Source organism: Sorangium sp. So ce185 (genome assembly GCF_051526825.1).
GTDB lineage: Bacteria > Myxococcota_A > Polyangia > Polyangiales > Polyangiaceae > Sorangium > Sorangium cellulosum_D.
This window is the reverse complement of the sequence record NZ_CP150316.1, coordinates 5,476,002-5,533,672: the sequence shown is the minus strand read 5'-3', so window position 1 is coordinate 5,533,672 and position 57,671 is coordinate 5,476,002. Positions and strand designations below refer to the sequence as shown.

The 57,671-nt window shown below is 71.7% G+C and carries 42 protein-coding genes (2 of these 42 cut by a window edge); 19 read left to right on the top strand and 23 right to left on the bottom strand.

Annotation, left to right across the window (positions count from 1 at the left end; all coding sequences use genetic code 11):
* The 3 genes from WMF26_RS20280 to WMF26_RS20270 form a co-directional block, all read left to right on the top strand.
* Nucleotides 1–850: the 3' portion of a DUF1552 domain-containing protein gene (locus WMF26_RS20280; RefSeq protein WP_438001668.1), read on the top strand. It extends 596 nt beyond the left edge of the window; 850 of the gene's 1,446 nt are visible here — the last part of the coding sequence; its start codon lies off the left edge, out of view; the stop codon is at nt 848–850.
* Nucleotides 851–1,248: 398 nt separating this feature from the next.
* On the top strand, nt 1,249–2,319 hold the full coding sequence (locus WMF26_RS20275) for a vWA domain-containing protein (RefSeq protein ID WP_438001667.1): 1,071 nt from the start codon (nt 1,249–1,251) through the stop codon (nt 2,317–2,319).
* Between the two features lie 329 nt (nt 2,320–2,648).
* Nucleotides 2,649–3,713: a pectate lyase gene (locus WMF26_RS20270; protein WP_438001666.1), complete on the top strand. Its 1,065-nt coding sequence runs from the start codon at nt 2,649–2,651 to the stop codon at nt 3,711–3,713.
* A gap of 49 nt (nt 3,714–3,762) precedes the next feature.
* Here the strand turns inward: WMF26_RS20270 and WMF26_RS20265 are convergent, their stop codons facing one another.
* Nucleotides 3,763–4,347, bottom strand: a complete 585-nt coding sequence (locus WMF26_RS20265) for an HD domain-containing protein (protein WP_437954104.1) — start codon at nt 4,345–4,347, stop codon at nt 3,763–3,765.
* Nucleotides 4,348–4,478: 131 nt separating this feature from the next.
* Entirely contained in the window at nt 4,479–5,468 is a 990-nt protein-coding gene (locus WMF26_RS20260; protein ID WP_437338713.1) for a diguanylate cyclase, read from the bottom strand.
* Between the two features lie 120 nt (nt 5,469–5,588).
* On the opposite strand from WMF26_RS20260, the gene WMF26_RS20255 reads away from it, so the two are divergent.
* Both WMF26_RS20255 and WMF26_RS20250 read left to right on the top strand, forming a co-directional pair.
* Nucleotides 5,589–6,914 (top strand): sigma 54-interacting transcriptional regulator, encoded by a 1,326-nt coding sequence (locus WMF26_RS20255; RefSeq protein WP_438001665.1) that lies wholly within the window; start codon nt 5,589–5,591, stop codon nt 6,912–6,914.
* Between the two features lie 1,198 nt (nt 6,915–8,112).
* Nucleotides 8,113–8,652, top strand: a complete 540-nt coding sequence (locus WMF26_RS20250) for a DUF6036 family nucleotidyltransferase (RefSeq protein ID WP_438001664.1) — start codon at nt 8,113–8,115, stop codon at nt 8,650–8,652.
* 57 nt (nt 8,653–8,709) lie between these two features.
* Here WMF26_RS20250 and WMF26_RS20245 read toward each other — a convergent pair whose 3' ends face one another.
* The 15 genes from WMF26_RS20245 to WMF26_RS20175 form a co-directional block, all read right to left on the bottom strand.
* Nucleotides 8,710–9,531, bottom strand: a complete 822-nt coding sequence (locus WMF26_RS20245) for a hypothetical protein (RefSeq protein ID WP_438001663.1) — start codon at nt 9,529–9,531, stop codon at nt 8,710–8,712.
* 28 nt (nt 9,532–9,559) lie between these two features.
* Nucleotides 9,560–11,347: a protein kinase domain-containing protein gene (locus tag WMF26_RS20240; RefSeq protein ID WP_438001662.1), complete on the bottom strand. Its 1,788-nt coding sequence runs from the start codon at nt 11,345–11,347 to the stop codon at nt 9,560–9,562.
* 264 nt (nt 11,348–11,611) lie between these two features.
* Entirely contained in the window at nt 11,612–12,781 is a 1,170-nt protein-coding gene (locus WMF26_RS20235; protein WP_438001661.1) for a vWA domain-containing protein, read from the bottom strand.
* Nucleotides 12,782–12,935: 154 nt separating this feature from the next.
* Nucleotides 12,936–14,192, bottom strand: a complete 1,257-nt coding sequence (locus tag WMF26_RS20230; RefSeq protein WP_438001660.1) for a pectate lyase family protein — start codon at nt 14,190–14,192, stop codon at nt 12,936–12,938.
* 66 nt (nt 14,193–14,258) lie between these two features.
* Nucleotides 14,259–15,749 (bottom strand): right-handed parallel beta-helix repeat-containing protein, encoded by a 1,491-nt coding sequence (locus WMF26_RS20225; RefSeq protein ID WP_438001659.1) that lies wholly within the window; start codon nt 15,747–15,749, stop codon nt 14,259–14,261.
* A gap of 259 nt (nt 15,750–16,008) precedes the next feature.
* Nucleotides 16,009–17,694, bottom strand: a complete 1,686-nt coding sequence (locus WMF26_RS20220) for a pectate lyase (protein ID WP_438001658.1) — start codon at nt 17,692–17,694, stop codon at nt 16,009–16,011.
* 100 nt (nt 17,695–17,794) lie between these two features.
* Nucleotides 17,795–18,154 carry a cupin domain-containing protein gene (locus WMF26_RS20215; protein WP_129575856.1) on the bottom strand — a complete coding sequence of 120 codons (360 nt, stop codon included), beginning with the start codon at nt 18,152–18,154 and terminating at the stop codon, nt 17,795–17,797.
* A gap of 24 nt (nt 18,155–18,178) precedes the next feature.
* The gene (locus tag WMF26_RS20210; protein ID WP_438001657.1) at nt 18,179–18,850 is read right to left on the bottom strand and encodes a bifunctional 4-hydroxy-2-oxoglutarate aldolase/2-dehydro-3-deoxy-phosphogluconate aldolase; all 672 of its coding nucleotides are present in this window, start codon (nt 18,848–18,850) and stop codon (nt 18,179–18,181) included.
* Nucleotides 18,851–18,863: 13 nt separating this feature from the next.
* Nucleotides 18,864–19,952 (bottom strand): PfkB family carbohydrate kinase, encoded by a 1,089-nt coding sequence (locus tag WMF26_RS20205; RefSeq protein WP_438001656.1) that lies wholly within the window; start codon nt 19,950–19,952, stop codon nt 18,864–18,866.
* A gap of 11 nt (nt 19,953–19,963) precedes the next feature.
* A complete protein-coding gene (gene kduD / locus WMF26_RS20200; RefSeq protein WP_438001655.1) occupies nt 19,964–20,725 on the bottom strand; it encodes a 2-dehydro-3-deoxy-D-gluconate 5-dehydrogenase KduD in 762 nt (253 codons plus the stop codon).
* Nucleotides 20,726–20,730: 5 nt separating this feature from the next.
* The gene (locus WMF26_RS20195) at nt 20,731–22,071 is read right to left on the bottom strand and encodes an MFS transporter (protein ID WP_438001654.1); all 1,341 of its coding nucleotides are present in this window, start codon (nt 22,069–22,071) and stop codon (nt 20,731–20,733) included.
* 134 nt (nt 22,072–22,205) lie between these two features.
* Nucleotides 22,206–23,582: a carbohydrate porin gene (locus WMF26_RS20190; RefSeq protein WP_438001653.1), complete on the bottom strand. Its 1,377-nt coding sequence runs from the start codon at nt 23,580–23,582 to the stop codon at nt 22,206–22,208.
* 918 nt (nt 23,583–24,500) lie between these two features.
* Nucleotides 24,501–25,793 (bottom strand): TRAP transporter large permease, encoded by a 1,293-nt coding sequence (locus WMF26_RS20185; protein ID WP_061626419.1) that lies wholly within the window; start codon nt 25,791–25,793, stop codon nt 24,501–24,503.
* Between the two features lie 21 nt (nt 25,794–25,814).
* Nucleotides 25,815–26,471: a TRAP transporter small permease gene (locus WMF26_RS20180; protein ID WP_438002429.1), complete on the bottom strand. Its 657-nt coding sequence runs from the start codon at nt 26,469–26,471 to the stop codon at nt 25,815–25,817.
* Complete coding sequence (locus tag WMF26_RS20175) at nt 26,471–27,523, bottom strand: TRAP transporter substrate-binding protein (RefSeq protein WP_437947777.1); 1,053 nt, start codon at nt 27,521–27,523, stop codon at nt 26,471–26,473. The genes WMF26_RS20180 and WMF26_RS20175 overlap by 1 nt, the downstream gene beginning before the upstream one ends.
* Nucleotides 27,524–28,432: 909 nt before the next feature.
* Here WMF26_RS20175 and pheS point away from each other — a divergent pair.
* The 3 genes from pheS (at nt 28,433) to WMF26_RS20160 (ending at nt 34,885) form a co-directional block, all read left to right on the top strand.
* Nucleotides 28,433–29,482: a phenylalanine--tRNA ligase subunit alpha gene (pheS, locus tag WMF26_RS20170; protein WP_061626417.1), complete on the top strand. Its 1,050-nt coding sequence runs from the start codon at nt 28,433–28,435 to the stop codon at nt 29,480–29,482.
* Nucleotides 29,483–29,514: 32 nt separating this feature from the next.
* Nucleotides 29,515–31,968 (top strand): phenylalanine--tRNA ligase subunit beta, encoded by a 2,454-nt coding sequence (pheT, locus tag WMF26_RS20165; RefSeq protein ID WP_438001652.1) that lies wholly within the window; start codon nt 29,515–29,517, stop codon nt 31,966–31,968.
* A gap of 607 nt (nt 31,969–32,575) precedes the next feature.
* Complete coding sequence (locus WMF26_RS20160; RefSeq protein WP_438001651.1) at nt 32,576–34,885, top strand: glucosyltransferase-I; 2,310 nt, start codon at nt 32,576–32,578, stop codon at nt 34,883–34,885.
* A 173-nt stretch (nt 34,886–35,058) separates the two neighbouring features.
* Here the strand turns inward: WMF26_RS20160 and WMF26_RS20155 are convergent, their stop codons facing one another.
* Nucleotides 35,059–37,908 carry an nSTAND1 domain-containing NTPase gene (locus WMF26_RS20155; protein ID WP_438001650.1) on the bottom strand — a complete coding sequence of 950 codons (2,850 nt, stop codon included), beginning with the start codon at nt 37,906–37,908 and terminating at the stop codon, nt 35,059–35,061.
* A 293-nt stretch (nt 37,909–38,201) separates the two neighbouring features.
* Here WMF26_RS20155 and WMF26_RS20150 point away from each other — a divergent pair, with 293 nt between their 5' ends.
* The 3 genes from WMF26_RS20150 (at nt 38,202) to WMF26_RS20140 (ending at nt 42,430) form a co-directional block, all read left to right on the top strand.
* Nucleotides 38,202–39,215: a hypothetical protein gene (locus WMF26_RS20150; protein ID WP_438001649.1), complete on the top strand. Its 1,014-nt coding sequence runs from the start codon at nt 38,202–38,204 to the stop codon at nt 39,213–39,215.
* Between the two features lie 110 nt (nt 39,216–39,325).
* A complete protein-coding gene (locus tag WMF26_RS20145) occupies nt 39,326–41,398 on the top strand; it encodes a glucosyltransferase-I (RefSeq protein ID WP_438001648.1) in 2,073 nt (690 codons plus the stop codon).
* 18 nt (nt 41,399–41,416) lie between these two features.
* Nucleotides 41,417–42,430 (top strand): hypothetical protein, encoded by a 1,014-nt coding sequence (locus tag WMF26_RS20140; protein ID WP_438001647.1) that lies wholly within the window; start codon nt 41,417–41,419, stop codon nt 42,428–42,430.
* Between the two features lie 25 nt (nt 42,431–42,455).
* Here WMF26_RS20140 and WMF26_RS20135 read toward each other — a convergent pair whose 3' ends face one another.
* Nucleotides 42,456–44,285, bottom strand: coding sequence for a sigma 54-interacting transcriptional regulator (locus WMF26_RS20135; protein WP_438001646.1), 1,830 nt, complete (start codon nt 44,283–44,285; stop codon nt 42,456–42,458).
* A 157-nt stretch (nt 44,286–44,442) separates the two neighbouring features.
* Between WMF26_RS20135 and WMF26_RS20130 the strand changes: the two genes are divergently transcribed.
* The gene (locus WMF26_RS20130; protein ID WP_437338690.1) at nt 44,443–44,796 is read left to right on the top strand and encodes a hypothetical protein; all 354 of its coding nucleotides are present in this window, start codon (nt 44,443–44,445) and stop codon (nt 44,794–44,796) included.
* Nucleotides 44,797–44,826: 30 nt separating this feature from the next.
* Here the strand turns inward: WMF26_RS20130 and WMF26_RS20125 are convergent, their stop codons facing one another.
* Nucleotides 44,827–46,044, bottom strand: a complete 1,218-nt coding sequence (locus WMF26_RS20125; protein ID WP_437320957.1) for an MFS transporter — start codon at nt 46,042–46,044, stop codon at nt 44,827–44,829.
* 146 nt (nt 46,045–46,190) lie between these two features.
* Between WMF26_RS20125 and WMF26_RS20120 the strand changes: the two genes are divergently transcribed.
* Nucleotides 46,191–47,321, top strand: a complete 1,131-nt coding sequence (locus WMF26_RS20120) for a pirin family protein (RefSeq protein WP_438001645.1) — start codon at nt 46,191–46,193, stop codon at nt 47,319–47,321.
* A 328-nt stretch (nt 47,322–47,649) separates the two neighbouring features.
* Entirely contained in the window at nt 47,650–48,699 is a 1,050-nt protein-coding gene (locus WMF26_RS20115) for an endonuclease/exonuclease/phosphatase family protein (RefSeq protein WP_437338687.1), read from the top strand.
* 9 nt (nt 48,700–48,708) lie between these two features.
* On the opposite strand, the gene WMF26_RS20110 is transcribed toward WMF26_RS20115, so the two are convergent.
* The 3 genes from WMF26_RS20110 to WMF26_RS20100 all read right to left on the bottom strand — a co-directional run bounded on the left by WMF26_RS20110 (nt 48,709) and on the right by WMF26_RS20100 (nt 52,805).
* The gene (locus WMF26_RS20110) at nt 48,709–50,682 is read right to left on the bottom strand and encodes a serine hydrolase domain-containing protein (RefSeq protein ID WP_438001644.1); all 1,974 of its coding nucleotides are present in this window, start codon (nt 50,680–50,682) and stop codon (nt 48,709–48,711) included.
* 78 nt (nt 50,683–50,760) lie between these two features.
* Nucleotides 50,761–51,771: a helix-turn-helix transcriptional regulator gene (locus tag WMF26_RS20105; RefSeq protein ID WP_437338685.1), complete on the bottom strand. Its 1,011-nt coding sequence runs from the start codon at nt 51,769–51,771 to the stop codon at nt 50,761–50,763.
* 113 nt (nt 51,772–51,884) lie between these two features.
* Complete coding sequence (locus WMF26_RS20100) at nt 51,885–52,805, bottom strand: SMP-30/gluconolactonase/LRE family protein (RefSeq protein ID WP_438001643.1); 921 nt, start codon at nt 52,803–52,805, stop codon at nt 51,885–51,887.
* Between the two features lie 502 nt (nt 52,806–53,307).
* On the opposite strand from WMF26_RS20100, the gene WMF26_RS20095 reads away from it, so the two are divergent.
* The 5 genes from WMF26_RS20095 to WMF26_RS20075 form a co-directional block, all read left to right on the top strand.
* A complete protein-coding gene (locus tag WMF26_RS20095; RefSeq protein WP_438001642.1) occupies nt 53,308–54,306 on the top strand; it encodes a PAS domain-containing protein in 999 nt (332 codons plus the stop codon).
* A 306-nt stretch (nt 54,307–54,612) separates the two neighbouring features.
* The gene (locus WMF26_RS20090; RefSeq protein ID WP_437338682.1) at nt 54,613–55,485 is read left to right on the top strand and encodes an ABC transporter permease; all 873 of its coding nucleotides are present in this window, start codon (nt 54,613–54,615) and stop codon (nt 55,483–55,485) included.
* Entirely contained in the window at nt 55,482–56,336 is an 855-nt protein-coding gene (locus WMF26_RS20085) for an ABC transporter ATP-binding protein (RefSeq protein WP_438001641.1), read from the top strand. Before WMF26_RS20090 ends, WMF26_RS20085 begins: the two co-directional genes overlap by 4 nt.
* Nucleotides 56,333–57,382, top strand: coding sequence for an ABC transporter substrate-binding protein (locus WMF26_RS20080; RefSeq protein WP_438001640.1), 1,050 nt, complete (start codon nt 56,333–56,335; stop codon nt 57,380–57,382). Before WMF26_RS20085 ends, WMF26_RS20080 begins: the two co-directional genes overlap by 4 nt.
* Nucleotides 57,379–57,671, top strand: partial view of a nucleoside deaminase gene (locus WMF26_RS20075; RefSeq protein WP_061624564.1) — the 5' portion only. The gene runs 163 nt beyond the window's last position; only the first 293 of its 456 coding nucleotides appear in the window; it begins with the start codon at nt 57,379–57,381; its stop codon lies beyond the right edge, outside the window. Before WMF26_RS20080 ends, WMF26_RS20075 begins: the two co-directional genes overlap by 4 nt.

Genomic DNA, 57,671 nt, shown 5'->3' with positions numbered 1-57,671 from the left:
GCAGGCCCGCGCGGCCCGGCAGCGCGAGCTCGGGCAGAGCGTGATCGACTTCGTGCGGGGGGACATCAACCGCCTGCGCACGCGCCTCGCGCCGGCCGAGCAGCAGAAGCTCGACCAGCACCTGACGTCGCTCCGCGAGCTGGAGAAGCAGATCGCCGGCCCCGCCGCGGGCGGGCAGGCGTGCGCCCTGCCGCCGCAGCCGGATGCATCGAAGTTCCCCAGCCTGAAGCAGTACAACGGCGGCGAGCCCTACTTCGACGCCATCACCGACGCCCACATCGATCTCCTGGCCCAGGCCCTCGCCTGCGACATCACGCGCTTCGCCACGCTGTTCATGAACGACCTGGCGTACGAGGGCAATCCGCTGGGATTGCCGACGGACAACCACGGCTCGGTCGCGCACACGTACGACGCGTCGCCGGTGGGCAAGGGCGGCTGGCCCGGCGAGGGCAACCCGGCGACGTGGGTCCCGCTCGCGAGGTTCAACCGCTACAGCTACTCGAAGATCGCTCGCCTCATGCAGCGCCTCGACGAGCTCGGCGTGCTCGACAGCACGCTGATCTACGCGTCGAGCGACATGGGCAACCCCGCCCTGCACAGCACGCGCAACGTGCCGACGCTGCTGGCGGGCGGAGCGAACGGGAAGTTCAGGATGGGCCGGCGCATCAAGCTGCGGCCGGACTGCCCCGCTGACGCGCCGTTCTGCGGCGAGAACGACGCGACGTTCTCGCCCACGACGAACAGCCGGATCCTTGTGTCGATCGCCCAGGCGTTCGGCGTCGAGGTCGAGTCCTTCGGCTCCCAGCCCGACCCGAAGCTCACCACGGGCGCGCTCAGCGAGCTCACGTAAGCACACCCGGTCGCGGAGGTACCGGCGAGCGTCCACCGTGTCAACCCGCGGTGGACGGCCCCGGGCGACGACGCAGGGCGCCCCGCCACGAGTGGTGGGGCGGAAGAAGCCTTTGCGTAGAATATGCCAGTCAGCATGCCACGAGTGCCCCCTCGGGCCCACCCCGCGCCCCGGGGCACGCGCCTTGCTGCGATGTCCCCGCGAACGGCGCGCGGGCGCCTGAGCCCGCCGCGCGCATCGTGGGAGTTCAGCCAGAATTTCGGTGACGCAGGGCGCTCGCTGACGCGCGTGCTGGCTCCTGCCCGGGAGAGCGGGGCCGGCAGAGCGATCGTGAGGGCGTCACCCGGAGTCTGCTTACGGGAGGCAGCATGCGGAGAGCATCCTTGGTTTGGTCCGTCGTGACGTTTGCAGCGCTATCGGGCTGTGCGGCGAGCATCGACGGCGACAGCGGTAGAAGCAGCGGCGATACGGGCGCGGGGGCCGGCCCCGGCGTTGACGACTTCGGCGACGCGACGGGTGGCGAGCCCGGCGGCGACTTCACCCCTGGCGTCACGACCGGAGGAGAGGAAGTGGACTGCGGGCGGCAGAACTTCAACGTCGAGCGCAAGCCGGCCAGCATCCTCTTGGTCCTCGACCGCTCCGCGTCGATGCAGGACGACCCGAGCGGGGACGAGGGCACGCCGTCGAAATGGGACATCGTCGTGCCCGCCTTGCAGGAGGTGATCGCGGCGACGAACGAGGCGGCCTCCTGGGGCCTGAAGGTCTTCCCGCAGGGCGACCGGACGGGCACCTGCACCGAGGAGAGCTTCCCGCGCGACATCCTGATCCCGATCGCGGGCAACAACGCGCCCACGGTGAATCAGGCGATCTCGAGCACGACCCCCGAGGGGGACGGCACGCCGACGGGCGACGCCATCAACAAGGCGGTCGAGTACCTGCAGTCGATCCAGAACGACGACCCGAAGTACATCCTGCTCGCCACGGACGGCGACCCGTCGTGCCCCAAGAGCGACTCGGACGAGTTCGCGGTGCAGGCGGTGACGAACGCCGCCGCCGCCGGCTTCCACACGTTCGTGGTCGGCATCGCGTCGCAGGAGAGCAAGGTCAAGGCGCTCAACGGCCTCGCGGTCGCGGGGCTCGAGCCCCGGGACGACCCGGATCCGCTCGCGCCCAAGTTCTACCTCGCGGCCACGAAGGACGAGCTCGTGGCGTCGCTGCTGACGATCACGGGAGAGGTCTCGACCTGCCTGTTCCCGCTGAGCGCGCCCCCGCCGAACCCGGACCACGTGGGCGTGTTCGTCGGGGATGAGGCGGTCATGCAAGACACCACGGGCATGAACGGCTGGAATTACACGGGGCCCGACATGACGACCATCCAGCTCTACGGCGCCGCGTGCGAGCAGGTGGCGAGCAGCGGCGCCGGCGCGGTCAAGGTGATCTTCGGCTGCAAGGACGACCCGATCTACTGAGCCGCCGGGCGCGCTCCGCCCGCGCGCGGAGCGCCGGCGCGTCAACCGCGATCGTCAACCGGTGTCGACCTGGCGTTGACACGGAGACCGCCCCCCACGTCGGCGCGGCAGCCCGGCGCCCCGTGGCGCCCGCTGGATCGCCGCTTGCATTCTCGTAGATCGAGACCGAGACCGCGTAGACCGCTTCGACCCCGAGGCCCGCTCGACGACGTGGAGCGTGGGCTCGTGGTTGCCACCTCGACGACGGCGCCGGCCGGCGTCGCGCGAGTGCTCCCGGGCGCAGATCGTCCATCGTACATTCAAAGAGAGGTAGCGAGATGAGATTCGGATTGAAGTCAGCCTTCACTTTGCTGCTCGTGCTCGGCGCCGCCGGCGCCTCCCAGCTCGGCTGTTCGGACGACGCGGCGACGCCGGACGACGGCGAAGGGGGCAGCAGCTCGAGCAGCAGCGCCGCCACCAGCGGCGGGAGCACGACCACGGGGAGCGGCGGCAGCGGCGGCGGCGGCAGCTCGAGCAGCACGTCGGCGAGCACCACGGCCGCGAGCAGCACGTCGGCGAGCAGCACGTCGGCGAGCAGCACGGCCGCGAGCACCACGAGCAGCGGCACCGGCGGCGCGGGCGGCGAGGAGCCGCTCGGCGACGAGATCCCGATGGTGATCCCGACGCCCACGAACGGCGCCGGCGAGATCAGGACCCAGACGACGGTGCTGAAGAACGCGGCCAACGGCGGGCAGGACGTCTACGACTTCAACAACCAGAAGATCGGCGTGAACAACACCGCCGATTGCGACGACGGCGAGGGCCAGAAGACGGTGTTCGAGGTCGAGGACGGGGTCACCGTGAAGAACCTCATCATCGCGGGCGGCCTCCCCGGCGGCAACGGCATCGTCTGCAAGGGCGACTGCACCCTCGATCACGTCTACTGGGAGGACGTCTGCGAGGACGCCGCGACCAACAGCAAGGACGGCGCGACGATGCGCATCAACAGCTCGATCGCCCTGCACTCCGCCGACAAGATCTTCCAGCACAACGCCAAGGGCGGCTCCACGACCATCGTCACGAACTCGTACATCGCCGACTTCGGGAAGCTCTGGCGCTCGTGCGGCGACTGCACCGCCAACGGCGGCCCGCGCAACCTGATCATCGACAACGTCCGGGTGGACAAGGTCAAGACGACGGTCGCGGGCGCGAACCAGAACTACGGTGACACGGTCACGATCACGAACCTCTACGTCAAGGGGGGATACGACGAGGAGGACGACAAGCCGAAGATCTGCCAGGAGTACCGGGCCGTCACCGACCACATGGGCGAGTCGGAGAAGCTCCACGGCGGCGCGAGCCAGTGGAACACCGCCACGTGCCGCGTGAGCAAGAGCGACATCAAGAGCTGGTGAGCGCGTGACCGCGCGGGCGGCGGCGCCCGCTCCGCTCTGCCCCGCTCCGTTACGATCCCACCCCGAGCTTGCGGCGCAGGTTGTCGCGCGCGCGCGCCTCGAGGCGCTCCCGGAAATACGGCGACAGGAAGATGTGCTCCGCCGCGAGCAGCCGCTCGAAGAAGGCCCGCCGGCCCGCGGCGTAGAGCTCGGGCGGCACGGCGCTGTACTCCGCGGCGATCGCGCGGTCGTAGGCGTCGAACGCCGCCGCGTCGCTGCCCAGGATGGCCATGTCGCAGTCGAGGAACAGCGCCTCGTCCTCGCCGACGTCCGCGGGCGCGAGCGATCCGTGGCGCGCGGTGAGCAGGATGAGCCGCGCGATGAGGCCCTCGTCGAGCCCCTCGCCGGGCAGCCAGCGCGCGACGGCCTCGCGCGCGAGCTCGGCGCTCTGCTCCTCGTTGTCGCGGCGGCCTGGCGCGTACACGGCGTCGTGGAAGAGCGCGGCCAGGACCACCTCGCGCGGCCGCCGCCAGCCGACGTCGCGGCCGACCTCGGCCACCCGGCGCAGCACCTCGCGCACGTGGGCCAGGTCGTGGTACGCGCGCCCGGGCTCGCCGTAGGCCGCCCGCACGGCGCTCCACAGCGGCTCCGGCAGGGCGAGCCCGCCCGGCGCCTCCGGCGGCGCGCCGCCGGCGTCCGCGGCAGCGCGCGCCCCTTCCGCGGCGCCCGCGGGCGCCTCCCCCGCTTCGCCCGCCGCGTCGGCGCCGCCCGGCCTCGCGGAGGCGGTCACGCGAGCACCAGGTCCTCGGGGCGGAACAGCTCCCCGTCGTACGTCGCGATGCGGCCCTTCTCCGTGGCCTTCGCGTGGTTCTTGGCCAGGTTGGCGCGCCCCTGGATCTCGCGGTCCGTCAGGAAGCAGTCGACGTCCGCGACGCACAGCCCGGCGGAGATCGTCGGCGCCCGCTCGACGCGGCGGTAGCGACGGCGGGCGAGCCGCGCCTGCAGCGCGCGCAGGAAGTCCACCGCCCACGCGCGCGTCGCGTTCGGCAGCGTGACCATGTACTCGTCGCCGCCGAACCGGTACGCGTGCCCGTGCCCGAAGACGTGCGCCTCGATGCTCTCCATGAGCGGCGGCAGCACGTGCAGGTCGACCGCGGTCTCGGTGTGCTGCACGTTGAACGCCTTGAAGTCGTCGATGTCGATGAACGCCACCGCGATCGCGGCGCCGCGCAGCGCGCACCGCGCCCGGTAGTGCGCCAGATCCGGGAGGAAGAGCCCGGGCGCCTCGAGGATGTGGAACTTCTCGTCGTACTCGCGCGGCCGGAGCGGCGGCGCCTCCGGCAGCACGGCCTCGGCGTGCCGGATCGACATGTAGTCCGTCAGCCGCGGCACCTGGAGCGCGCGCGTGGCCGCGAACCACGGCGCGGCCATCAGCTGCTCCAGCGCGTGGATCTCGCGCCGGAGGTGCCGGATCGTGTCGGCGTTCACGGCCTTCTGCAGCGGCTCCTCGATCGCCGTGGCGCTGTCGCGCCGCAGATCGATCAGGATGCGCTTGAGCAGCGGGCCCTGCGTCTCGTGGATCGGCACGTGCGGCTGGCGCAGCTCGAGCTGCCGCCCGAGGAGGCTCAGCTGCCCGATGAGCTCCGTCACCTCCGGCGGCTCGTAGCCGCGGAACTCCCGCCGGATCACGTCCGCCACGTCGCGGCGGAACGCGTCCGTGAAGCGGGTGACGCACTGGGACAGGGTCTTGGCCTCGGCCGGCGTGAACTCGGGCATCGCCGCGAGGATACCCCGCGGTGAGGCCGCCGAGCGCCCGGGGCGCACCGCGCGCTGGAAATCCGCCAGGAATTCGGAGATGCTGACCCTCCCCCTCGCTGCCCGTTCGCCGCCCGTTCCATGCACGACTCCACCCGGACGATCACGACCCTCCGAAGCGACGCGGTCGAGCTCCCGGACCTGCGCGTCCTCGTCACCCCCCAGAAGAGCCCGCCGATCGAGGCCACGCTCGGCGTCGCGCCGCTCGTCCTCGGCACGAGCGGCGAGTGCGATGTCGTCATCCCCGACTCCCGTGTGTCGCGCCGCCACTGCCAGCTGCGGTTCACGCCGCGCGGCGTCGCCCTCACCGACCTCGGCAGCAAGAACGGCACGTTCATCAACGACGTCCTGATCGTCGAGGGCTTCCTCACGCCGGGCGCCCTCGCTTCGCTGGGCGGCGTCCCGCTCACCGTGCGCGTCGGCGGCGCCCCGGTCGTCGTCCCGCTCTCCACCTCGGCCAGCTTCGGCGAGGCCCTCGGCAGCAGCGTCCCGATGCGCGCGCTCTTCGCCCGGCTCGAGCGCGCCGCGGCCACCTCCGAGACGATCCTCCTCCTCGGCGAGTCGGGCACGGGCAAGGAGGTCCTCGCCCGCGCCATCCACGAGGCGAGCCCGCGCAGCGGCGGCCCCTTCGTCGTGTTCGACTGCAGCGCCGTCGCCCCCAACCTCATCGAGGCCGAGCTCTTCGGCTACACGAAGGGCGCCTTCACCGGCGCCCAGGCCGCGCGCGCCGGCCTGCTCGAGGAGGCGAGCGGCGGCACGCTCTTCCTCGACGAGATCGGCGAGCTCCCGCTCGATCTCCAGCCGAAGCTCCTGCGCGCCCTCGAGGCCCGCCAGGTGCGCCGCATCGGCGCCGCCGCGTACACGTCCTTCGACGCCCGCGTCATCGCCGCCACGCACCGCGATCTTCAGGGCCGCATCGGCACGGGGTCGTTCCGCGAGGACCTCTACTACCGGCTCGCCGTGGTCGAGGCGGTGGTGCCGCCGCTGCGCGAGCGCAAGGAGGACATCCCGCTCTTGGTCGAGCGCTTCCTGGCGGCGCAGGTGCCGCCGCGCTCGCTCGCCGATCTGCCGCCGAACGCGCTGGAGCTGCTCCGCGGGCATCACTGGCCGGGCAACGTGCGCGAGCTCCGCAACACGGTCGCGCGGCTCGTGCTCTTCCCGCACCTGGCCGAGGAGGCGATCGTCAAGGTGGCGCCGCGGCCCGCCGACATGGGCGTCGTCCAGTTCGCGTCGCTGCCGCTCCGCGAGGCGCGCGACATGGTCGTCGAGCAGTTCGAGCGGACGTTCATCGCGATGAAGCTGCGGGACAGCGGCGGCAACGTCGCGCGGGCCGCCGCGTCGATGGGCGTCTCCCGGCAGCTCGTCCACCGGCTGATGGAGCGCTACGGGATCCGCAGCAAGGGCTGACGGGGCGCGGCGGGCGGCTCCTCAGGCCGTGGGCGGCGACGTTCGGGGAGCTCCGCGAGGTGAGCGCGATGCCGTCGAGCCCCGCGCTCGAGAGCAGGCAGGGGCGCGCAGGAGGGGGCTGGCGCTGCGCAGGAGCCGTCCAACTGTAGCGAAGGATACTCCGCGGGCTGTGTGGGAGGAGCTCGGGGGCGGCGCAGGAGGCGCCCGATTGTAACAAAGGACACTCCGAGTGCTGCGCAGGAGCGCGGCGGGGGCTGCGCAGGAGGGCCGCGGGGCGGCGCAGCAGGGGGTCGCGGGATGCGCAGGAGCGCGGCGGGGGACGCGCAGGAGCGCGGCGGGGCGGCGCAGCAGGGTGTCGCGAGATGCGCAGGAGCGCGGCGGGGCGGCGCAGCAGGGACGGCGGCAGGCAGCAGCAGGGCGGCGGCACCGCGCAGGCGCGCAGCCTCTGCGCACAGGACAGGATCCGGGCGCGCACTCTCACGTCGAGGCCGCAGGGGGACGCGCGGCGGACGCTGCGGGCCGGGTCGTTCACGATGTGATCCGTCGGCTGCTCGAGTTGGCATCGGAGCGGCGCGCGTTGCAGCAAGGGGAGAGACCGCAAGGGCGTAAGAGGCGCAATGGGACAGAGATGGAATTGTATTCTTCTCTTTCTCTTCCCCTTGCGTCCCTTGCGCCCTTGCGGTCCATGAATCGATTTTCGCCAACTTTCAGCGGACGCCTGAGCCGCCTCGCATCCGCGGCGCCGGCCGCGATCCTGTGCTCAAGGGCTACCTTGACGCGCGCTGCGGAGCTTGTGACGAGCGCCGGGCTCGCGTATCCTCCGAGCCGTGGTGGATGCACGTGACGCTTTAGCGGCGCGGGACGCTCGGCTCGCGGGTCACTGCCGCGAAGGGTATCAACTCGCGCTTCGCGATCCGACCTACCGTGCGGCCGTCCTCGCAAGACTGCAGCGAGAGATCGCTGGACCGCCAGACGACCTCTGGACAGCTATCCCGTGGATCTGGACCGCCACGCTCGGCGGCGAGCTGGCGAGGGGCGCTATGATCGCTGCCGTCGAGGACGCCGCCCGAGTTCTTCGCGGGTGGCTCGTGGGGATGGAGCCCCTCGAGGCGCTCGAATCGAGGTGGGCGGCGTCCTCCTCGGCCTCGCTTGGCCTCGGCAGTACCCTGCGAGCACACCCCTTTGCAGACCTCCGCGCATGGTCGATCCGTCCGCCGTCCGTCGCATCGTGATCGACGCCGCGAGGCTCGTCAAAACGGGCGAGATTGTGGTGTTCGGCAGCGCATCCCTCGCCTTCTGGCTCGAGAATGCTCCCACGTCGCGTGATGTCGACCTCTGGGTGACGCCCTCGGAGCGCGGAGATGCGGTCGAGGCGTTGATGGGCGAGCTGTCATGGTACCATGAACGGCACTCAAGCTATGTCGAGGTTCTCGGTCCAGAGACATTCGCTGGTCCCCGTACGTGGCGCGAACGCGCTCTGCGGCTATCGCTCCCCGAAGCACCAGGAGTCGCTGTGATCGTGCCGCATCCCCACGACGTTCTCATCTCGAAGCTGGAGCGCCTGGCCCCGTCCGATCGCGATCACATCCAACGAATTCTCTCCGAGGCGCCCATCGATCGCGATCGACTGGAGGCATTGGCAGCCGAGTCTCCCTACCGGACGGGAGACGCTCCGCCGGCGAGCACCGAGGCGTTCGAGCTTCACATCGCGGAGATCCTGGCGACACTCCCTCTCTGAACTCCGCAACCGGTTCCACGGCGCCCCGAGCGAGGCCGACGGGCCTCCCGCGGGCGCTCAGAACGATCCGCGCAGCGAGATCGCAGCGCCGTCCGGCAGCTGGGCGGAGCCCGTGGTCGGCGCCGCGGGGATCATCGGATCGAGCTGGAAGTACAGCACCGTCCCCACCCCCGCGACGACCAGCCCCGCGCCGGCGCTGATGGCGCCGGCCGTCCAGAGGGTGTCGATCGCCTCGACCTCGTCCGCCGTACACCCGGGCGCGCACCTGCTGCGGAGCTCGCTCCGGTCGACGTGCCCCTTGATGCCGAGGAACGCGCCCACGCCGACCGCCACCGCGCCGACGCCGGCGAGCACGAGCGGCCAGCGCTGCCGCACCGGCGCGGCCCCGCCGCGCGCCGCGGCCGGCGGCGCGGCCGCGGGGAACCGCACCGCGATCGGCAGCGCCTTGTCGCCCGGCGACACCGTGACCACGGTGGCGACGCGCGTCCCCGCCGCGTCCTCGAAGGTCAGCGTGTGGCGCCCGGGATCGAGCTCGATCGGATCCTTCGGGAGCGCCTCGACGAGCGGCGCGCCGTCGAGGAGCACGCGCACGCGGCCCGGCGCGTGGCCGTCCGCGGACGTGGCCGACAGCGCGACGCTGGGCATGTCACGCTCGACCTGCTCGCTCCAGCTCTGGCAGTCGCGGGCGAGCGTCGCCGGGCACGAGCTCACGCACAGACGGAGCTCGGCCCGGGCCCGCCGCAGCGCCCGGTCGCGGACGAGCTGCTGCGCTTGCTCGTACGAGGCCGCGCACGCTTCTCCCACGCCCTGAGCGCGGGCGCGCGAGCCCGCGAGGAGCGTGACGGCTGCGACGAAGGCGACGAGGAGGCCCCGTTTCATCGCAGCGTAAGCTACACGCTTCCGTCCTTCACAGACACTCACGCTTGATCCGCCGGATGCCGTCGCCGTCCAGGTAGTAGGGGGGCTCGCAGCGCGATCGCGGCCGCGCGCTGCGCGCGGGGGCCGCGGCGCGTACCCCCGCGGCGCGCTCCGTGGCGGCCGCGCGCGCGACCGACGCGGCCTTCGCGGAGGCGCTCGCGGAGGCCGCGGGTGCCGCTGCGGACGCGCTCGTGGCGGGCGCGGCTGCTGTGGCCCCTGGCGCGGCCCCCGAGGCCCCTGGCGCGGCTGCTGCGGCCCTCGACCCGGCCCCAGAGCCCTCCGCGACCCCAGAGCCCTCGACGGCCCCAGAGCCCTCCGCGACCCCAGCGCCCTCGACGGCCCCAGCGCCCTCGGCGACCCCAGCGCCCTCCGCCGCCGGCGCCGACGCGATGGCCGGCGCCGAGACCCTCGCGGGCGCCGAGGGCTCGCCGACGCCGGCGCGCTCGTCCGGCGCGGCCTCCGGCGCGGCCTCCGGCCGCGCGCCACAGCCCCTGCCGGCGACCACCGCGAGCAGGAGCGCGGCGGCCCCGAACGCCAGCGTCGAGGCGCGGACGAGCTGCGCGCTCACCCGCCGCGCCGGCCCCGCCGCCGCGATCGGCGTCGCGAGCGCGGACGCCGCCGGCCGCGCCATGTCCTCGACCGTCCTCGTCATCGTCGCGACCGTCACCGAGACCCGCGCCGCGCGCGCGCGCTGCCCCGCCGGCAGCGCCGGGCGCGTGTCGATCTCCCGCAGCGGCGCCTGGCCCACGGCGGCCGGGCCCGACGACGGCGCCGGGGCCGCGCTCCGCTGCGTCGAGGCCGCGCTCCGCTGCGACGTCTCGATCGCGGCGAGGCTCTTCGCCCGCGCCTCGAGCAACGTCCCCGCCGTCGCCTCGACCCACGCCCCGACCGCGCGCGGGCTCGCCGGCGAAAGCGCCTCCTCCAGCGCGGCCGCCATCTCCAGCGCGGTCGCGTAGCGCCGATCGGGGTCCTTCTCGAGCCCGCGGAGCACCACCTCGTCGAGCGCCTTCGGCACCTCGCCGTACGCGCTCGGCGGCTGGACCACGCCCTCGAGGATCCGCCCGTAGATCTCCGCGTCGCACTCCCCGGTGAACAGCCGCCGCCCCGTGAGCACCTCCCACAGGACCACCGAGGCCGCGTAGATGTCGGCGCGCCGGTTCACGGGCGCGCCGCGGAGCTGCTCCGGCGCCATGTAGCTGAGCTTGCCCTTGAGCTGCCCGACGCGGCTCACCTGGCTCCGCACCGCCGCGCGCGCGATGCCGAAGTCGAGCACGCGCGCGATGCCGTCCTCGCCGACCAGGATGTTCTGCGGCGACACGTCGCGGTGGACGATCTGGAGCGGGGCGCCGTCCTCGTCGGTCGCCTCGTGCGCCGCGTGCAGGCCCGCGAGCGCGCCGGCGACGATGGCCGAGCCGACCGGCTGCGGCACCTTCTGCCCTTGCCTGCCAGCCTCGCGAAGCAGGCTCGAGAGCGACTCGCCCGCGATGTACTCCATGACCACGAAGAGCTCGTCGTCGGCCTGGACGCTGTCGAGCGTGGTGACGACGTTCGGGTGGCGGATGCGCACCGCCAGCCGCGCCTCGTCGAGCAGCATCGACGAGAACTCGGGATCCCTGGCGAACTGCGGGTGCAGGCGCTTGATCGCGACGGTGCGCGCGAAGCCGTGGGCGCCGACGAGCCGACCGAAGTGGACGGACGCCATCCCCCCGGAGGCGATCACGCCGTGGAGCGTGTATCGATCGAGGGTCCTCCGCTCGCGCTCCTGAGCCGCTTCCATCGTCGCCCTGTTTTACAACATCTCGGCAGCGTTGCTGGACGGTAACATGCGCCCGCACGGTCGGCGGGCCCGCGGCGAGGGGGCGCCGGGCACCGCCGCGGATAACGCGCGGCGCTGCCCGGCGCGACGGATCCGCGCTCGGCCGAGCTGGGGTCGATGGAGGTGCAACGGTGTGCGTCCACAGTGTCAACGCACGGTTGACACGGATCGGCCCGACGGCGCGGCGGCGGGTCGGGCGCGCGGCGCTCGCGCGGCGGCCTGCGGCTACAGGGGGACCTCGATCACGCTCTCGCAGGTGAAGTCGACGCTCAGCTGCGCCGCCGCGTCCGCCTGGACCGTCGTGCACGTGTCGACGCAGAGGACGATCTGCGTCGGGCTCGCGGGCTCGTCGTAACGCCAGGCGCCCTCGGTCGCGCAGCTCTGATCGTACGCGAGCTCCGTGGCCGCGTTCGCGCCGTCCGTGTAGACCACGCGGACCTTCTCCTTGTCGAAGCTGCTCCCGTCGGGCGGGAGCGGGATCGCCATCGTGCACGACACCGCGGCGCTGCGGATCCGCTCGATCGCCGCCTTGAACGCGGCCGTGGTCTGCGAGGGATCGCCGGTGTCGATGAGGACGGCGCCCTCCGTGCCGCCCGCGGCCGCGATCTCGTGCAGGTCGTCGAGCGTGTCCGGCGCGCCGTCGATCGGCGGGTTCTCGACGCCGATGACGTACGTCAGGATGCTGTCCGCGAACGCCGCCTGGGCGTCGGCGACGACGGCGTCGATCGTGTCGGAGGCCTCGTCGCAGCCCTGCGGGTAGCCGTCCGTCACGAGCACGATCGCGTATTTCCCGGGGTTCTGCTGGCGCTGCGCCTCGATGAACGCGCTCGTGCCGCGCATCACCCACGCGGTCGGCGTGCCGCCGCGCCAGTCGCTCGAGGTCATCGGCTCGATCGCGTCGAGCGCCGCGCCGAACGCCGGCGACGGCAGCGGCGTGAGCGGCACGTCCGGCGTCGCGTAGATCTCGCTCGTGCACTTGTCGTCCTCGGCCGGGAAGAACGCGAGCGACGCCGTGAGCCCTTCGGAACTGGGGTCCGCGAAGAACTGCTGGGTCGCCGCGACCACGGGATCCCACTTGAGCGACTTGTCGTGCCACTTCTTGTCGCCCTTGCCCATGCTGCCCGACACGTCGAACGCGAAGGCCAGGTACACCGGCTGGAGCGACGCCGCCGCCGTCTGGGTCGCGCACGCTCCGCCGCCCGCGGGGCTGCCGTTGCCCGCGCCGCTCGAGCCGGGGCCGGGCTCGCCGCCGATGTCGAACGAGCCCCCTTCCCCGCCGGAGCTCCCGCCGGAGCTCGCCCCTGCGCCCTCTCCCGCATCGCTCGGGCTGCTGCCGCACCCGAGCCCGACCGCAGCCACGCTCAGCACCGCCATGGCAACTGGAAGCAATTTCATACGTCGTCGGCTCCTTGCACCACCGCGTCCCGCCCTCGCGCCGCAGGCATCGAGTCGCCGGGATGGCGGGTGGTCCCGGAACTCCGAAGCACGCCGGGTGCCAGGGCACACGGGAGTCTGTGCTGTCGATGAGGTGCGCTGTGCACAAACGTCGTTATCTCGGACCAGCGCACCGTGTCACGACGTCCTTCAGCGAGGCGCCGGCTGGGTCCAGCGCGACGGCGTACGGCGGGGTGAACGCGCTCCCCTGCCCCATGTCCTTCCGGGTGGTGTCCGACAGGCCGAGATAGGCATTCCCGGTCGCCACGATCTGCGCGGTCGGCTCGCCGTCGTAGAAGACGTGCGGATCCTTCACCCCGTCGAAGGTGTTGTTCTCGATCCGGAGCCGGGCCTCGAGTCCGCCCCCGATGGCGTAGTTGTTGCCGGCCGCCGAGTAGTAGTTGTTGAAGACGTGGACCTCGCCGAAGCGGACGCGCGGCATGCGCTCGACCACGCCGTCGGCCCACCAGTTGTGGTGGAACGTGACGCGGAGCCTCCCGGTGTCCTCGTCGCCGTTGTTGTCGCTGTGGCCGACCAGGTTCGAGAAGCGGTGCGCGGGATCCGGCGCGTCGCTCGTGTAGTGGAACTTGCACCACGAGACGGTCACGAGGTCCGAGCCGTGGACGACGTCGAGGTTGCCGTCCAGCGCGTCCCAGATCTCCACGTGATCCACCCAGACGTGGTGGGCGAAGTGGATCTGGATCCCGTCGTCGGCGGTCGAGCTGGCGTCGATCTTGAGGTTCTGGACGATGACGTTCTGGATCGGCGTGTCGATCGACTTCCCCCGGATCTGGAGCCGGCCCCGGAGGGTGGCGTCGGGGCCCGCGCCCATCAGCGTCTTGTTCGACGCCACATCGATGTCCACGCCGCTGATGTCGAGGTCGCCGGAGATCTGGATGATCAGCGGCTCGGGGCTCTCGGCGTACTCGACGAGCTGCTCGGTCGTGGTCGCCGTGACGGTCATCCCGCCGAGGCCGCCCGTCGTGGTGGCCACGCCGTGGCCGCTCACGCCCGCCCACCCGATCGGCGCGCTGGCGGGGCAGCCGTCGACCGTGCCGCCGCCGGAGCCCGAGCCCGCGCCGCCCCCGCCCGCGCCCTGGCCGCCGCCCCCGCCCGCACCCCCTCCGCCGTCGCCGCTGGTCGCGCCTCCCCCGCTGCCCGTGGTCCCGCTGCTGCTCGCGGTGCCGCTGCTCGTCGCGCCGCCGCTCGCCGTCGACGACGACGGCCCGCTGGTCCCGGCCCCGGACGACGCCGCGCCGGCCGCGCCGGTCGCGTCGCCGTCGTCCCCCGACGCCGCGCAGCCTCCCGCGCCAGAGAGCGCGACGAGGGCCGCCGCAAAGGGGGTGAAACGATTCGACCTGTCATGCCGCATGATTGCCTCCTGAAAGCGTGAAGAAAGACCGTTGCGCAGCCGCCCCCGCTCGGGCCGCCTCCGCGCTCACTCGACCTCGAAGGCGCCGAGGTCGGGCGCGGCGCCGGCGTACGGGAGCGCGGGGCCCTCGGTCGAGCCCGCGTCGACGAGCTGGCTTGTCGGGGCGAGCCGCAGGAAATTGGCCTTTGGCAGGCTGCCGTCGGGGGCGCGGGGGGCCTTGGCCAGCGCGCGATCGAGGCTGAGGAAGTCGGCGTCGGTGGCGCCCTCGAACGCGTTCGAGACCGCGGTGCCGACCGGCTCGTCGCTGGACTTCCTCGCGTGCGAGATGTTGTTGATGAACGTGTGGAACCCGCCCTCGCCGAACGCGAAGTTCATGGATCCGTTCAGCCACCCCGTGCAGTTCTTCACCGTGATGTTGCCGACGTTGTTGTTCTCGTCGAAGCCGCGGACCTTGTTGCCGAACGCGACGGAGCGCGTGATCACGTGGTCGGACGCGAGGCCGTTGCTCCCGCCCATCTTGAAGCCGTTGCCGTTGCCCATGTACGGCACCGGAGGCGGCGTGCTCATGTACCCGCCTTCCTTGTAGCCGTTGTCGAACGCCCAGCACTGGTCCAGGAGGACCGGCTTCAGCGGCTTGCCGTTGCGGTTGAACATGTCCCAGCCGTCGTCCGAGTTGTTCCAGGCGCGGCAGCCGTGAAACTCGTTCCCCTCGCCGACGTTCAGCTTGGGGGCGAAGCCGTCCGCGTCGCCGCCGTCGGGCGGGTCGAAGTTGCTGTACGAGTCGCAGTTGATGATCTTGTTGTGGGACGGCCACTCCTCCTCCGGGGTCTCCAGCTCGCCCAGCCGGCCGCCGAGCTGGAGCCCCGAGTCCCGGTTGTGGTGGAAGACGCAGCGCTCGACGAAGTTGTGGTGCCCCGAGATGAAGAGGCCGTTGTCGCCGGCGTTGGCGATCTCGATCCCCTGGAGGTGCCAGTAGCTGCCGTGCAGCTCGACGCCGCGCGGGCTGGCCGGGTCGCCCTTCTTGTAATACTGGTCCTTGAACTCGAGCACGGGCTCCTCGCCGGGATAGGCGAACAGGCGCTTCCTCTGCTCCGGCGTCCCGTCGTTCCCGTGGGCGATCTCGACGGTCGGGACGTAGAGGTACTCGCCCCCGCGCAGGTAAATGGTCTGGCCCGGTCGCACCAGGGTGATCGCCTTGTAGAGCGTGGTGGGCGCGTCGATGGTCCCGGGGTTGTCCTCCGCGCCGTCGGGGGCGACGTAGAGGTCGTCCTCCGAGGGCGGCAAATCCATACCGCCGGCGCCCGCCGAGGTGCTGGCGCCGGAGGAGACGGACGTGGCCCCGCCCTGCCCTCCGGTGCTGGCCGTCGTCGAGCCGCCACCCGGTCCTGCGGTGGTGGACGTCTGGCCGCCGCCCGAGCTCACCGCGCCGGCGCCCGCGCCCCCGGTCCCGCCGGAGGATCCATCGGGCTGGCCGGCGGGATCGCCGGCGTCGCCGCAAGAGGCCGTCGATGCGAGCAGGAAACCGGCGCCGAGCGCGGCGAAGATGAAAGAACGCATGCCGATGTCTCCAGGGCTAGGGGAATGCCGCTTCGCCAAGCCCGCTCCTGGTCATTGACAACAAGAAATTGAACCACCGAGGCGCAGAGGGCGCAGAGGAAAGAGAGATAGAGAGAGAAAGAAAGAGAGAGAACTTTCAGCTCTCTGCTCTTCCCTCTGTGTCCTCTGCGCCTCTGCGGTTCCTTCTCATCCCATCAGGAACGGACCAAGGCGACGCGGCACCAGCGGGTGCGGGGCGAGGGCGGGCGCCCTCGGGCGCTCACTGCACGGGCGCGACGTAGGAGATGAGGACGCCCATGTTCTTGATGAAGCTCTCCACGGTGATGCCCGTCGGCGCCTCCACGGGCGGGTACCCCGCCGGCGCCTTGCTCGGCTCGTAGGGCGAGGTGTCGTTCAGGTCACCGACGTGCGTCGTGGCGTAGGTGTCTTCGAGATAAGGCTCCGCGGTGCCCGGGCCGATGGGGGGGTTGGTGATGTACGTGAGCTTGACCGGCCAGTAGCCCTCTTGGTTGAGCTCGCTGACGACCTTCTGCGCATCCGCCTCGGTCACCGGCGTGGTCGTCATCGTGCGGCCGACGTAGAGATCGACGAGCGACACCTCGCGCAACGAGAAGTACTTGGGCAGCTCCGCCGGCTCGTCGGTCTTCAGGGGCGAGCCGGCCGTCAGCTCCTCGGGCGATTTGGCCTTCAGCTCGTCGTAGCGCTTGCGCATGGCGGCGACGTCGAGCTTGCGCGCCTGCCCGTAGTGGCCAATCGGCTTCTCGGGGTCCTTGTCGAAGTAATACTCGCCGTTGACGACGTTCGAGCCGCGCCGGTGGACGTACAGCGGAACGTCGGTCCCGATCTCGATGTACGTGGGGTGCGTGCGATCGGGGAAGAGCTCGATGAGCTCCGGCGTGAGCTTGACCTTGTCCAGCCAGTCCAGCGCCTCGGGCACGCGGGCGATGTACTTCTCGTCCCCGGTCAGCTCGTAGAAATTGAGGAGCTGCTGGATGTTGTTGGCCGTCGTGTGCGTGGTCAGCGCCGTGGGCTCGTACGTGCGCGCGCCCACCGGCTCGCCCTCGAGCGTGAACTGCAGACCCCACGCGGGCTGCGGCGCGGGCTGCTGCATGGCGACGAAGTTGTCCATGGCGCGCTCGATGTTGTCGAGCAGCTCAGGCTGGCCGAGCGCCATGCGGCACATGATCAGGAACTTGATGTTCTCCCCGGCCACGTCGTCGTTGAAGGTGACGAGGCTCGTGTAGTCGGGCTTGCCCTCCTCCTTGCTCATCAGCGGGAAGCGCTGCGGCCAGCCGCCCCCGGGGTACTGGGCCGTGGTGACGAAGCCGATCGCCTTCTCGAGCGGCCCGCGGAACCGCTCGTCCTTCTTCTCGAGGTACATGCGCAGGAGGAGCTGCGAGGCCACGGCGGTGCCGGCGTCGTCGAACGTCGCGTTGCCGTAGTAGTGGTGGAACTCCTCCAGCCGCCATCCGTTCTGGCCGATGGTCTCGTACCAGTCCTTGAGCGACTCCTCGCCCGCGAAGTCGTAGATGTAGTTCCAGCCGCCGGCCTCGTGCTGGGCCTCGATCAGGGCCAGGGCCACCTGCTCGGCGGCCTTGTAAAAGAGCTCGTCGCCGGTCGCGTGGTAAGCGTCCAGGTAGGCGTGGCCCATCGACGGCGTGCCGGGCGGCTGCACCCACAGCATGGTGCGGAACGCCTCCATCTCGCCCCAGCTCTGGGAGAGATCGGGGAGGTAGCTCCACACGTAACCGCCCTTGTACGCGACCTTCTCGCTCATGAAGGTGGCCGCGCGCTTCATCGCCTCGTAGTACGGCACCATCTCGGGCGGCACCTCCGGACCGGGGCCCGGGCCGGGACCGGGACCGGGCTCCGGGTCGCTGTCCTCGCCGCAGGCGGCCAGCACCACGGGCAATAGCATCGACATCGCGAACGTTCTGCGTTTCATAGGTTCCTCGATCGCACGGGGGCGCTGCGTCGGTCACAGGCCCGCCGAAAAGACATGATGATTGTGGTGAATTGGCGAGACAGGCGGGGCTTCGCCGCGCTCAGGGCATGTAGTCCTCGCGGGCAGGCGTGAACACGTCGAGCACGACGCTCGGCTCGAACGCCCAGGCCTGGTGCTCGACGCCCCCGCGGACCACGAAGCTGTCCCCTGCGCGCACCTCGAACTCCTCGTCCGCGCACGAGAACTTGAGGTGTCCGGAGATGACGTAGACCAGCTGATCGTGCGGGTGGCTGTGGCGCGCGCCGGCCCAGCCGATCTCCATGTGGTGCTCGACGAGCATCATGTTCGCGTTGTGGGCCAGGATGCGGCGCTTGAGCCCAGGCTCGGGCGTGAAGAACACGACCTCGCGGCTGCGCACGCGCATGAGGCTCGGGACATCTCTCTTTTGAAGGCTGCTCATGGTTCTTCTTCTTCCTCGATACGACTAGGCCCGCGCGCCGCCCTTGAGATCGGCCCGCGCGGCGCTCACCACCGACATGAACTCGCGCGCGCGCTCGGTGAGGACCTCGTCCTTGCCCGCGGCGAGCGCCGCGGCGTCGACGAGCTCGCCGCCGACCCCGAGCGCCACGGCGCCGGCCTCGATGAAGTCCCTGGCGGTCGTCAGGTTGACCCCGCCGGTCGGCAACATCTTCACGTCCGGCAGCGGCGCGCGCAGGGCGCGCAGGTACTTCGCGCCGCCCATCGCCGAGCACGGGAACACCTTCACCGCGTCGGCGCCGGCGTTCCACGCGGTGATCACCTCGGTCGGCGTGAGGCCCCCGGGGAAGACCGCCTTGCCGAGGTCGTGCGCCGCGCGGATGACCTCCAGGTTGAGCCCCGGGCTCACGATGAACTCGGCGCCGGCCTCGATGCACCCGCGGGCGGCGTCCGCGGTGAGCACGGTGCCCGCGCCGACGAGGACGTGGCGCCCCATGCGGGAGGCGATCTCGTGCATGACCGACAGCGCGTCGGGGACCGTCATCGTGATCTCGATGACCTCGATGCCGCCCGCGCGCAGCGCGCCAGCGGCCCGCACGGCGAGCTCTCCGCTCGGCGCGCGCACGACGGGGACGATGCCGATCTCCTCGATGCGGCGGACGACTTGCTCTCTGTTCATGGTTTGACCCTCGTCATCGTTCAATCCTCGCGCCGCCGCCGCCCATGGCCCGCCGCACCTCGGCGAGCGACGCCATCGAGGTGTCCCCCGGGGTCGACATCGCCAGCGCCCCGTGCGCCACGCCGCACTCGAGCGCCCACTGCGGGCCCTGATCGGCCAACAGGCCGTAGATGATCCCCGAGGCGAACGAGTCGCCGCCGCCCACGCGGTCCAGGATCTCGATGTCTCGCTGGGGGACCTCGTAGAACTCGCCCTTGTAGTACAGGATGCCGCCCCACCCGTTCACGCTCGCGGTCTTGGCCGTCCGGAGGCTCGTGGCGACGACCGAGATGTTGGGGTACGCCGCGACGACCTCGGAGATCATCCGGCGGAACCCGTTCGTGTCGAGCTGGCTGTAGCTCGTGTCCACGCCGGAGATCTCGAAGCCGAGGCCGGCGACGAAATCCTCCTCGTTCCCGAACACGCAGTCGACGTAGGGCATGAGCGCGCGGTTGACCTCGCGCGCTCGCTTCTGGCCGCCGAAGTTCTTCCACAGCGAGGGCCGGTAGTTGAGGTCGTAGGAGATCCGCACGTCGTGCTCGCGCGCGGCCTCCATGGCCTCGCGCGCGACGCCGCCGGCCGCCTCCGACAGGGCGCAGAAGATGCCGCCCGTGTGGAACCAGCGCGCGCCGCGCTCGCCGAAGATGGTCTTCCACGGGAGGTCGCCCGGCTTCAGCTTGGACGCGGCGCTGTGGCCGCGGTCCGAGCACCCGGCGGCGGCCCGGGGCCCGAAGCCGCGCTCGGTGAAGTTGAGGCCGTTGCGCACCTCCCGGCCCACGCCGTCGTAATCGACCCAGCGCAGGAACGACGTGTCGACCCCGCCCTGGAGCATCAGATCCTCGATGAGCCGGCCGACCGCGTTGTCCGCGAGCGACGTGACGATGGCGGTGCGGAGCCCGAAGCAGCGCCGGAGCCCGCGCGCCACGTTGTACTCTCCCCCGCCCTCCCCGACGTCGAACGTCCGCGTCGTGTGGACGCGGCGCTCGCCCGGGTCGAGGCGCAGCATCACCTCACCGAGGCTCACCTGGTCCCACGCACAACCTTTTGCACTGCGAATCTGCATCTTCCCGCTCCTCAACGGCCCATCCAGCCGCCGTCGACGACCAGCACGTGGCCGTGGATGTATTTGCTCGCCTCGGCGCACAAGAAGTGCGCCGCCCCCGCGATGTCGCTGGCCTCGCCCCACCGGCCGGCGGGGATGCGCTCGAGGATCTGGCGGCTGCGCGCCTCGTCGGCCCGGAGCGCGGCCGTGTTGTCCGTCGCGATGTAGCCGGGCGCGATCGCGTTCACGTTGACGCCCCTCGCCGCCCACTCGTTCGCGAGCGCCTTGGTCAGCTGCGCGATCCCGCCCTTGGACGCCGCGTAGGCGGGGACCAGGATCCCGCCCTGGAACGAGAGCAGCGACGCGATGTTGACGATCTTGCCCGACCCCTGCTCGAGCATGTGCTTGCCGGCGATGCGCGACAGCCGGAACGCGGACGTCAGGTTGACCTCGAGGAGGAGGTCCCAGTCCTCGTCGGAGTACTCGACCGCCGGCGACCTCCGGATGAGCCCCGCGTTGTTCACCAGGATGTCGAGGCGCCCGAGCTCGGCCTTCGTCCTCCGGATGAGCTCCTCGTGCGCCGCGCGATCGGCCAGGTCCGCGGCCGTCCCGATCGCGCGCCGCCCGAGCCTCCGCACCGCGTCCATCGTGGCCTCGCCCGGCTCGTCCTTGCCGTGACAGGCGATGTCCGCGCCCGCGGCCGCGAGCGCCGTCGCGATCGCCGCGCCGATCCCCGTGGCCGAGCCCGTCACGAGCGCGACCTTGCCGTCCAAACGAAACGGATCGTTCGTCATACCAACTATCCTTGGTTCAATCGCGCGGCCTCGAGCCGCGGCACGAGCAGGTGAATGATGGCGAGCGCGAGGAGGTACGCGGACGCGGCCATGATGAAGAGGGTCGAATAGCTCCCGGTGAGCTGCAGGACGTGGCCGGCGATCTGCGCGATGAGCATGCCGCCGATGGCGCCGGCCATGCCGCCGAGCCCGACGGCCGACCCGACGGCCTGCGACGGGAACATGTCGGTGGTGAGCGTGAACAGGTTCGCCGAGAAGCCCTGGTGCGCGGCGGTGGCGAGGCCGAGCAGGAGCACGGCCACCCACAGCGAGTCGGTGCGCGTCGCGAGGAAGACGGGCGCGACGCCGAGCGCGCACACGAGCATCGCGGTCTTGCGCGCGGCGTTCGCGGTCCAGCCGCGGCGCATGAGCATCGAGGAGAACCAGCCGCCGGCGATGCTGCCCACGTCGGAGAGCAGGTAGATCGTGACGAGCGGCGGCCCGATCTGGAGCAGGTTCAGCCCGTGCTTTCGGTTGAGGAAGTCGGGGACCCAGAAGAGGTAAAGCCACCAGAACGGATCGGTCATGAACTTGCCGATGGCGAACGCCCACGTCTGGCGGTGCGGGACGAGGGTGAGCCAGCCGATCTTGCCCGGCGACGGCGACGGCTCGCTCGTGATGTAAGCCCGCTCCGCCGGCGAGACGCGGGGGTTCTGCGCGAGGGGGGAGTAGAGGATCAGCCACGCGACGATCCAGAGCGCCCCGATCGCGCCGGTCAGCGCGAAGGCGGCGCGCCAGCCCCAGGTCACCGCGATCCACGGCACCACGAGGGGGCACACGATCGCGCCGATGTTGGTGCCGGAGTTGAACAGCCCGGTCGCGAGCGCGCGCTCCTTCTTCGGGAACCACTCGGCGATCGTCTTGAGGGCGCCCGGGAACATCCCGGCCTCGCCGATGCCGAGGGCGAACCGGGCCGCCGAGAGCCCGCCGGCGCTGCCGACGAGCGCGTGCGCCGCCGCCGCCAGGCTCCAGAACCCGACGGCGAACGAGAAGCCGCGCCGCGTCCCGATGCGGTCCATGAGGCGGCCCATCGTCAGCATCCCGATCGCGTAGGCGGCCTGGAACGACGTGACGATGTTGCCGTAATCGATATCGTTGTAGCCGAGCTCCTTCTGGAGCGTCGTCTTGAGGACGCCCAGCACCTGGCGATCGACGTAGTTGATCGTCGCGGCGGTGAACAGGAGGGCGCAGATCACCCAGCGGTAGCGCCCGACGCCGGTGATGACGCTCGGCGCGGCGTCGTCGCCGTAGCTCCGCTCGGCCCCCGCGTGCAGCGGAGGAGCGCTCACGGAGACATCAGGTTTCATCACCATGCTCACCTCCCCACGTTTTCGCGAGCGGTAGGCAGCTCATCATTCGAAGATCCTCTCTCTTTGTGTGTTAAGAGCCATCACGCTGGCTTCGGTCCCGCGGCGAGCGGGCGGAGCACGCGAGATCTGCGTCAGAACGCCGGGCTCGCCTTGAAGATCCACTCGACGTTCAGGCCGAAGAAGTGCTCCCACGTGCGCTTGCTGAACACGTCGTCCTGCGGATAAAGGGCCTTCGCGCCCTCGTCGCGCCGGGTCACGAGCCAGATGAAGCGGAACTGCGGGCGCTTGAAGTCGCCCTTGCCCGCCGCGTTCAGGAACGGCACGAGCCCGAAGCGCACGAGGCTCGCGCTGTGGTGGCTCGCTCCGGGGTGCGCGCCCGGCGCCGCGGGGTCGGCCGGCGGCGGGACCCTCCCGCGCCGCTGGGCCTGGTACGAGCCCTCGACGGCGATGCCTCCCCAGTCGCGGATGTAGTAATGCGGTCGCACCACGAAGATGCCTTCGTCCAGATCGGCGAAGTCGAACGGCTCGCTGGCGTTGCGGAACGAGCGCACGTACCCCGAGGCCATCAGGCCGAGCTTCCCCGTCTCGTAGTTGCCGCTCATGGTGAACATGAGCTCGTGCGCGCCGGACGCGGTGCCGTCCGGCGCGGGCTGCGTGGGGGAGCCGAACTCGCCGTGGGCCGCGAGGTCGCCCGCGTAGCGGAGGAAGAGGTGCAGGTGCCCGTTGTCCACGCCGGTGAACGGGCTGATCTGCGCGCCGATGACGTACCCGGAGTCGCGCGGCAGCCGCTCGTAAACGCCGGCCTCCGCCGTCTCGCGCGTGCCCGACGGCAGCTGGTGCAGCTCGCCGTAGAGGATGCCCTTGACGCCGCCCTTCTCCCCGATCGGGACGGTGTGGCTCGCCTTGAAGCTGGTGATGAGCCGCTGGCGATCGAGGAGGTTGACGTTCGCCGTGCCGGGCTGGTTGAGCGCCGGCGCGCGCTCCACCGTCTGCAGGTAATACGGCGTGAGCGGCCGGTTGACGCCGGCGTGCGCCGCGAAATACGTTTTCTTCGAGGGCAGGTCGTAGCGGACGCCCCCGCCCAGCGTGTTCAGCCAGTCGAGCGGCCAGAAATCGAGCAGCTCGGAGTTGTCACCGCGGTAGAGGCGCGAGCCGATCCACACGGACAGCCCCTTGACGCCGAGGTCGCGCTCCTCGACGAAGGCGTTGCGCACGGACATGTTGACGTTCCACGGCCGCGCGTTGTTGTAATGGAGGACCGGGGCGTCCACGACGAGGCGGACGGCGGCCCGCGTGGTGGCGCCGGTGGACTCCCAGTAGTCTTGCCGCTCCAGGTCCAGCTGGATGAACGTGGACTCGTCGAGGCGCGATCCTCTCAAGACAATGTCGGCGTCGCGCCCCGGCCCGAGCTCGGCGTCCGTGGCCGCGACGGCGCGGCTGACGGCGCCGAAGAAGAACCCGCTCTCCACCGGCGGCGACGGCGGCGCGGAGGGCTCTTCTTTCTGCACCGGCTGCTGGGAGGGGGGGACGGCCGCGGCCCCGGTACCCCCGGCGTCGGGCGCCGGAGCCGCGCCCTGGGCGGGCGCCGCCGCGGCGGGCGTCTCGGCGGGCGGGTCCGTCGCCTCGGGCGCCTGGTCCGGCGCCGTCGCAGGGGGCAGCGGCTGCCCTTTCGCGACCGAGGGAGCCGCGCAGAGGGCGGCGCCGAGCAGCGCGCAAGCCAGGTTGCGCGCGCTCGCGAAGCGGGTAGTTGGCGCAGCCGCGCCTCCGCCTGCCGAGCGCGCGCCGCATCGCGAGCCACGCGGAACATCATGCCCAGATTGGCAACAGGGATTGACGATGGAATTCAAGAGTGCGCCGATCTCGTGAAGGGTTGGACCTGCGCCTGCGCGATCAGCGGGGCTGTCGTCGAGGCGAGCGACGCCCGACAGCACGCCTTGTGGCTCGCTCCGCGTGGGGTGCGCTGGCAGCGTCCATGCTCGATTGCAAACCACGAGCCAGGGGCACACAGCGCCGCAGCGGCGCCGTGGCGCGCGCGACGCGCCGAGGTGGCGATCCGAGCCCAGGCCCGACCGCAGCCGCTTTGGGCCGAATCCGACCGGAGCGCACGATTTGCCCCGACGCGCCCCGGCGACGACCTGGCGCGCTCCGCCCGAACGGGAGGCAGATTCCCCCGCAACGCCGTAAACTCCCGGTTGACATAGGCGACAGCGGTGATTGACGCGCGCAGGGGCCGGCGCTGTCGCGCATGAGCGCCTGCGGTAGCGGCGAGCGCCCATCGAGGGTGAGCGTGCGAGTCCAGGAGGGGTTTGAAGGAGCGCCGGAGCGGAGCTCCTCCGGCGGTGCGCGGGGGCGGCGACGGCGTCGAGAGCGGCCTTCCCGCCCTGCCGGCGCGGCGCTGTGCGGGTCGCGGGCGCGGGGGCGCGGCCTCAGAGGTTGAACTGCGCCGGGAGCCAGAGCGAGAGCTGGGGCACGTAGCTGATGAGCATCAGCGCGACGATCATGGCGGCGAACATCGGAATCATCGGCCGGACCACCTTCGCGATCGTGGTCTTGCCGACGCCGCAGCCCACGAACAGGCAGGTGCCCACCGGCGGGGTGCACAGGCCGATGCACAGGTTCGTGACCATCAGGACGCCGAAGTGCACCGGATGGATGCCCATCCCCGTGACGACCGGGAGGAAGATGGGCGTGAAGATCAGGACCGCAGGCGTCATGTCCATGAAGGTGCCCACGACGAGCAGGAGGACGTTGATGATGAGCAGCGTCGCGAACGGGCTCTGGGCGATCCCCAGCATCGCCTGGCTGACGCTCTGGGGCACCTGCTCGAAGGCGAGCACCCAGCTCATGGCCTGGCTGGCACCCACCAGGATCATCACCACCGCCGTGGTCTTGGCGGACTTGAGCAGGATCCGCGGCATGTCCTTGAGCTTGACCTCACGATAGAACAGCGTCCCCAGCAGGAATGCGTAGGCCACGGACACCGCGCTGGCCTCGGTCGCCGTGAACACCCCGGCGAGGATCCCGCCCATGACGATCAGGATCAGGAGCAAGCTGGGGATCGCCTGGGCGAAGCTCCGGACGACCTCGTTGAACGGGACCTTCTCGCTCACGCCCACCGGCTGCTTGCGGTTGGCCAGGAAGGCCACGACCATGATGCTCAGGCCCACGAGGAGGCCCGGGACGACGCCGGCCAGGAACAGCGCGGCCACCGACACGTTCCCGGCGACCACGGCATAGACGATCATGATGTTGCTCGGAGGGATGAGCAGCCCGGTGGTGGCCGAGGTCGTGGTCAGCGCGACGCTGAACTCCCTCCCGTAGTTCTTCCGCTCCATCTCGGGGATCATGAAGCCTCCGATGGAGGAGACGGCGGCCGCCGCCGAGCCCGAGACGGCCCCGAAGAGCATGCACGTCAGCGTGTTGACGTACGAGAGGCCGCCGTGGAAGCGGCCGACCACGGCGCTCGCGAAATCCATGAGCCTGCGGGCCATGCCGCCCTCGCCCATGAGCAGGCCGGAGAGGACGAAGAAGGGGATGGCGAGCAGCGGGAAGCTGGCGATGCCGGTCGAGATGCGCTGCGCCACGATGTAGGCCGTGGGCACGTCGCCCAGCGAGGCGATCGTCAGCACCGTGGAGAGGCCGATACAGACGGCGACCGGCACGTTGAGGAGGAGCAGCGCGAAGAAGCTGAACACGAGGATGAGGACTTGGATTTCCATGGCGGGCCCGGCTCTGGAAGGTTATGCGTCGGTGACGGGCTCGCCTCTCCTCGGCGACACCCGCCCGGTGAACAGCTCCACCAGGTTTTCGATGCAGAACATGAGGAAGAAGACCCCGCTGATGGGCACGGCCAGGTAGGCGTAGCCCACCTGGATGTCGAGCGCGGGCGACGTCTGCTTGGACTCGAGCGTCTTGACGACGAGCGTCCAGCCGCCGTAGATCAGCGCGAACGCGGCGAAGAAAGCCACCAGGAGCTCGATGGCGATCGCCGCGACGCGCTGGGCCGCCGGGTCCATCTTGCCGACGAAGTAGTCGACGCCGAGGTGCGCTCTCTCGCCGTAGGCGAGCCCGGCGCCGAGGAGCGAGATCCAGACCAGGAGATAGACGGCGAGCTCCTCGGTCCAGCGGCTCTGGTTGCCGAGCACGTAGCGGGAGAAGACGCCCCAGAGGGTGTCGAGCGTGAGCACCGCGAACGCGGCGACGAGCACGACCTCCAGGGTCCTGATCAGGCCTGCGTGCAGCCTGTGCAGCGGCCCGACGACGGCCGGCGCTCGACGCCCCGCGCTCGGCGCGCCGGCCGGGCCCACGTCCGGCGGTTGTACAGGCGACGGCGGCTCCTGAGGAGCGCTCGTCTCCTCGTCGAGCAGGAGCCCTGCCCTTCGCTCCTGGACGTCCATCACTCGACCTCCTGGACGCGCTTCACGAGCTTGCCGAGCTCCGTGCCCTCGAGGCGGTCGTACATGGGCTGGACCTGCTTGCGGAACGGCTCCTTGTCCGGCCGGTGGATGGTCACCCCCGCCTTCTTCAGCGCGTCGAGGGACTCCTGAGTGCTCTTCTTCCACGCCTCGCGCTGGAAGACAGCCGACTCATCGGCCGCCTCCTGGACCCACCGCTGGACCTCAGGGCTCAGCGACTCCCAGATCTTCTGGCTGAACAGGATGATGTCGGGGACGCTCGTGTGCTCGTCGAGCGAGTAATGCTTGGTGACCTCGAAGTGACGGCTCGTGAAGAGGCTGGGCGGGTTGTTCTCGGCCCCGTCGACCATCCCCTGCTGCAGCGCGGAATACAGCTCGCCGAACGCGATCGGCGTCGGCGCGGCGCCCATCTGCGAGACCATGTCCATCGCGGTCTTGCTCTTCATGACGCGGATCTTCTTGCCCTTGAGATCCGCAGGGCTCATGACGGGCGCGTCCGCCGTGTAGAAGCTCCGGCTCCCGGAGTCGTAGTAGCAGAGGCCCCGCACGCCCACCTTCGCCCCGGCCGCGGCGAGATCCTTGCCAACGTCGCCGAGGAGCACCTTCCAGAAGTGGTCCTCGTCCCGGAAGAGGTACGGCAGCCCGAAGAGCGCCATCTCCGGGATGAAGCTCTCGAGCGGCGCCGTGGAGGTCTTGACCATCGCCAGCGCCCCTCGCTGCACCTGCTCGATGCTCTCCGTCTCGCTGCCCAGCTGCCCGTTCGGGAAGATCTGCAGCTGCACGGCGCCGCCCGATTTCTTGTCGAGCTGCTTCGCCATGTACTCCATGGCGACGTGCACCGGATGCGCCTGATCGAGCGCGTGCGACAGCTTCAGGACCACTTTCTTCGTGCCGGCGCTCGCCGCGCCGGCAGCCTGCCTTTCACCGGCGCCCTCCGCCGACGCGGGGCGGGCCAGCACGGAGAAGGCGCCGGAGGTGACGATGGTCCCCAGCAGGCAACCGAGCACGAGGAAGGAGACGGCTTTCTTGTCCATATCGATGCACGCTGGAATCGGGGTTATCGGTGAGGGTTGAACGGCGCTGCGCAGCGCGGCGCCCCGGAGGCCGATGGCAGCCCGCGGCAGGCACGCCTCGACGGCGGCCACGCGCGGAGCTCAGGGGCGCTCGGCCCATGGACCGCGGTTGTGCAATCGCTGCGCCAGGGAGGAAGCTGCGCCCTCCCGCGCTCGCCGGGCGCTCCCGGGGTCCCCGCGCGCCGGGGCGCTCCCGCACGAAGAGACGCTGCCTCCTGGAGACAACGTAAACCCTGGCGCCGCGGCCCTCGGCGCCCGACGTCTTCATCTCGCGCGCGCCCTCCGGAGGCGCGGGGCGGGTCAGCAGCGCGAGCGCGCGGTAGGCGAGGATGGCCCCGAGCAGGTAACAGAGCGCGATGAAGAAGGCGGTCATCTTGGCCATAGCGATGCATCCGAAGGGTCTTCGGTGAGGACGAAGCGGTGCCGGCGCGGCGCTGCGGTACGTCGCGGGGCCGAGCGCAGCCCGCGGCGGGCAGACGCCGGCCTCGGCCGCGCGCTGCCGAGCGGCGCCCGGCCAATGGCACACCGTGCTGAACCGGTTTTGCAACGGTCGCGCCAGCGCGCGGCCGGCGTAGATCCCGAGTGGGGCCGTGCCGGCGCCGCCGGGGCGCTGTCAACCCGGAGTTGACCGTGGTGACAACCGTTGTTGCGCGCCCCGCGCGGAGCCGTCGCGCGCCGCCCCCCTGGATCGCGGCGCGACGCCGCGCGGATCGGGCGTTCGCCTCGGGCGATGGCCGCCGGCCCCTCCCCTCTGCCCGCGCGCGGCGCGCTCCGTCGCCGCCGTCCGCGCACCGGACGTCCCGCACGCGCCGGCGCAGCGCGGGTGGTGATGTCTTGCGTTGCCTGGGGGTCTGGGGTAAGGGGGCGGCAATGAGTGGTCCCGAACTCGGCCGCCTCATCGACGAGGTCGATCGCACGGTGGACGTCCAGTTCGCCGCCGTCGGCGATCTCGATGAGCTGAACCGCCTGTATGCCAGCCTGCTCGGGCGCCGCGGGTCGCTCAATGCGCTGATGAAGCAGCTGCCCGGGGCGGCGCCCGAGGAGCGCAAGGCGCTCGGCCAGCGCCTCAACGCGGTCAAGGGCCGCGTGGAGCGCGCCCGCGAGGAGGCGACCGCCCGGATCAAGCGGACCGCGCGCGATCGCGAGCTCTCCGCGCCGCCCCTCGATATCACCCTGCCCGGCCGCTGGCGCGCGCCCGGCCGGCCGCACCCGATCATGCGGACCCTCGACGAGATCGTGGATATCTTCGTCGGGCTCGGGTTCGACGTCGCCGAGGGGCCGCAGATCGAGCTCGCGCGCTACAACTTCGATCTCCTCGGGTTCCCGGCGGATCACCCGGCCATGGACATGCACGACACGTTCTACGTGGCCGGCGATCCGGGCCAGAACGTGCTCCTCCGCACGCACACGAGCCCGGTGCAGGTGCGCGAGATGCTCTCCCACCCTCCGCCGGTCATGATCGTCGCGCCGGGCGTCGTCTACAGGCGCGACGACGACGCCAGCCACAGCCCCATGTTCGTGCAGATCGAGGGGCTCGTCGTCGACCGCGACGTCTCCCTCGGCGACCTCAAGGGCCTGCTCGAGGTCTACAGCCGCCGGATGTTCGGTGAGAACACGCGGACGCGCTTCCGGCCGAGCTACTTCCCCTTCACCGAGCCCAGCGCCGAGCTCGATGTCTCCTGCCTCGTCTGTTTCGGCGCGAACCGCGCCTGTCCGCAGTGCAAGGGCACCGGCTGGCTGGAGGTGCTCGGGTGCGGCATGGTCCACCCGACGGTGCTCCGGAACGTCGGAATCGACCCGGAGCTCTACACGGGGCTGGCGTTCGGCATCGGCGTGGATCGCACGGCCAACATGAAGTTCGCCGTCGACGACATCCGCGCCTTCTACGAGAACGACGTCCGCTTCCTCGGAAGCCTCTAGGCGACTCCCCTCGCGCCGGAGCCCGACTCCCCATGTTGATATCGTACAAGTGGCTTCAAGAGATCCTCGGCGCCGATCCCGGCGTCGACGCGGTGACGTCGGCGCTCGGCCGCGGCGGGCTCGAGGTCGATCGCGTGACGCACGTCGGCGCCGCGCTGCGCCCGGTGGTCCTCGCGCGCGTCGAGGCGACGCGGCCCCACCCGAGCAAGAAGGGCCTCACGCTTGTCCGCGTGGACGCCGGCGGCGCCGGCGGAGGCGGCGAGGTGGTGTGCGGCGCGCAGAACATCCCGGCCCCCGGCGGCGGCGCGCTCGTCTGTTATGCGCCGGTGGGGGCGCAGGTCCTCGACCGCAGCGGCGCGCTCGTCACGCTGACCGAGAAGGCGGTCGCCGGCGTCTCGTCGGCCGGCATGCTCTGCGCCGAGGACGAGCTCGGCCTCGGGTCGAGCCACGAGGGCCTGCTCACCATCGAGGGCGGGCGCCCGGGGCAATCGCTGCTCGACTGGGAGCCGCGCCTCGAGGACTGGATCATCGAGCTCAGCGTCACCCCCAACCGGCCCGACGCGCTGGGCCACCTCGGCGTGGCCCGGGACGTGGCCGCGGTGCTCGGCGTCCCCTTCCAGCCGCCGGCGGTCGCGCGGCCGCAGGCGAGCGGCGGCGGGGCGCGCGCGAGCGTCGAGGTGCGCGACAAGGAGCGTTGCCCCCGGTATGCCGGCCAGGTGATCGAGGGCGTCAGCGTCGGTCCCTCGCCGCTCTGGGCCCGGGTGCGCCTCGGCCGCCTCGGGGTCCGGCCGATCACGAACGTCGTCGACGCGACGAACCTTGTGATGCTCGAGCGGGGGCAGCCGCTCCACGCCTTCGATCTCGACGCGCTGCGGCTGCCGGTCGAGATCCGGAGGGCGCGGCAGGGCGAGGCGTTCGTCGCGCTCGACGGGCAGAAGCTGTCCCTGAACGAGGACGACCTCGTGATCGCCGACGCGGAGCGCGTCGTGGCGCTGGCCGGCGTGATCGGCGGCGCGGACAGCGGCGTCACCGCGACGACGCGCCGGGTGTTCCTCGAGTCGGCCTACTTCGAGCCGCGCGGGATCCGCAGGTCGGCGCGGCGGTACGGCTTCCACACCGAGGCGTCGCACCGCTTCGAGCGCGAGGTGGACCTCTCGGGGGTGCCGCTGTCGCGCGATCGCGGGACCGCGCTCATCTGCGAGCTCGCCGGCGCCGAGGCGGCGGGCGAGCCGATCGACGCGTACGTCGCGCCCCGCGCCCCGCGCCGTCTGACGCTGCGGCTGCCGCGGTACAAGCGCATCATCGGCGCCGAGGCCCCGCCGCGGACGCGCGAGATCCTGGAGACGCTCGGGGTCTCGACCGTGGAGCAGCAGGCGGATCGGCTGCTCGTCGAGGTGCCGGCGCACCGGCCCGACATCGTGGAGGAGATCGACCTCATCGAGGAGGTCGCGCGCGTCGCCGGCTACGACCAGATCCCGAGCAGCCTCCCGCGCGTCGGCGCGGCGCCCGCGGGCGCCCGGGGCGATTACCGCCTCCGGCGCCGGGTGCGCCAGATCTGCACCGGGATCGGCCTGCACGAGGCGGTGACGTACTCGTTCCTGTCGCCGCAGGAGCTGAAGGCGTCGCGCTTCGAGGTCGAGCCGCTCCTCCGGCTGCTGAACCCGCTCTCCGAGGAGAAGTCGGTGATGCGGCCGTCGCTGGTCCCGGGGCTGCTCACGGTCGCGCAGCGCTCGCAGCGGTACAACGTGCCGCGGGTGCGGCTGTTCGAGGTGAGCCAGGTGTTCCTGCCGCGTCAGGGCGAGGCGGGCGGCACGGACGGCGCGGGCCAGAAGGCGCGGGTCGAGCGGCCGCCGGTGGACGAGCCGACCCGGCTGACGGTCCTGCTCGCGGGGCCGCGCGACAGCTACCTCACGCGGCCCGAGGACGTCGACTTCTACGATGGCAAGGGCGTGGTCGAGGCGGTGCTGGCGGAGCTCGCGGGCAGCGTGGCGCCGGAGTTCGACCTCGAGGGCGAGCCGCCGCCGTGGGCGCACCCGCGCAAGGGAGCGCGCGTCACGCTCGACGGCCGCGCCGTGGGGTACGTGGCGGAGCTGCACCCGGACGTGCGCGACGCGCTGGAGATCACGACCGGGGCGGTGGTGGCGGAGCTCGATCTCGCGGCGGTGGCGGCGGCCTACCGCGCGCCGGCGGCCGCGAAGCCGAGCCGGTTCCCGGCGATGCGGCACGACGTGGCGCTGCTCTTGCCGCTCGACGTGCCGGCGGGCCAGGTGCTGGAGCTGCTGCGGACGACGGCCGGGGAGCGCTGCGAGAAGGTCGAGCTGTTCGACCGGTACCGCGGCGGCGAGCTCCCGCCGGGGACGCACTCGCTCGGGTTCGCGCTGTGGTTCAGGTCGCCGGAGCGGACGCTGACCGACGAGGAGGTCGATCGGTGGACGAAGGCCGCGGTGGACGCGGCGAAGGCGCGGTTCGGGGCGCAGCAGCGCTGAGGCGGGCGGGCGGCGACCGGCGGTGAGCGGCGCGCTCGCCCGCAGATGGCGATCGCCGGCTTGCGCTCGCCGGACTGGCAGCAACCGTGCCGGCCGAGCGTCGGGTCCGAACCTGGACGATCGGCGTTCCCGCGGCCGCTCTCGCGCCCTGGATCCGCGCGCGCGTGGCAAGCGTTGCCTTCATGGCAAAGATTGCCATCGCCGCGGCGGCAGAGGCGCGGCAAGGATTGCCATCGCGCCGGCATCGCGCCCCGAGGGCGCGCCCGACGCCGCCGCGCGTCGCCCGCGAGGACAGCAGACGCGGCGGCTCAGCACGCGGTAGGTGCACGATCGCGGCCTGCGGCGGTGCCAAGGCGGCATGTGGCTTGCTGCTTGCTCCTCGCTCGAGATGTCGTCCGTGGACCGCGTGCTCGTTCCTCGATATCTCCTTGGCGGCGCCGCGGGAGCGGCGGTCCTGGCGTTGCGATACCCCGGAGCGATCTGCCGGGTCGATCAGAGAGAAAGCGACGAGGGTAGGATGCGGGCATCGATGCGCAGGCGGAGCATGGAGCGGAACCGGAGCGTCGTCACGCGCCCTCCGCGGGGCGGCTGGGCGCCTCGCCACGTCGTGGCGATCGTGTTCGCGACGGCGCTGATCGCCGCCACGGGCGCATGCCTTCAGGGCGCGGTCCCTTGCGGTGACAGTTTTTGCCCGATCGACCGTGAATGCGTCATGCCGGCCGACGGCAACCCCCGGTGTGCCGTCCCCGGCTACGGCCATAGCTGTGGCAATGAGATCCTCGAGGACGGCGAGGTTTGCGACGACGGGAACACGAAGGACGACGACGGATGCAGCGCCGACTGCAAGTCCAACGAGCGCTGCGGCAACGGCGTCGTCGATGCCGTGCGGGGCGAGATCTGCGACGACGGCAACGAGCGCGGCGGCGACGGGTGCAGCGCCGACTGCAAGTCCAACGAGCGCTGCGGCAACGGCATCGTCGACATGATGCGCGGGGAGACCTGCGACTGCGGCTCTGATGAAGTCAGGTCGACCGACCCGCGGTGCCGCGGCGGCCAGAACGCGGAGCGCCGCGGGTATTGCAGGCTCGACTGCGAGGCGCACTGCGGCGACGGGGAGCTGGCGCAGGACGAAGCCTGCGATCCCGGCGTGACGATCACGACCTCCTGCGTCAACCTGCGCTACGATTTCGGCCGTCCGGGGTGCACCAGCTCCTGCGATGACCTGTCCGTCGGCTCGTGCGGAAGCTGGAACTGGCGTCAGCACGATTTTCTTACATCGGGGCCGCTGACCGGCGTGTGGGAGAGCGGGCCGCAGGATGTCTTCGTCGTGGGCTATAACACGATCCTGCACTACAACGGTCAGGACTGGCGGGCGACGACGTTGCCCACGTCTACCACGCTGAACGGCGTGTGGGGGAGCGGGCCACAGGACGTCTTTGCCGTCGGCTATGACACGATCCTGCACTATGATGGTCAGGAGTGGCAGCCCATGATCTTGCCCACCTCGGATCCGATCACGATCAAGGGCGTGTGGGGGAGCGGGCCGCGGGATGTCTTCGCCGTGGGCGATAACGGCACGATCCTGCACTACGACGGACAGGAGTGGCAGCGCACGGCCTCGCCCACACCGAACGTGTTGTATGACGTGTGGGGGAGCGGGCCGCAGGACGTCTTTGCCGTGGGCTATGGCACGATCCTGCACTATGACGGTCAGGAATGGCAGCCCATGACCTCGCCCTTCCCGGAATTCCTCACGATGAGGGGCGTGTGGGGGAGCGGGCCGCAGGACGTCTTCGCCGTGGGTGACGACAGCACGATCCTGCGCTACGACGGCCAGGAATGGCAGCCCATGACCTTGCCTGCGCGGGTGGAGACGTTTCATGACGTGTGGGGGAGCGGGCCGCAGAACGTCTTCGCCGTGGGTCATCAGGGCAACATTCTGCACTACGACGGCGACGGCTGGCAGCTCATGCCCTTACCCATCTCGGTGGAACAGCTGTCCGGCGTGTCGGGGAGCGAGACGTGGGATGTCTTCGTCGTGAGCGACAGCGGCGCCATCCTGAACTACAACGGCCAGAGCTGGCAGCCCATGACGTCGCCCACATCGGACTGGCTGTACAGCGTGTGGGGGAGCGATCTACAGGATGCCTTTGCCGTGGGTGACAAGGGCACGATCCTGCACTACGACGGCGAGGACTGGCAGGACATGCCCTCTCCCACGTCGGAGCTGTTGTTCGACGTGTGGGGGAGCGGGCCGCGGGATGTCTTCGCCGTGGGTCCCAACGGGACGGCTCTGCGCTACGACGGCCAGGACTGGCAGGACATGCCCTTGCCCACAGGGCTGGAATCGTTGTCCAGCGTGTGGGGGAGCGGGCCGCGGGATGTCTTCGCCGTGGGGTACGGCGGCACGATCCTGCGCTACGACGGCGAGAGCTGGGAGGACATGCCCCGGCCCGAATCGCTGCCGCCGCTCCGCGGCGTGTGGGGGACCGGGCCGCAGGATGTCTTCGCCGTGGGCGAGGACGGCGCGATCCTGCACTACGACGGCCGGGACTGGCAGATGGACATGAACCCGCCCAAATCGGTAACGTTGAACAACCTGTGGGGGACCGGGCCGCGGGATGTCTATGCCGTGGGGAACGAGGGCACGATCCTGCACTACGATGGCCAGGGCTGGCAGGAAATGGACTCGACCACACTGGTCGATCTGTACAGCGTGTGGGGGAGCGGGCCGCGGGACGTCTTTGCCGTGGGTGCGTTCGGCACGCTCCTGCACTACGACGGCATCTCCTGGATCAAGCTCAACTCCACGACAGACCGCCGCCTTTTCACGGGGTGGGGCGCTGGGAGCTCGTCCCTTGTCGTCGGCGAGGGCGGCGCCATCTACCACCACAGCCGGACGGCACCGCCGCGGTAGCCGCGCCGCCTCGATCCCAAGGAGCGCTCCAGCGCAGCGCGCCGCACCCCGAAACGATGTCTGGAGCGCCCTCCTCACCGCCCGTCTGCGCCGACCTCGCCGCCGCGGAACGACCCTCGCGACGCGACGAGGCCGTCCCCCACCCCGCCGAGGCGCGGCCCCGGCGGCGCCGGCTACTTCAACTTCTCGTCGATCTTCCCCACGGTCCGCTGGATGAGGTGCTCCTGCTCGCGCTTGCTCTGCAGCATCGCCTCCGCCGCCGCCTTCGCCTTCCGCTCCTCCTCGGTGGCCTTCGCCTCGGCCTTTCGCGCCTCGACCTCGGACTGCTGCGCCGTGTCCCGCGCCGCCCGCGCCTCGCCCGCCGCCACGCGGGCCCGCTCGGCCTCGGCCTTGGCGCGGTCCCGGGCCTGCTCCGCCTCGCGCTGCATCGCCTCGGCCCGCCTCCGCTCGGCCTCGCTCTCGTGCCGCGCCCTCTCGGCCGCGCTCCGCTCCGCCTCCTCGCTCGCGAGCGCCTTCTTCAGCGTCTCCTCGGTCCGGCGGATCGCGTCGAGCTGCGCCGTGATCACCCCGTTCTGCCGGGTCAGCTTCACGATCCCCGCCCCCGCCGCGACCACCAGGAGCGACAGCGCCGCGATCGTCCCGGAGACGAGCCGGCGCCTCCGGCGCCGGGTCTCGTCCGCGAGCCGGAGCACCGCCTCCAGGAACAGCCGCTCCCGCTCCGGCAGCGCGCCCCGGTACCGCTCGCGAAAGCCGCGCGCCTCCTTCGCGACGTTGCCGCGCCAGAGCGTGTCCGCGGCGCGGCCGCTCGCGTCCCACAGCCTCGCCGCCGCGCGCAGCCGGTCCAGGAACACGGCGTCGTCCTGGCTCTCGTCGAGCCAGCGCTTCAGCGTCGGCCACCGCTCGATCAGCGACTCGTGCACCAGCTCCACCGTGCTGCCCGCGCGGTCGTTCCCCTTCTCGATCGCCACGAGCCGCCCGTCGGCCAGCTGCCCCACGACCCGCTCGATCTCGCCCGGGTCCCCGGGCAGCTCGCACAGCTCGCCCAGGCTGGCCACGGCCCGCGTCCGCTCCGGCGTCACCAGCCGCTCCAGGACCGCCCGCGCGAGCTTCGCCTGGCGCTCGCTCATCCCCGCCAGCAGCGTGTCGGCGTGGCTCGCCAGGGCGCCCGCCACCCCGCCGATCGCCTCGTAGCTCGCCCGCGTGAGCAGCCGGCGCCCGCGATCGCGCATCTCCCAGAGCCTCGCCGCGGTGAACTGGAGCAGCGGCAGCGCCCCGCGCGTCGTCGAGAGCGCGTCGAGGATGCCCTCGACCATCGCCGGGTCCTCGATCTCGTGCCGGGCCGCCTCGATCGGCCTCACCAGCGCCTCGCGCAGCCCCTCGCGCCCCATCGGCCGGAGGAACACGAGGCCCCGGGTCATCGCCGCCATGAAGTGCTCGTGCTCGGCCATCCGCTCGAGGAAATCCGATCGCACCGACAGGACGACGCGGAGCGGCGAGGACGCGTCGTCGGCGATGCCCTCCAGGCACGCGAGGAACGCCGCGCGCTCGTCGGCCGGGGCGCCGAGCGTGACGAGCTCCTCGAACTGATCGATGAACAGCAAGAGGCGCCGCTGCGCCCGGGCCGCCCACCCGCGCAGCGCGGCGCCGAGCAGACCCGGCTCGGCGCGCAGCCGCGGCGCCAAGGCCGCGCGCGTCCCCGCGGCGGTGTCGAAGGCGAGCGCCTGCACGTCGGTGCTCAGCGTCACGGCAGGGCTGCCGAGGAGCTCCGCGAGCGCCGCCAGCGGCTCGCGCCCCGGCCGGAGGACCAGCGCCTCCCAGCCCTCGCCGGAGCGCTTGAGCGCCGGGATCACCCCGGCCCGCACGAGCGACGACTTCCCCACGCCCGACGCGCCCGCGATCGCGAGCAGCGGCTGGCTGCGCAGGCGCGCGACGACGCCCGCGAGGTCCTGCGCGCGGCCGAAGAAGCGGTCGGCGTCGGCCTCCTGGAAGGACGAGAGGCCGGCGAACGGGCTCTCGTCGCTGCCGAGGTGGATCTCCCGGCGCCCGGGCAGGAGGGGCAAGAGCTCGGTCAGGAGCTCCTCGGCGGAGGCGTACCGCTCGGCCTTGCGCTTGCGCAGGCAGCGGTCGATGATCGCCCCGAGCGCGCCGACCTCCGGGTAGCGCGCGCCGACCTCGGGCATCGGCTCGTCGAGGCGCGGCACCGCGATGAGGTCCGGCATCCGGCACGGCGCGAGCGGATGAGCGCCGAGCACGAGCTCGTAAAGCATGATGCCCACGGCCCAGACATCGCTCGACGGGTCGATCTCCCGCCCTTCCCACTGCTCGGGGGACATATAAGGCAGCGTGCCGAGCGCCGCGCCCGGGTGCGTCAGGCGCACGTCGTCGACGGCGGGGCGCTCGGCGACCAGGCTCGCCTCGTCGTCGCGCAGCTTGGCGATACCGAAATCGACCACCTTGATCGCGCCCGAGGCGTCCAGCATGACGTTCTCCGGCTTGAGATCGCGATGGACGATGCCGGACGCGTGCGCGCTCGCGAGCGCGCGCACGACGGGGACCATCATCTCGACGGCCAGTCCGGGCGGGACCGGCGCCGCCCGCGCCCGGCTGGGGGCGTCGCCGGGCCTGCGCTGCTTCATCCACGCACGGAAGCTCTGCCCCTCGATGTACTCGAGCACCATGTACGGGAATCCGTCGTGCTCGTTCACCTCGTGGATCGTCACGATATGCTCGTGCTTGCAGCGCGCGGTGGCCTGCGCCTCGGCGAGGAAGCGCTGGACTCCGGTGCTGCTCAGCTTCGTGAGGAGCTTGATCGCGACGAGGCGAGCGAGCCGGAGGTCGCGCGCCAGGAAGACGACGCCCATGCCTCCCCGGCCGAGCTCGCGCAGGAGCTCGTAATGGCCGATGCGGGCGCCGGCGGACGGCGGCGACTTGCCGGGCTCGCGCGACGACGGCGGGTCGACCGTCGCGCGCATCGTCTGGGTCCTGATCATCTCGCGAGCGCCCGCGACCACGGCCGGGAGCATAGTACCGTTCCGGCGCGCGGCAGCACCCCTTTCACGCGACGGAGCACGACCGCGACCCTACCACACGGCCTCCAGTCAGATCACCCGGCTCCGAGCGGCCCAGGCCCCCGACGGCACATCCGGGCGTCGGCTTGCTGGGCAGGAGCCCCCGTGCGATCGTCGCCTCTCCTCTCCTTGCGCTCGATGCGGCGACCGCGATATGCGCGCGACGTGCCCGGCGACCCCGGGCGCGCGCCGATCGGGCGCGGGAGCGCAGGTCCCACGGACGCCCCGGCGGAGAGGCGCTCGGCTTCATGACGACGACCCGCAAGCGACCCGCTCGATTCGTGCTCTCGACAGCGCAGCTCCTCCTGCCGATGGCCCTTGTGACCCTGTGCGCTGGGCCCGCGCGCGCCGAGGAGGCGCCGCCGGGGCCATGGCACGAGGGGGTCTCCGAGGAGCGAAAGCAGCGGGCGCAGGCGCTCTTCGAGGAGGCGCGCGAGCTGCACCGGCGCGCGATGCTCGCCGAGGCGCGGGCCAAGTACGAGGAGGCGCTCGCGGCCTGGGAGCAGCCCGAACTCCGGCTCTACCTCGGGCGGGTGTTGAAGCTCATGGGCCTGCCCCTCCCGGCCCACGAGAACCTGCGCCTCGCCCTGCGCTGGGGGCCCGGCTCGCTCGACGCCGAGAAGGAGCAGGAGGCGCGCGCGGCGATGCGAGCGCTCGCCGAGCGGGAGCTCGCCGCCATCCGGATCCGCTGCGACGAGCCGGGCGCCGTCGTGCTGATGGACGGCCAGCCCTGGTTCATCGGCCCCGGCGCCGAGCGCCGGATGGTCATGCCGGGAGAGCACGTCATCACGGCGAAAAAGAGCGGCTATTTCACGGTCGTCAAGCCCATCCTCGTCGTCGCCGGCAAAGAGGCTTCGGGACGGGTCGCCCTGAGCGCCGATACCGTCGTCAGCGGGCCGTGGTGGGCCACGTGGCTCCCGTGGACCACGCTCGGGGCGGGCGCGGCCATGGGCATCGCGGGCGGCGGGCTGTTGTGGCATGCCGACACGGACCACGAAAAGGTCCACAAGCGCCTCCAAAACGGCTGCGTTCCGACGTGCGAAGCGCTCGATCGCGACGCGTACGATCGCAGCGTCCTCGAGAACCGGCTGGGGATCGGCGCCCTCGTCGCCGGCGGAGCGACCGTGATCACCGGGAGTGTCCTGCTCTTCATGAACAGGCCCGAGGCCTACCGCACCCCGGATCGCGGCGGCGTGAAGATCGAGCTCCGGCCCGCCGCGTCGCTCGAGGGTGCGATGCTGTCCGGCCGGGTCGTGTTCTGATCCAACCGAGGGAAAGGCGAGGTAGCATGCGGAGGCGGGACGAGGATGCGAGCCCAGCGGTCTCGGGCCTGTGGCGAGGCGTAGGAGCCATCCGCCATGCGGTTGCGGCCGTGTTCGTGTTGGCGTTGATCTGTATCGCGGGTGCGTGCCTCCAGGGCGGGATCTCGTGCGGCGGCGGGGTTTGCCCGTCGGGCCACATCTGCGTCTCCCACGAGGAGCGTCCCCCTGCGTGCGTCGCATCGACCAGCGTCAACACCTGCGGCAACGGCGTCGTGGAGGCCGGCGAGGACTGCGACGACGGCAACCAGGTCGGCGGCGACGGCTGCGGCAGCGAGTGCGTGCATTGCGGCGACGGGGAGCTGACACGGGGTGAGATCTGCGACACCCAATTGCCGGTCACGATATCCTGCGTCTCGCTGAGCTACGACTTCGGCCGCCCGGGGTGCGTCAGCTCCTGCGATGACCTGTCCGTCATCCCGTGCGGAAGCTGGAACTGGCGTCGGCAGGAGCGCGTGACCTCGCAAGCGTTGCGGGCCGGTTGGAGCTGGCGGCAGGAAGCGTTTGCCGTGGGTGACGGCGGCGCGATCGCTCACTACAACGGCCAGTCCTGGCAGGACTCGCCCTCGCCCACGTCGGAAGCGTTGTCGGGCGTGTGGGGGAGCGGGTCGCGCGATGTCTTCGCCGTGGGCGCTCGGGGCACGATCCTGCGCTATGACGGCGACGACTGGCACGCCATGCCCTCGCCCACGTCGGAAGCGTTGTCGGACGTGTGGGGGAGCGGGCCGCGCGATGTCTTCGCCGTGGGCGCTCGGGGCACGATCCTGCGCTATGACGGTCAGGGCTGGCAGGCCATGCCCTCGCCCACGTCGGAGGCGTTGTCGGGCGTGTGGGGGAGCGAGGCGCACGATGTCTTCGCCGTGGGGTCTGAAGGCACGATCCTGCGCTACGACGGTCAGGGCTGGCAGGTCATGCCCTCGCCGACGTCGGAAGCGTTGTCGGGCGTGTGGGGGAGCGGGGCGCACGACGTCTTCGCCGTGGGCGATCAGGGCACGATGCTCCGCTACGACGGTCAGGGCTGGCAGGCCGTGCCCTCGCCCACATCGAAGGCTTTGTCGGGCGTGTGGGAGAGCGCGCCGGACAATGTCTATGTCGTGGATGTCGAGGGCACGATGCTGCACTACGACGGCGAGGGCTGGCGGCGCATGACGTTGCCCACGACGTTGCCCGAGGAGGTGTCCTCGCGGCAGGTACGGTTGCATGACGTGTGGGGGAGCGGACCGCAGGACGTCTTCGCCGTGGGGAACGGAGGCACGACGCTGCACTACAACGGCCAGGACTGGCAGAACATGACCTGGCCCACGACGGCATGGATGAGCGGCGTATGGGGGAGCGGACCGCGCGACGTCTTCGTCGTGGGTGATGGAGGCACGATCCTGCGCTACGACGGCCACAGCTGGGAGGAGGTGGAGGAGGAGGAGATCCCGCCCACGAAGCCATCGTTGAACGGCGTGTGGGGGAGCGGGCCGCAGGATGTCTTCGTCGTGGGTTCTGAAGGCACGATCCTGCACTACGACGGCCAGGGCTGGGAGGATGAGAGCTGGCCTTCGAAGCCATGGTTGCACGGCGTGTGGGGGTACGGGCCGCAGGATGTCTTTGCCGTGGGTTCTGAAGGCACGATCCTGCACTACGACGGCCAGGGCTGGCAAAAAATGCCCTCGCCCGCACCGGAGGCATCGTTGAAGGGCGTGTGGGGGAGCGGGACGACGGATGTCTTCGCCGTGGGTGATCGGGGCACGATCCTGCACTACGACGGCGAGGGCTGGCAGAAAATGCCCTCGCCCGCACCGGAGGCATGGTTGACCGGGGTGTGGGGGAGCGGGCCGCAGGATGTCTTCGCCGTGGGTTCTGAAGGCACGATCCTGCACTACGACGACCAGGGCTGGGACGCCATGAGCTCGACCACGCTGATAACGCTGAATGGGGTGTGGGGGCGCGGGCCGCGGGATGTCTTTGCCGTGGGCCAGTTCGGCGAGCTCCTGCACTACGACGGGACCTCCTGGCTCAAGCTCGATCCCACGACAGATCGCATCTTTTACGCGGTCTGGGGCACCGGAAAATCGTCCTTTGTCGTCGGCGAGGGCGGCGCCATCTATCGTCACACCCGGACGGTGCTGCCGCGTTAGTGGGAGGCGCTCGGCTTCATGACGACGACCCCCAAGCGACCCGCTCGGTTCGCGCTCTCGACAGCGCAGCTCCTCCTGCCGGTGGCCCTCGTGACCCTGTGCGCCGGGCCCGCGCGCGCCGAGGAGGCGCCGCCGGGGCCATGGCACGAGGGGGTCTCCGAGGAGCGAAAGCAGCGGGCGCAGGCGCTCTTCGAGGAGGCGCGCGAGCTGCACCGGCGCGCGATGCTCGCCGAGGCGCGGGCCAAGTACGAGGAGGCGCTCGCGGTCTGGGAGCAGCCCGAGCTCCGGCTCTACCTCGGGCGGGTGTTGAAGCTCATGGGCCTGCCCCTCCTGGCCCACGAGAACCTGCGCCTCGCCCTGCGGTGGGGGCCCGGCTCGCTCGACGCCGAGAAGGAGCAGGAGGCGCGCGCGGCGATGCGAGCGCTCGCCGAGCGGGAGCTCGCCGCTATCCGGATCCGCTGCGACGAGCCGGGCGCCGTCGTGCTGATGGACGGCCAGCCCTGGTTCATCGGCCCCGGCGCCGAGCGCCGGATGGTCATGCCGGGAGAGCACGTCATCACGGCGAAAAAGGGAGGCTATTTTACGGTCGTCAAGCCCATCCTCGTCTTCGCCGGCCAAGAGGCTTCGGGCCAGATCGCCCTGAGCGCCGACACCGTCGTCAGCAGGCCGCGGTGGGCCACGTGGCTCCCGTGGGCCACGCTCGGGGCGGGCGCGGCCCTGGGCATCGCAGGCGGCGCGCTGATGCGGCATGCCGCCGCCGAGCAGAAAGCAACCGACGGTCGCCTCAAGGCCCGCTGCGAGCCGTCGTGCAAGCCGTTCGCGTCGGACGCGTACGACGGCTCCGACCTCGCGAGGGGGCTGGGGATCGGCGCCCTCCTCGTCGGCGGAGCGACCGTGATCACGGGGACGGTCCTGCTCTTCGTGAACGGGCCCGAGGCCTACCGCACCCCGGATCGCGGCGGCGTGAAGCTCGAGCTCCGGCCCGCCGCGTCGCCCGATGCTGCGGCGCTGTCGGCGCGCCTCGTGTTCTGATCCGTCCGGGGACCGGACCGCTCCCTCACGGGCTCCGCTTCCCCTCCCGCGTGGAGATGCCGTATTGCTTGAGCTTGAACGTGAAGGTGCGGACGGGCATCCCGAGGAGCGCCGCCGCCCGCTTCTGGACCCCGTCCGCGGCGTCGAGCGCCTGGCGCATGCGCGTGCACTCGATCTCCCGGAGCTCCTCGGCGATGGGCTTGAAGCGGGAGGGCCCCGCCGCGGGCGGCGCCGACGGATCCGCCGCGGGCCGCGGCGGGAGCTCGAGCCCGGCGATGCGCTCGGGCAGGCCCCAGGGCTCGATCACCGGGCCGTCCGCCGTGGCGGCGGCGTACTCCATCGCGTTCTTGAGCTCGCGCACGTTGCCGGGGAACGGGTGCGCGAAGAGCGCGGCGAGCGCGGCCTCCGAGAGATCGAGCGCGGGACGACCGGCCCTGGCGCACGCCTCGGCGAGGAACAGGCGGGCCAAGATCGGCAGCTCGCGCCGCCGGTGCCGGAGCGGGGGCAGCTCGACGACGGCGGCGCTCAGGCGGAAGAGCAGATCTTGACGGAATCGGCCGGCGCGGACCTCCTCCTCGAGGTCGCGGTTGGTGGCGGCGACGATGCGGATGTCCACCTCGCGATCGCGCACGTCGCCGAGGCGCGTGATCCGCTTCGCCTCGAGCGCGCGGAGCAGCTTGGCCTGCGCGCCGAGGGGTAGCTCGCCGATCTCGTCGAGGAAGACGGTGCCGCCGTGCGCCCGCTCCAGCAGGCCGGGCTTGGGCGCCCGCGCCTCCGAGAAGGCGCCCTTCTCGTACCCGAAGAGCTCGCTCTCCACCAGCGTCTCCGGGAGCGCGGCGCAGTTGAGCGTGATCATCGGCTTCTGGGCCCGCGCCGACCAGTGGTGCACGGCGGCCGCGGCGTTCTCCTTGCCCGCCCCCGTCTCGCCGAGGACGAGCACCGGCAGATCGCTCGCCGCGAGGCGCCGGATCAGCTCGAACAGCCGGATCATGGCCGAATCGGCCACCACGACGGTGCGCTCGCCGATGACGTGCCGGACGGCGGCCTCCGAGGCGGAGGCGATCGCCCCCGGGGCGGCGATCGACGCGGCGGTCCGCGCGCCGGCGAGGAGCGTCTCGGTGTCGCCGCCGTCGAACGGGTAGCAGGCCAGGCCGGCGCGCGCCTCGGGGGAGAGCGGCGCGATCGCCTCGAGCACCTGGAGCGCCGCGGCGCGCGCCGCCTCGCCGCCGAGCTCGGGGAACCCGATGGCGAGCTGAGAGGCGCCGTCCCAGGCGACGATGTCCACGAGCCGGAGCGCCGAGAGCGCCCGCTGCTCCAACGTCGTGCGCATCTGCACGGACCCGAGGGACACCACCGCCAGGCCGAACGGCCGCGCCGAGTCGGCGGCGCGCTCGATCTCCTCCTCGACGCGCCGGCGCAGCCGGCCCATCTCGATGAGGGCGCTGCCCCGCGACGGCGACTCGCGCCGGAGGATCAGCGTGGTGTCGCCCATGGTGATGACGTCGCCGGAGCCGAGCGCGCGCGAGCCCTCGATGCGCTCGCCGTTCACGAGCGTGCCATTGTGGCTGCCGAGATCGGCGATCCGGATCTCGCCCCGGGAAAAGACGAGCTCGGCGTGCCGCCGGGACACCGCGGCGGTGTCGAGCCGCACGTCGGCGTCGTCGCTGCGCCCCACGACGAGCACGCCGTCGTCCGGCAGGGCGCGCCGGTACGACGAGGAAGCGCCGATGACGAGGAGGTAGGAGTAGATTCCCCGGCTGTCCGGGGACTGCCGCAGATCGAAGGTCTGCGTCGTCAACGGCGAGCTCGCGAGGCCGCTCATCAGCCCGAAGCTATACCCGAAGCGCTCGCGCATGCAAGGCGCGAGCCTCCCTCGTCAACGCCGGCAACAGCGCTTTCGGCGGCTCGAGCGTCGATGGGGTGAACGGGGCGTCTCCGAGGGATTCGCCCTCCCGCGCCGGAACCTTCGGCGCCAGCGCCTGTCAAGAGCGCTGGTCAAGGAGGCACTCGTCATGGCTGAAGCGTTCCACATGGGCGGCTGGGGGATGTATCCGACGTTGGTCTTCGGTCTCCTGCTCCTCGCCGCGTCCGTCCGTTATGCTGTCTCGCCCGAGCGGCGGTTCGTGCCGCTCCAGATCAGCCTCGGTATCCTCACGCTGGTGTCCGGCGGCCTCGGGTTCGTCAGCGGCACCATCAAATCGCTCACCCTCATGGGCGCGGTGCCGCCCGACGCGCGCTGGCTGTGGATCGTCGGCCTCGGCGAGTCGCTCAACAACATCGCGCTGGCGCTCGCGCTCCTCATCCTCTCGTCCCTCGCCGCGACCGTCGGCGCTTATCGCATCTCGCAGACGAGCCCCGCCCGCTGACGCCCGCGCTCGCGCCGCGCGGCGGCACGGCTACGTGCGCTGGGCGGCGGCGAGGGCGACGCGCCGCTCGATCCCGAGGAACAGGAGCGGGAGCGCGAGCGTGAAGGCGATCGAGAGCGCGGCGACGGCGGGCATGCCGTCGAGGCGCCGGTCCGGCAGCTCGTGGAGCATCCTCGCCGACCAGAACGCCGCGATGGCGGACGCCATGTGCTGCACGGCCGACTGCATCGAGGTGAAGCGCGCGCGCTCGGCCGGGCGCGGCACCTTGGACGTCAGCGTGCTGTGCGAGACGTTGCGGAACGTCATGCCGAGCATGAAGACGATGAAGATGACGAGCACGGGCAGCCCCGGCACGTACGAGAAGAAGCCGGCGTAGAGGACGCCCACGAGCACCGCCGCGCCCACCGAGCCCGTCTGGAACGCGCCGAAGCGGTCGACGAGCGGCCCCACCGCGCGCATCGCGAAGAAGCTGACCAGGCCCCCCACGAAGTAGAGCAGCCCGAGCCGCTCGCGCGGGTACCCGAGGTTGTACTGCACGTACGCGGAGATGTTGGGGATCACGAGGAACGACGCCATCGTCACGGTCGCTGTCGTCGCGTACGAGAGCATCACGATCGGCCGGCCGAGGAGGGCGCGGAGCTCGCTCAGGGCGCCGCCCGACGGCGGCTCGCCGGCGAGGTGATCGCGCATCGAGGGCAGGAGGAAGACCGCGAGCCCGGCGACGAGCAGCCCGAGCGCGGCGACGGCGAAGAACGGCAGCGGGAAGCCGCCGCGCCGGGCGAGCTCCAGCCCGGCCGGGATGCCGAACACCGAGGCGACCGAGAACGAGCCCATCACGACGCCCATCGCCTTGCCGCGGCGCTCGGGCGGGATGACGTCCGCGACGATGGAGAACGCGACCGAGGTCGCGGGCCCGCCGAACGCCCCGGCGAGCACGCGCGCCGCCATGAGGCTCGGCAGCCCGGTCGCGAAGCCGCCGGCCGCGGTGCCGACGACGAGGCCGAGCATCGCCACCGCGAGCGCGCTGCGCCGGTCGAACCGGTCGAGGAAGAACGCGCCGGCGAGGCCCGACAGCGCGGCCGACGCGGTGTAGCTGCCGCCGATGAGGCCGATGTCGGACATCGGGATGCCGAGGGCGACCGCGAAGTCGGGCCCGAGCGGCATCACCATCACGAAGTCGAGGATGTTGATGAACTGGACCGCAGCGACGAGGAAGATGATGCTCCGCTCGGAGCGAGGTGTGGACACAAGGATCGACTGTAACCTTTGGCGAGGCGCTCGGACGAGGAGAATACGGATCGAGCACGTTGCGCGCGGGCGGCTCGATGGTTGCTGGCCACGCAACGCCGCGTTGCGCGCGCGCACCGTTGTCCGTCGACGGGTGGCACCTTACGATGGCTGCCATGGATCGCCGCACTGCCCTCGGGGCCCTCGCCGCCGCGCCCGTCGCGGCCGCGTGCGCCCGCACCGAGCCCTCGCCCAGCCGCACCGATGAAGCCGCGCTCGCCGCGGAGGACGTGGTCCGCGGCGTCGCGCCGCTCGGCTCGCCCTGGGAGACGCTCGACCCGTTCCTGTTCTGCGTCCACCACGACGACGCGTACCCGGCCGGCAACGAGCGGATGGGGCCGGCCGCCTCGCTCGCGGGCCGCGCCATCGGCCGCGATTTCGCGGGCAAGGACGGCTGGCGCATGTACCACGGCGCGGTGGTCCCCGGCTTCCCGCAGCACCCGCACCGCGGCTTCGAGACCGTGACGATCGTGCGGCGCGGGCTCGTCGATCATTCGGACTCGCTCGGCGCGGCCGCGCGCTACGGCCGCGGCGACGTCCAGTGGCTCACGGCGGGGAGCGGCATCGTGCACGCGGAGATGTTCCCGCTCGTCGAGGAGGGCGGGCCCAACCCGCTCGAGCTCTTCCAGATCTGGCTCAACCTCCCGCGCGCCGACAAGCTCGCCGACCCGCACTTCGTGATGATGTGGGGCGACACGATCCCGAGGCAGCTCGCGCGCGACGCCGCCGGCAGGGCGACCGAGATCACCGTGGTCGCCGGCCGCTTCGGCGAGCTCCGCCCGCCGGCCCCGCCGCCGAAATCGTGGGCGGCGCGCGCGGACGCCGACGTCGCGATCTGGACGCTCAAGATGGCGCCGGGCGCGCGGTTCGCGCTGCCGGCCGCCTCGCCGGGGACGAACCGCGCCCTCTACTTCTTCCGCGGCGCCGAGCTGCGCGTCGGCGCCCGCCGCGTCCCCGGGGGCCAGCGGATCACGCTCCGCGACGGCGCCGCCGCGCTCCTCGAGAACGGCCCCGACGAGGCCGAGATCCTGCTCCTCCAGGGCCGGCCCATCGGCGAGCCCGTCGCGCAGCACGGCCCCTTCGTGATGACCTCGATGGCCGAGGTCCAGCAGGCCTTCCTCGACTACCGGCGGACCGGCTTCGGCGGGTGGCCGTGGCCGAGCGACGATCCGGTCCACGGGCGCGCGGAAGGCCGGTTCGCGCGGTACCCCGACGGGCGCGTCGACAAGGCCGGATGATCCGCGCCGGGGCGAGCCCGACCGGCGCTCCGGCGTGAACGCCGGCCCTCGGCGATGTGGGACGGGAGCCTGAGCCAGTGAGGCGGCCGACCGACATCCCAGGATCGCGCGGCGAGGCAGTGCTCAAAATTGAACATGAAGGCGGGAAGGCGGGAAGAAAAGATCAATGATCTTCCTGCCTTCCCGCCTTCATGGGAACTCTCTCCGGGCAAATTCGAGCACTGCCCGCGGCGAGCAGCGCCACGACGGCGCCGCGGACGAGGGCGCGACTGCGGCGACGACAACCGTGTTTGCGCCGACGGGCATACCGCGTGCATCGCCGCGCGCGATGCCGTTCCGGATTGCCACCTTCAATGCAGGGCTCGCCGTCGGGGTGCTGCCGTACGCGACGGAGCGCGTGCCGCGCGTGGTCGAGGCGCTCGCCGCGCTCGACGTGGACCTCCTGTTCGTGCAGGAGTTCTGGCTCGACGCGCACTGGGATCTGCTCCGCAGAGCGCTGGAGTCGCGCCTGCCGCACGCGCTCCGGCCGGAGCCCGCGCACCCGGCCCCGCGCGCGGCGTGCGGCGCCTCCCAGGTGAGGCCGCTCGTCGCGTGCGCTGAGGCGAAATGCAGCGGGCTGACGGACGAGGCGCTCGCGCGCTGCGTCGTGCAGAGCTGCGCGCCCACCGCGCTCGCCCTCCCCACCCCGTGCCTCAACTGCATCGCGAGCCGCCCTGTCGGCACGATCCACGAGATCGTCGACCGGTGCGTCGGGGACCCGGCGACGCCCGCGGCGCCCGCCGCGGGCTCGTCGTCGCGCTTCGGCGGGCTCATCGCGTACGGCGGCTCGTTCGGCACGGGGCTGCTCGCGGCCGCGCCGCTCGACGACCGCGACCTCCTCGTGTTCGAGTCGACCGTGAACGCCCGCGGCGCCCTGTACGCGCGCGTCGCGGCGGCCGAGCTCGGCGCGCTGCACGTGTTCGCGGCGCACCTGTCGCCGGGCGGCCCGGAGCAGCCGCCCCAGCTCGAGCGGCTGCTCGACTGGGTCGACGCGAAGGCGGGCGGCGCGCCGGCGCTGCTCCTCGGCGATCTCAACACCACGCCCGGCTCGTCGCTGTTCCGCCGCCTGGAGCGCGCCGGGTTCCGCGACGCCGACGTGCCCGATCGCCGCGCGACCTTCTCGCACGACGGGCTCGGCACGGGCGACGTCGAGGACTCGGGCTGGCGGCTCGATCACGTGCTCGTGCGCGGCCTCGACGCGGGCCTCCGCGCGGACCGCATCCTGGACGCGCCCATCACGATCCAGGCCGCGGGGCGCGCCGTCCGGACGACGCTGTCGGATCATTTCGGCGTCCTGGCCACGATCGAAGGCGCCGGCGCGGAGCGGGCCGCCCGCTGACGCCGCGCCTCAGGGCCTCTCCGGGCACCTGCCCGCCTGCGGCGCCGCCTCGAGCGCGAGCTCGCGGACGCGGCCGGGCGCGCCGGGATCGAGCTTGAGCTTCATCACCATGTTCCCGCCGCGCTCGCACACGAGGCGGAAGGAGTGCTCCTGCTCCCCGTCGGACTCGATCGATCCGCCGAGCTTGCACCGCCCGTGCGCCGCGCGCAGCTCGGAGAGCTCTCGCTGGACGGCGCCCTCGTCGACGGCGTGCGAGAACACCTGCTGGAAGGGAGCCGTCTTCTGACCGGAGGCGAGCGCGACGACCTGCTCCGCGCTGCGCTTCATCGCCTCGGTGGGCGGCGCGACGGCGCTGAAACGAAAGGCGCTGATCTTCGATGTCCCGGCGTCGAGGGTGAGCTTGGCCGCCATGCGCCCTCGCTCGCACGCCATCGCGAACCGCGCCTCGCGCGCCCCCTTGGACGAGATCAGCGCGCCGGGCTTGCAGGCGCCGTGGTCCTTCCGCAGGCGCTCGACGATCTCCTCGAAGGCGCCCGGCGAGACGTGCTCGACGAAGCCCTTCGTGAAGAGCTCTTCGTAGCGCGCCCGCTCGAAGCGGTCGTACAGGGCGACGGACGCCTGGAAGGCCGACTCCAGGCGAGGGCTCGGGCGCTCCTTCCGGGGCGCGGTGACGCCGGCGCGCCGGAGCGCCGCGCGCACCTCGCCGAGCAGCGCCTCGCGGTCCGTGTCGACGAGGCTCGAGAGCAGCACGAGCCCCACGCCGGCGCGCGGATAGAGCTCCACCCAGGCGGAATATCCGTCGACCGCCCCGCTGTGCAGGACGACCTCTTCGTCCTCGCAGCTCTCGAGAGCGCGCCAGGCGAGCCCGATCGCGCTCGCCCTCGCGTCGACCGCGTAACGGCCCTCGGGACGCGCCGGATCGACCGAGAGGTGCGCGGGCCGCGCCGCGGTGTGGGCCTCGCGGATCGAGCTCCGCCGGAGGGGGCCCGCCTCCGCGCCGCCGCGCGGCGGATAGGCCGAGAGCTGGAAGGCGGCGTAACGTGCCATGTCGCGCACGGACGCATAGAGCCCGCCGGCCGCCTCGGACGCGCCGAACCGCCAGTGGGGCTCCGGCTTCAGCTTGCCGTGCTTCTTCACGTGCCCTGTCGCGAGGCGCCCCGGGGGGACGGCGCCCTCGTCCCAGACCGAGGACGTCATGCCGAGCGGCGCGAGGATCGTCTCGCTCACGTAATCGCGGTAGCGACGCCCGGAGACGCGCTCGACGACGAGCCCGAGGAGGGAGAACCCGAAGTTCGAATAGACCTCCTTCGTCCCGGGGACGTACTCCAGGGCCGTGCCGGGCACCGCCGCGCGGACCTCTGCCGCGGTGACCTCGCGCGTCGAATCCGAGTATTCGAACCGACCGAGCCGCGGCAGCCCCGAAGCATGGGTGAGCAGGTGCCGCAGCGTGATCCGCGGCGAGTCGGCGGTCGGATAGACGACCTCCGCGAGCTCCGGGAGGTAGCGCGACGCGGGGTCGTCCAGCGCGAGCTTGCCCTCGTCGCGGAGCTTCAGGATCGCGGCCGCGGTGAAGGTCTTCGTGATCGAGCCGACGCGGTAGACGGTATCGGCGTCCGGCGCCGCCCCGGCCGCCGGATCGATCGCGCCGAAGCCCCGGGAATAGGCGAGCTCGCCGCCCTCGACGATGCCGATGGCGAACCCCGGCAGCTTCTGTCGATCGAGCTCGGCGCCGAGGTGGGCCTCGATCTGCGGCACGATCGCGAGGAGCTTCGTCCGGCGCCCGGGGTCGTCGACCCACGCGGGCGGGTCCTCGGCGACGAGGATCGGCGCGTCGGTCGGCGCGGTCGGCGCGGGCGATGGCGCGGCCGCCGCCTCCGCGCGGGGGGCCGGCCGCGGCGCCGGGGCCGCGGGCGCGACGGGCCGCTCGCCCGCGGCGCAGCGGGTCAGCGTGAGGAGCAGCGACAGGAGGGCGGCGCGGCGCATGGGCGAGGCGCGAGGCTACCAGGACCGGGTGCCGGGGTCATCGCTCGCCGCGGGCGCGCCGGGGGACGCGCGCGCCCGTCACCCGGCGCGGGCGGCGGGCGGCGGCTCGGGCGGCTCGCTCCAGCAATCGTTCGCGCCGGCCCGGTGCTGCGCGCGGTACTCCGACGGGCTGACGCCCTCGGATCGCCGGAACTGCTCGGCGAAGCGCGACGCCGAGTCGTAGCCGCAGGCGGTCGCGACCTCCAGCACGCCGTGGCGCCCCGAGCGCAGGAGCGTCTTGGCCAGCTCGAGGCGCTCCTTCCACAGGAGGGCCCGGAACGAGACCCCCTTCGCGCCGAGCCGGCGGCGCAGCGTCGCGTTGCTCACCCCGAGCGCGCGCGCCACGTCCTGCGCCGCCCAGGGGCGCGCCGGATCGCGGCGCACCAGCGTCCGGACCGCGAGCGTCGGATCGAGCGCCAGCGTCGACGCGGCGGCGCGCCCCTCCTCGAGCTGCTCCCGGTGCTGCAAGAGCAGGGTCAGGACGAGGTCCTCCAGCCGGTGCTCGAGGAGCAGCGCGTGCGCACCGGGCAGGAGGAGCGTGCTCACGAGGTGGATCATCGCCTGGATCGACGGCAGCGCGGAGCGCAGGAGGTGCGGCCGATCCGCCTCGAAGCCGCCGAGCCCCCGCTGGACGCAGAGCGTGGGGTAGCGGCGCTGGAGCCGCGCGTCGACCTCGCTCAGGAGCTCGACGGTGAACGCGCGGTAGACGCCGCGCTCCGGGTCGGGCTCGTTCACGAGCTCGAGGGGAATGCCCTGCGGCACGAGCAGGATCTGCCCTTCCCGGGCCACGAGGCGCGCGTTGCCGTCCGGGCCGTCGAGGAAGATCCGCTTCGTGCCGTCGAGGATGAGCACGATGAGCGGCCGGGAGAGCCGCTGGATCGAGACCCGATCGCGCGCGCGGGAGAAGACCCCGATCCACCGGGCCAGGCCGGCGCCGTTCGCGCCGCCCGCCGCGGACGCGCGCTCCAGGCGGGCCAGGGCCTCCCGGAGCGCGCTCCAGGCCTGGGCGTGATCGGAGGGCTCGAGCAGTCGTGTGAGCTGGGTCGTCATCGTCGCTCCTGATTCCTGGACCGTGGCTCGCTCGCCGCGGGACGCCCGCCAGACCGGCCGGGGGGCAGAGCGTAACCGCGGAGGTACGCGGGCCAAAGCGCTCTTCCGCCGGATCATCGGACGTCGAGCAGGACGACCTCATCATCGTTGAAGAGCGGGACCAGCAGGCGATTCCTCGATCGGTCCCAGCCGAGGTCGGCCGGGCTCGGGAGGTCCTCGGCGAGGGTGGAGACGCGCGGCGCCGCGCCCCCGGCCGGGTCGATCGCGAAGATGGCGCCCGCGTCCCAGCTCGACACGAGGACCCGGCCGTCGTCGAGGCGCACGAGGCCGTCCAGCGAGCCCGCCGGCAGCGCGAGCTCGCGCCGCCTCTCGCCCGAGGCGTCGTACACGTCCACCCGCGCCGCGCCGAGGTAGGCGACCCAGATCTCGCCGTCCCCGCACGCGACGCCGTTCGGGTGCGGCAGCGCGGGGTCGGCGACGATGCGCGACACCTGCCCGCTCGGCGCGATCACGACGAGCGCGTCCGTGCCGACGCCGGTGATGGCGCCGCCCTCGAGGGTCACGCCCGTGTCGGACACCACGATCGCGCCGTCGGGCATGACCGCGATGTCGTTGAGCAGGCCGGCGCCGGGCACCTCGATGTCCTGGATCGGCGCGCCGTCGCCCGCGTCGAAGACGCGGACCGCATCGATGTCGGCCACGTAGAGCTTTCCGCCCGCGATGGCCATGCCCTTGGGGGCGCTCAGGGTGACGCCCTCCGAGGCGCCGTCGATCCACGTGAGGTCGAGGACCTCGCCGTCCGGAGAGACGCGCGAGATGAAGCCTCGATCGTCCTTGTCGACGGGCGAGCCGACGATGTTCGAGACCAGGTACACGTCGCGCTCCTCGTCGTGAAGCACGGACTCGGGCGTGGTGAAGCCGCCGACGCTGCGGCGCTCCGGCGCGACCGGCGCCGCGTCTTCGGCGCACGCCTGGAGGACGACGGCGGACAGGGAGACGAGGACTGCAGCGAGGCGCTTCGGGTGCGATTTCATGGGGGCTCTCTCGGTTGAACACGGCCGGCGACGCGCCGGGTGTGCGCCTACCGTGCTCCCGGTCGCCGCGCGGCGCGCGCCCGCGGCGCTCATTGACGCGCCCGAAACGCTCACGGCGGCGCCGGGCCGTCCGGCCCCGCGAGATGAAGAGTCCTCTCCTCGGCGTCCTGGCGCCTCATCTCCATGTCTGAGCAGCTGTCTCGGGCTCCGTGAGACGAGCATGCCAATCGTCCTCGGCTCACGTCAGATGGGCGCGCTCGGAGTACAGCTTGAACATCGCGCGCCGCGAGGGCCGGATCTCCACGAGGGCGACGAACGTCTTGGTCGAGATCGATAGAGCCCGCCTGTCCGCCAGGGCCACGTCACAACGCGACGACGCCAAACGCGACGAGTGCGACGAGCGCGACGAGTACGACGAGTGCGACGCTAGGACCTCGTTTGACCAGTGTTGCGCTCCAGACAATCATGCGCTAAATGTGGCGGCCAGCACGTGGTACACTGAATGCGGTCCGAGCCACACAACGACACGCCGAACGACACGCCGCTGGAGGAGCAGGTAGCCGCGCTGCGGAGGCGCGTCGCAGAGCTGGAGGAGGAGCTGGCCGAGGCGCGGCGTCCGCGCGAGAACACACCTGCCGAGGAGCAGCACGGGCTCCTGGCCAAGTTCTTTTCGGTGGACGGCTCCGGCCACGCCGCGCTCCTCGACGCGATCCCGGCGATGGTGTTCTTCAAGGATCGCGACCACCGCTACCTCGCCGTCAACAAGGCCTACGCCGATCACTATCGCCTCTCGGCCGACAAGATCATCGGGAAGCGCGACGAGGAAATCTTCGTCCCGGAGGTCGCGCAGAGCTACCGCGAGAACGACGAGATCATCATGTCGGACGGGGTGCCGCGGCTGAACGTGGAGCTCCGGTGGAAGCTCGAGGACGGGAGCGACGGCTGGACGCTGGAGAACAACGTCCCCTTCCGCGACGACCGCGGCCGCGTGATCGGGATGGTCGGGGTCGTGGTCGACATGACCGCACGAAAGAGGACGGAAGAGGCGCTGCGGCAGATCGAGTCCGACCTCCTCGCCAGCCAGTCGCGGCTCCTCGAGACGATAGCCGCCCTCTCGACGCCGGTGCTGCCGATCGACGAGGGCGTCCTCGTCCTGCCGCTCGTCGGCCACCTCGACCGATCTCGGTGCCGGAAGCTCATGACGGCGATGCTGCACGGCGTGGAGCGTCATGACGCCGAGTTCGTGATCCTCGATCTCACCGGCGTCCCGGTCATCGACGGCGACGTCGCGAATCACATCCTGCGCGCGGTGCAGGCGGTGGTTCTGCTCGGCGCGCAGTGCGTCCTCGTGGGCATGTCCGCGCGCACCGCCGGCTCGCTCGTGAACACCGGCGAGTCGCTCGACGAGCTCGTCCTCCTGCGGGATCTCCGGGCCGGCGTGCGCTACGCGATGGCCCGGCGCAAGGCGCTCGCCCGCGTCGATCCGATGATGCTCCCGTAGGCGACCCGAGCGCGCGACGCGCGCCGCGCCCCTCACCCGCTCACGGCCGGCGGCCTGCGCGTGCCGCGGCGCTCAACGCCTCTCCTCGCACCTCCACCCATCGTGCGCGACCCGGGGCGCGCGCCGCGAGCGCCAGATCTCACTTGACGGTCTGCCGCCGGGCTGGTGACATCGCTTCAGGATCGTCCTCACGAAGGTCGTTTGGAAGGTCGGTTGATCGCCTGGAGAACAGGCGCGGACCAGAGCTCGTCTTCGGGGCCGAATCGCCTCTCGTCTGGGCTCGCTCTGCCTCGAAAGAACGTCACGATGGGAGGCACGGAGGCCTTCACGAGGATGCTTGTCGACCCGAAGCTGCGCGCGCCGTCGCGCCAGTGCGGACAGGCGCCCCCCCGCTGGCTCGCGCTCGGGCGCGCGCTCCCGGGCCGGGCTCGCCTCGCGCTCGCGGCGGCGAGCTTCCTCTCGATGATCGCGCTCTACGCCTGGCTCCCGGATCGCGACGGGGCGAGCGCCGCCGTCGTCCCCACCCTCGCGAGCATCGGGCGCGCCACGGCCGACGCGCTCGCCGCCAGGGAGTTCTGGGTCGACGTCCAGCACAGCTTCCTGCGCGTCACGGCCGGGTTCGCCGCCGCCGCGCTCCTCGCCGTCCCCCTCGGCGTGCTCGCCGGCGCGTTCCGGTCGATCGCCGCGCTGCTCGAGCCGCCGGCCGAGTTTCTCCGCTACGTCCCGGTCCCGGCGCTCATCCCGCTCGTCATGATCGCGGCGGGCATCGGCGAGGGCGCGAAGGTCCTCCTCGTGTTCCTGGGGACCTTCTTTCAGCTGCTGCTCATGACCGCGGACGAGGTGCGGCGGGTCCCGGCGCACCTGCTCCACGTCAGCCAGAGCCTCGGCGCGAACCGGCGCGAGATCGTCTGGCGCGTCCTCGCCCCGGCCGCCCTCCCGGGGATCTGGAGCGCGCTGCGCATGTGCAACGGCTGGGCCTGGAGCTACGTCGTCGTCGCGGAGCTCGTGGCGGCGACCGAGGGCCTCGGCTTTCGCATCCTGCGCTTCTACCGCTTCATCCAGACGCCGAGCATCTACGCTTACCTCCTGGTGCTGGGGTTCCTCGGCCTCGGGCTCGACTGGGTGTTCCGCGCGGCCTCTCGCCGCCTCTTCCGCTGGACGAGAGGCGCAGGGGCATGAAGCTGTCGCTGCGCGGCGTCAGCAAGACGTACTCCGGCCGCCGCGGCGAGACGGACGCCCTCGTGCCGCTCGACATGGCCGTCCGTGAGGGCGAGTTCATCAGCCTCGTGGGCCCCTCCGGGTGCGGCAAATCGACGCTCTTGCACATCGTCGCCGGCCTCGAGCCGGCGACCTCCGGCGTCGTCGAGCTCGACGGCGAGCGCGTCCTCGGCCCCGGCGCCGAGATCGGCCTCATGTTCCAGCAGCAGACGCTGTTCCCCTGGCTCAGCGTCCACGAGAACGTCCGCTTCCCGCTGACGCTCGCGCACCACCGCGGCCGCGCGGCCGGTGGCGACCGCGGCAGGGAGGCGGCGCGGGTCGAGAGCCTGCTGCGCCTCGTCGGGCTCTGGGACTTCCGCGACAGCTACCCCGCGGAGCTGAGCGGCGGCATGCAGCAGCGCGCCGCCCTCGCGCGGGCGCTCGTCGGCAAGCCCGAGGTGCTGCTGATGGACGAGCCGTTCGGCGCGCTCGACGCCCAGACGCGCGAGCAGATGCAGGAGCTCGTACTCCACCTCATCCAGCACCACCGCATCACCACGCTGTTCGTCACGCACGACGTGGACGAGGCCCTGCTCCTGTCCGATCGCGTCGCCGTCTTCTCGGAGCGGCCGGGGCGCGTCCTCGCCACCCTCGACGTGACCTTCGCGCGGGCGGCGCGCTCGTCGGCGCTCAAGCTCGACGAGGCGTTCCTGCACCAGAAGCGCGAGATCCTGGCGCTGCTGCGCGGGCGCGATCGGTTCGAGACGCAGCGCGATCGCCTGCTGTTCGGGCTCACCAACACGCAATCGAACTCGGGAGAAGGGGGACCATGAAACGAAGGACCGTCTTGCAAGAGCTCGGGGCGGCGCTCGCCTGCCTCGTCCTGTCCGTAGGCTGCTCGAACAAGGACGCGGCGCCGAGCGCGCCGGGCGCCGCCGCGGGCCCTAGCGCGGGCGCCGGGGCCGCCGCGCCGCCGGCCGCGGCGCCCGTGAAGCTCACCGTCGGTCACGACCTGTGGATCGGCTACTCGGGCGTCTTCCTCGCGAACGAGCTCGAGCTGTTCAAGAAGGCCGGGCTGACCGTGGAGCTCAAGCCGTTCTCGAACCCCGGGGACACGCTCGCGGCGCTGGCCGCGGGGCAGCTCGACGTCGGCCTCACCACCCTGCAGAACCTGGCGGTCTTGCACGGCAACAGCGAGTCGGACGTCGTGGCCATCGCCCTGGTCGACAGCTCGAACGGCGCGGACGCCGTGGTGGCGAAGGAGAGCATCAAGACCATGGCCGATCTCAAGGGCAAGACGGTCGCCCTCACGCTCGGCGAGGTCAACCACATGCTGTTCCTCTTCGGCCTCGAGAAGAGCGGTGTCGGCCCCGGCGACGTGAAGATCACGAGCATGAGCGCCGACGACGCGGGCGCCGCGTTCGTCGCCGGGAAGGTCGACGCCGCGGTCACCTGGGAGCCGTGGATCACCAAGGCCACCAAGAACGGAGGCCACGTGATCTTCTCGAGCGCCAGCATGCCCGACACGATCACGAACTCGGTGGCCGTGCAGCGGTCGAAGCTCGCCGCCGGGGGCGACGCCTACACGCGCCTGCTCGGCGCCATCGATCAGGGGGTCAAGACGCTGCGCAGCGAGCCGGACAAGGCCCATCCCATCATCGGCAAGTACTTGAACGCGTCGCCCGAGGACGTGAAGGGCATGCTGAGCGGCGACAAGATCTACGACCTGGCCGACAACAAGCAGCTCTTCGGCGCGGCGGACAAGGCCGGCCCCGCCTATGCCTCGGTGAAGTCGGTTGTCGACTTCACCGTCCAGTCGAAGCTCGTCAAGAAGGCGCCGGCGCCCGAGGCGCTGCTCGACCCGAGGTTCGTCCGATGACCCGCGACGACGAGCTCATGGGGCGAGCGCTGGAGCTCGCGCGCGGCGCGCAGCGCGCCGGCGAGCCGCCGTTCGGCGCGCTGGTGGTCGCCCCGGACGGCACGATCGTGGCCGAGGCGACCGACGAGGTGAACGGCCAGCGCGACTTCACGTACCACGCCGAGGTGGGCGCCGTCCGCCGCGCCTGCGCGGCCGTCGGGCCCGACTTGCAAGGATACACCCTCTACACGACGGTGGAGCCGTGTCCGATGTGCTTCACCGCGGCCTGGCTCGCCCGGATCAGCCGCGT

Excerpts from the sequence above, each read along its gene's own strand:
- pheS (WP_061626417.1), top strand. The coding sequence starts at position 28,433 with ATGAGTGGTCCCGAACTCGGCCGCCTCATCGACGAGGTCGATCGCACG.
- WMF26_RS20225 (WP_438001659.1), bottom strand. The coding sequence starts at position 15,749 with ATGCGTTCTTTCATCTTCGCCGCGCTCGGCGCCGGTTTCCTGCTCGCA.
- WMF26_RS20235 (WP_438001661.1), bottom strand. The coding sequence starts at position 12,781 with ATGAAATTGCTTCCAGTTGCCATGGCGGTGCTGAGCGTGGCTGCGGTC.
- WMF26_RS20195 (WP_438001654.1), bottom strand. The coding sequence starts at position 22,071 with ATGAAACCTGATGTCTCCGTGAGCGCTCCTCCGCTGCACGCGGGGGCC.
- WMF26_RS20155 (WP_438001650.1), bottom strand. The coding sequence starts at position 37,908 with ATGCTCCCGGCCGTGGTCGCGGGCGCTCGCGAGATGATCAGGACCCAG.
- WMF26_RS20140 (WP_438001647.1), top strand. The coding sequence starts at position 41,417 with ATGACGACGACCCCCAAGCGACCCGCTCGGTTCGCGCTCTCGACAGCG.
- kduD (WP_438001655.1), bottom strand. The coding sequence starts at position 20,725 with ATGACGAACGATCCGTTTCGTTTGGACGGCAAGGTCGCGCTCGTGACG.
- WMF26_RS20205 (WP_438001656.1), bottom strand. The coding sequence starts at position 19,952 with ATGCAGATTCGCAGTGCAAAAGGTTGTGCGTGGGACCAGGTGAGCCTC.
- WMF26_RS20100 (WP_438001643.1), bottom strand. The coding sequence starts at position 52,805 with ATGAAATCGCACCCGAAGCGCCTCGCTGCAGTCCTCGTCTCCCTGTCC.
- WMF26_RS20185 (WP_061626419.1), bottom strand. The coding sequence starts at position 25,793 with ATGGAAATCCAAGTCCTCATCCTCGTGTTCAGCTTCTTCGCGCTGCTC.
- WMF26_RS20105 (WP_437338685.1), bottom strand. The coding sequence starts at position 51,771 with ATGACGACCCAGCTCACACGACTGCTCGAGCCCTCCGATCACGCCCAG.
- WMF26_RS20175 (WP_437947777.1), bottom strand. The coding sequence starts at position 27,523 with ATGGACAAGAAAGCCGTCTCCTTCCTCGTGCTCGGTTGCCTGCTGGGG.
- WMF26_RS20120 (WP_438001645.1), top strand. The coding sequence starts at position 46,191 with ATGGCTGCCATGGATCGCCGCACTGCCCTCGGGGCCCTCGCCGCCGCG.
- WMF26_RS20115 (WP_437338687.1), top strand. The coding sequence starts at position 47,650 with ATGCCGTTCCGGATTGCCACCTTCAATGCAGGGCTCGCCGTCGGGGTG.
- WMF26_RS20135 (WP_438001646.1), bottom strand. The coding sequence starts at position 44,285 with ATGCGCGAGCGCTTCGGGTATAGCTTCGGGCTGATGAGCGGCCTCGCG.
- WMF26_RS20215 (WP_129575856.1), bottom strand. The coding sequence starts at position 18,154 with ATGAGCAGCCTTCAAAAGAGAGATGTCCCGAGCCTCATGCGCGTGCGC.
- WMF26_RS20150 (WP_438001649.1), top strand. The coding sequence starts at position 38,202 with ATGACGACGACCCGCAAGCGACCCGCTCGATTCGTGCTCTCGACAGCG.
- WMF26_RS20245 (WP_438001663.1), bottom strand. The coding sequence starts at position 9,531 with ATGAAACGGGGCCTCCTCGTCGCCTTCGTCGCAGCCGTCACGCTCCTC.
- WMF26_RS20250 (WP_438001664.1), top strand. The coding sequence starts at position 8,113 with ATGGTCGATCCGTCCGCCGTCCGTCGCATCGTGATCGACGCCGCGAGG.
- WMF26_RS20255 (WP_438001665.1), top strand. The coding sequence starts at position 5,589 with ATGCACGACTCCACCCGGACGATCACGACCCTCCGAAGCGACGCGGTC.
- WMF26_RS20085 (WP_438001641.1), top strand. The coding sequence starts at position 55,482 with ATGAAGCTGTCGCTGCGCGGCGTCAGCAAGACGTACTCCGGCCGCCGC.
- WMF26_RS20230 (WP_438001660.1), bottom strand. The coding sequence starts at position 14,192 with ATGCGGCATGACAGGTCGAATCGTTTCACCCCCTTTGCGGCGGCCCTC.
- WMF26_RS20090 (WP_437338682.1), top strand. The coding sequence starts at position 54,613 with ATGGGAGGCACGGAGGCCTTCACGAGGATGCTTGTCGACCCGAAGCTG.
- WMF26_RS20240 (WP_438001662.1), bottom strand. The coding sequence starts at position 11,347 with ATGGAAGCGGCTCAGGAGCGCGAGCGGAGGACCCTCGATCGATACACG.
- WMF26_RS20220 (WP_438001658.1), bottom strand. The coding sequence starts at position 17,694 with ATGAAACGCAGAACGTTCGCGATGTCGATGCTATTGCCCGTGGTGCTG.
- WMF26_RS20130 (WP_437338690.1), top strand. The coding sequence starts at position 44,443 with ATGGCTGAAGCGTTCCACATGGGCGGCTGGGGGATGTATCCGACGTTG.
- WMF26_RS20260 (WP_437338713.1), bottom strand. The coding sequence starts at position 5,468 with ATGCCCGAGTTCACGCCGGCCGAGGCCAAGACCCTGTCCCAGTGCGTC.
- WMF26_RS20180 (WP_438002429.1), bottom strand. The coding sequence starts at position 26,471 with ATGGACGTCCAGGAGCGAAGGGCAGGGCTCCTGCTCGACGAGGAGACG.
- WMF26_RS20095 (WP_438001642.1), top strand. The coding sequence starts at position 53,308 with ATGCGGTCCGAGCCACACAACGACACGCCGAACGACACGCCGCTGGAG.
- WMF26_RS20210 (WP_438001657.1), bottom strand. The coding sequence starts at position 18,850 with ATGAACAGAGAGCAAGTCGTCCGCCGCATCGAGGAGATCGGCATCGTC.
- WMF26_RS20080 (WP_438001640.1), top strand. The coding sequence starts at position 56,333 with ATGAAACGAAGGACCGTCTTGCAAGAGCTCGGGGCGGCGCTCGCCTGC.
- WMF26_RS20110 (WP_438001644.1), bottom strand. The coding sequence starts at position 50,682 with ATGCGCCGCGCCGCCCTCCTGTCGCTGCTCCTCACGCTGACCCGCTGC.
- pheT (WP_438001652.1), top strand. The coding sequence starts at position 29,515 with ATGTTGATATCGTACAAGTGGCTTCAAGAGATCCTCGGCGCCGATCCC.